General features: G+C 63.2%; 42 protein-coding genes and 1 pseudogene (1 of these 43 running past the window's edge). 22 read left to right on the forward strand and 21 right to left on the reverse strand.

Annotated features, from left to right (window positions below; translation table 11 throughout):
* Positions 1 to 56: 56 nt before the first annotated feature.
* Complete coding sequence (locus BLV20_RS01645; RefSeq protein WP_092296047.1) at positions 57 to 1,112, reverse strand: tetratricopeptide repeat protein; 1,056 nt, start codon at positions 1,110 to 1,112, stop codon at positions 57 to 59.
* Positions 1,113 to 1,350: 238 nt separating this feature from the next.
* Between BLV20_RS01645 and BLV20_RS01650 the strand changes: the two genes are divergently transcribed.
* The 3 genes from BLV20_RS01650 to BLV20_RS01660 are packed head-to-tail and all read left to right on the forward strand — an operon-like array spanning position 1,351 to position 4,635.
* On the forward strand, positions 1,351 to 3,498 hold the full coding sequence (locus BLV20_RS01650; RefSeq protein ID WP_092296050.1) for an FUSC family protein: 2,148 nt from the start codon (positions 1,351 to 1,353) through the stop codon (positions 3,496 to 3,498).
* Entirely contained in the window at positions 3,488 to 3,691 is a 204-nt protein-coding gene (locus BLV20_RS01655; protein ID WP_075120115.1) for a DUF1656 domain-containing protein, read from the forward strand. Before BLV20_RS01650 ends, BLV20_RS01655 begins: the two co-directional genes overlap by 11 nt.
* Positions 3,688 to 4,635 (forward strand): HlyD family secretion protein, encoded by a 948-nt coding sequence (locus tag BLV20_RS01660; protein WP_092296053.1) that lies wholly within the window; start codon positions 3,688 to 3,690, stop codon positions 4,633 to 4,635. The genes BLV20_RS01655 and BLV20_RS01660 overlap by 4 nt, the downstream gene beginning before the upstream one ends.
* Positions 4,636 to 4,822: 187 nt before the next feature.
* On the opposite strand, the gene BLV20_RS01665 is transcribed toward BLV20_RS01660, so the two are convergent.
* From BLV20_RS01665 to BLV20_RS01690, 6 genes and pseudogenes are all read right to left on the reverse strand, one after another.
* Complete coding sequence (locus BLV20_RS01665) at positions 4,823 to 6,244, reverse strand: efflux transporter outer membrane subunit (protein ID WP_092296056.1); 1,422 nt, start codon at positions 6,242 to 6,244, stop codon at positions 4,823 to 4,825.
* Complete coding sequence (locus tag BLV20_RS01670) at positions 6,241 to 9,420, reverse strand: efflux RND transporter permease subunit (RefSeq protein ID WP_092296059.1); 3,180 nt, start codon at positions 9,418 to 9,420, stop codon at positions 6,241 to 6,243. Before BLV20_RS01670 ends, BLV20_RS01665 begins: the two co-directional genes overlap by 4 nt.
* A gap of 15 nt (positions 9,421 to 9,435) precedes the next feature.
* Complete coding sequence (gene mexE / locus BLV20_RS01675) at positions 9,436 to 10,692, reverse strand: multidrug efflux RND transporter periplasmic adaptor subunit MexE (protein ID WP_092296063.1); 1,257 nt, start codon at positions 10,690 to 10,692, stop codon at positions 9,436 to 9,438.
* 273 nt (positions 10,693 to 10,965) lie between these two features.
* Positions 10,966 to 11,621: pseudogene (locus BLV20_RS01680) on the reverse strand (DUF2931 family protein).
* Between the two features lie 75 nt (positions 11,622 to 11,696).
* Positions 11,697 to 12,353: a DUF2931 family protein gene (locus tag BLV20_RS01685; protein ID WP_092296066.1), complete on the reverse strand. Its 657-nt coding sequence runs from the start codon at positions 12,351 to 12,353 to the stop codon at positions 11,697 to 11,699.
* Positions 12,353 to 13,939: a phospholipase effector Tle1 domain-containing protein gene (locus BLV20_RS01690; RefSeq protein ID WP_092296069.1), complete on the reverse strand. Its 1,587-nt coding sequence runs from the start codon at positions 13,937 to 13,939 to the stop codon at positions 12,353 to 12,355. The genes BLV20_RS01685 and BLV20_RS01690 overlap by 1 nt, the downstream gene beginning before the upstream one ends.
* 259 nt (positions 13,940 to 14,198) lie before the next feature.
* On the opposite strand from BLV20_RS01690, the gene BLV20_RS01695 reads away from it, so the two are divergent.
* Genes BLV20_RS01695 through BLV20_RS01730 form a run of 8 tightly spaced genes read left to right on the forward strand, consistent with a single transcriptional unit; the run spans position 14,199 to position 23,238 of the window.
* On the forward strand, positions 14,199 to 15,512 hold the full coding sequence (locus tag BLV20_RS01695; RefSeq protein WP_092296073.1) for a flavin-containing monooxygenase: 1,314 nt from the start codon (positions 14,199 to 14,201) through the stop codon (positions 15,510 to 15,512).
* Complete coding sequence (locus BLV20_RS01700; protein WP_003201555.1) at positions 15,512 to 15,922, forward strand: RidA family protein; 411 nt, start codon at positions 15,512 to 15,514, stop codon at positions 15,920 to 15,922. The genes BLV20_RS01695 and BLV20_RS01700 overlap by 1 nt, the downstream gene beginning before the upstream one ends.
* Positions 15,923 to 15,932: 10 nt before the next feature.
* A complete protein-coding gene (locus BLV20_RS01705) occupies positions 15,933 to 16,607 on the forward strand; it encodes a DUF1028 domain-containing protein (RefSeq protein WP_092296076.1) in 675 nt (224 codons plus the stop codon).
* On the forward strand, positions 16,600 to 17,760 hold the full coding sequence (gene argE / locus BLV20_RS01710) for an acetylornithine deacetylase (protein WP_092296079.1): 1,161 nt from the start codon (positions 16,600 to 16,602) through the stop codon (positions 17,758 to 17,760). Before BLV20_RS01705 ends, argE begins: the two co-directional genes overlap by 8 nt.
* Positions 17,761 to 17,776: 16 nt before the next feature.
* Positions 17,777 to 19,270, forward strand: a complete 1,494-nt coding sequence (locus BLV20_RS01715) for an aldehyde dehydrogenase (RefSeq protein ID WP_092296082.1) — start codon at positions 17,777 to 17,779, stop codon at positions 19,268 to 19,270.
* A gap of 58 nt (positions 19,271 to 19,328) precedes the next feature.
* Positions 19,329 to 20,765 carry an APC family permease gene (locus BLV20_RS01720; RefSeq protein WP_092296085.1) on the forward strand — a complete coding sequence of 479 codons (1,437 nt, stop codon included), beginning with the start codon at positions 19,329 to 19,331 and terminating at the stop codon, positions 20,763 to 20,765.
* Positions 20,762 to 22,144, forward strand: coding sequence for an aspartate aminotransferase family protein (locus BLV20_RS01725; RefSeq protein ID WP_092296088.1), 1,383 nt, complete (start codon positions 20,762 to 20,764; stop codon positions 22,142 to 22,144). The genes BLV20_RS01720 and BLV20_RS01725 overlap by 4 nt, the downstream gene beginning before the upstream one ends.
* A gap of 53 nt (positions 22,145 to 22,197) precedes the next feature.
* On the forward strand, positions 22,198 to 23,238 hold the full coding sequence (locus BLV20_RS01730) for an ABC transporter substrate-binding protein (RefSeq protein ID WP_092296091.1): 1,041 nt from the start codon (positions 22,198 to 22,200) through the stop codon (positions 23,236 to 23,238).
* A gap of 60 nt (positions 23,239 to 23,298) precedes the next feature.
* Here BLV20_RS01730 and BLV20_RS01735 read toward each other — a convergent pair whose 3' ends face one another.
* Complete coding sequence (locus BLV20_RS01735) at positions 23,299 to 24,210, reverse strand: LysR substrate-binding domain-containing protein (protein WP_092296095.1); 912 nt, start codon at positions 24,208 to 24,210, stop codon at positions 23,299 to 23,301.
* Positions 24,211 to 24,356: 146 nt separating this feature from the next.
* Positions 24,357 to 24,929, reverse strand: coding sequence for a LuxR C-terminal-related transcriptional regulator (locus tag BLV20_RS01740; protein WP_092296098.1), 573 nt, complete (start codon positions 24,927 to 24,929; stop codon positions 24,357 to 24,359).
* A 154-nt stretch (positions 24,930 to 25,083) separates the two neighbouring features.
* Here BLV20_RS01740 and BLV20_RS01745 point away from each other — a divergent pair, with 154 nt between their 5' ends.
* Genes BLV20_RS01745 through BLV20_RS01755 form a run of 3 tightly spaced genes read left to right on the forward strand, consistent with a single transcriptional unit; the run spans position 25,084 to position 29,185 of the window.
* On the forward strand, positions 25,084 to 26,262 hold the full coding sequence (locus tag BLV20_RS01745) for an acetyl-CoA acetyltransferase (RefSeq protein WP_092296101.1): 1,179 nt from the start codon (positions 25,084 to 25,086) through the stop codon (positions 26,260 to 26,262).
* Between the two features lie 2 nt (positions 26,263 to 26,264).
* Positions 26,265 to 27,803, forward strand: coding sequence for a class I adenylate-forming enzyme family protein (locus BLV20_RS01750; RefSeq protein WP_092296104.1), 1,539 nt, complete (start codon positions 26,265 to 26,267; stop codon positions 27,801 to 27,803).
* A 41-nt stretch (positions 27,804 to 27,844) separates the two neighbouring features.
* Positions 27,845 to 29,185: an MFS transporter gene (locus tag BLV20_RS01755; RefSeq protein ID WP_092296107.1), complete on the forward strand. Its 1,341-nt coding sequence runs from the start codon at positions 27,845 to 27,847 to the stop codon at positions 29,183 to 29,185.
* A 122-nt stretch (positions 29,186 to 29,307) separates the two neighbouring features.
* Here BLV20_RS01755 and BLV20_RS01760 read toward each other — a convergent pair whose 3' ends face one another.
* From BLV20_RS01760 to BLV20_RS01795, 8 genes are all read right to left on the reverse strand, one after another.
* Entirely contained in the window at positions 29,308 to 31,578 is a 2,271-nt protein-coding gene (locus tag BLV20_RS01760) for a TonB-dependent receptor (RefSeq protein WP_092296110.1), read from the reverse strand.
* 154 nt (positions 31,579 to 31,732) lie between these two features.
* Positions 31,733 to 32,725, reverse strand: a complete 993-nt coding sequence (locus BLV20_RS01765; RefSeq protein ID WP_175540120.1) for a siderophore ABC transporter substrate-binding protein — start codon at positions 32,723 to 32,725, stop codon at positions 31,733 to 31,735.
* Positions 32,722 to 33,504: an iron ABC transporter ATP-binding protein gene (locus BLV20_RS01770; protein WP_074877678.1), complete on the reverse strand. Its 783-nt coding sequence runs from the start codon at positions 33,502 to 33,504 to the stop codon at positions 32,722 to 32,724. Before BLV20_RS01770 ends, BLV20_RS01765 begins: the two co-directional genes overlap by 4 nt.
* Positions 33,501 to 34,451 (reverse strand): iron chelate uptake ABC transporter family permease subunit, encoded by a 951-nt coding sequence (locus BLV20_RS01775; protein ID WP_092296113.1) that lies wholly within the window; start codon positions 34,449 to 34,451, stop codon positions 33,501 to 33,503. The genes BLV20_RS01770 and BLV20_RS01775 overlap by 4 nt, the downstream gene beginning before the upstream one ends.
* Positions 34,448 to 35,392 carry an ABC transporter permease gene (locus BLV20_RS01780; protein ID WP_092296116.1) on the reverse strand — a complete coding sequence of 315 codons (945 nt, stop codon included), beginning with the start codon at positions 35,390 to 35,392 and terminating at the stop codon, positions 34,448 to 34,450. Before BLV20_RS01780 ends, BLV20_RS01775 begins: the two co-directional genes overlap by 4 nt.
* Positions 35,389 to 37,158 (reverse strand): ABC transporter ATP-binding protein, encoded by a 1,770-nt coding sequence (locus BLV20_RS01785; protein ID WP_092296119.1) that lies wholly within the window; start codon positions 37,156 to 37,158, stop codon positions 35,389 to 35,391. The genes BLV20_RS01780 and BLV20_RS01785 overlap by 4 nt, the downstream gene beginning before the upstream one ends.
* A complete protein-coding gene (locus tag BLV20_RS01790) occupies positions 37,152 to 38,954 on the reverse strand; it encodes an ABC transporter ATP-binding protein (RefSeq protein WP_092296122.1) in 1,803 nt (600 codons plus the stop codon). Before BLV20_RS01790 ends, BLV20_RS01785 begins: the two co-directional genes overlap by 7 nt.
* 127 nt (positions 38,955 to 39,081) lie before the next feature.
* On the reverse strand, positions 39,082 to 39,600 hold the full coding sequence (locus tag BLV20_RS01795; protein WP_092296125.1) for a sigma-70 family RNA polymerase sigma factor: 519 nt from the start codon (positions 39,598 to 39,600) through the stop codon (positions 39,082 to 39,084).
* 94 nt (positions 39,601 to 39,694) lie between these two features.
* Here BLV20_RS01795 and BLV20_RS01800 point away from each other — a divergent pair, with 94 nt between their 5' ends.
* The gene (locus BLV20_RS01800; RefSeq protein WP_256577633.1) at positions 39,695 to 42,001 is read left to right on the forward strand and encodes a condensation domain-containing protein; all 2,307 of its coding nucleotides are present in this window, start codon (positions 39,695 to 39,697) and stop codon (positions 41,999 to 42,001) included.
* Positions 42,002 to 42,078: 77 nt separating this feature from the next.
* On the opposite strand, the gene basC is transcribed toward BLV20_RS01800, so the two are convergent.
* Together basC and BLV20_RS01810 are read right to left on the reverse strand one after the other, a co-directional pair.
* Positions 42,079 to 43,398 carry a putative histamine N-monooxygenase gene (gene basC / locus BLV20_RS01805; protein WP_092296131.1) on the reverse strand — a complete coding sequence of 440 codons (1,320 nt, stop codon included), beginning with the start codon at positions 43,396 to 43,398 and terminating at the stop codon, positions 42,079 to 42,081.
* Positions 43,399 to 43,480: 82 nt separating this feature from the next.
* A complete protein-coding gene (locus tag BLV20_RS01810; protein WP_092296134.1) occupies positions 43,481 to 47,818 on the reverse strand; it encodes an amino acid adenylation domain-containing protein in 4,338 nt (1,445 codons plus the stop codon).
* Positions 47,819 to 47,936: 118 nt separating this feature from the next.
* Here BLV20_RS01810 and BLV20_RS01815 point away from each other — a divergent pair, with 118 nt between their 5' ends.
* The 5 genes from BLV20_RS01815 (at position 47,937) to BLV20_RS01835 (ending at position 53,024) form a co-directional block, all read left to right on the forward strand.
* Positions 47,937 to 49,109 (forward strand): isochorismate synthase, encoded by a 1,173-nt coding sequence (locus BLV20_RS01815; protein ID WP_092296137.1) that lies wholly within the window; start codon positions 47,937 to 47,939, stop codon positions 49,107 to 49,109.
* 27 nt (positions 49,110 to 49,136) lie between these two features.
* Positions 49,137 to 50,972 (forward strand): (2,3-dihydroxybenzoyl)adenylate synthase, encoded by a 1,836-nt coding sequence (locus tag BLV20_RS01820; RefSeq protein ID WP_092296140.1) that lies wholly within the window; start codon positions 49,137 to 49,139, stop codon positions 50,970 to 50,972.
* A gap of 64 nt (positions 50,973 to 51,036) precedes the next feature.
* Positions 51,037 to 52,263, forward strand: coding sequence for a histidine decarboxylase (locus BLV20_RS01825; RefSeq protein ID WP_092296143.1), 1,227 nt, complete (start codon positions 51,037 to 51,039; stop codon positions 52,261 to 52,263).
* A 45-nt stretch (positions 52,264 to 52,308) separates the two neighbouring features.
* A complete protein-coding gene (locus tag BLV20_RS01830) occupies positions 52,309 to 52,626 on the forward strand; it encodes an isochorismate lyase (RefSeq protein ID WP_092296146.1) in 318 nt (105 codons plus the stop codon).
* 74 nt (positions 52,627 to 52,700) lie between these two features.
* Positions 52,701 to 53,024, forward strand: coding sequence for a hypothetical protein (locus tag BLV20_RS01835; protein WP_092296150.1), 324 nt, complete (start codon positions 52,701 to 52,703; stop codon positions 53,022 to 53,024).
* 108 nt (positions 53,025 to 53,132) lie between these two features.
* On the opposite strand, the gene BLV20_RS01840 is transcribed toward BLV20_RS01835, so the two are convergent.
* Entirely contained in the window at positions 53,133 to 54,047 is a 915-nt protein-coding gene (locus tag BLV20_RS01840) for a LysR family transcriptional regulator (protein WP_092296153.1), read from the reverse strand.
* Between the two features lie 269 nt (positions 54,048 to 54,316).
* Here BLV20_RS01840 and BLV20_RS01845 point away from each other — a divergent pair, with 269 nt between their 5' ends.
* On the forward strand, positions 54,317 to 55,339 hold the full coding sequence (locus BLV20_RS01845) for a zinc-dependent alcohol dehydrogenase family protein (protein WP_092296156.1): 1,023 nt from the start codon (positions 54,317 to 54,319) through the stop codon (positions 55,337 to 55,339).
* A 206-nt stretch (positions 55,340 to 55,545) separates the two neighbouring features.
* Positions 55,546 to 57,189, forward strand: a complete 1,644-nt coding sequence (gene pgm, locus BLV20_RS01850) for a phosphoglucomutase (alpha-D-glucose-1,6-bisphosphate-dependent) (RefSeq protein WP_092296159.1) — start codon at positions 55,546 to 55,548, stop codon at positions 57,187 to 57,189.
* A gap of 213 nt (positions 57,190 to 57,402) precedes the next feature.
* Here pgm and BLV20_RS01855 read toward each other — a convergent pair whose 3' ends face one another.
* Positions 57,403 to 57,671: the 3' end of a pirin family protein gene (locus BLV20_RS01855; protein WP_092296162.1), read on the reverse strand. 427 nt of this gene lie beyond the right edge of the window; 269 of the gene's 696 nt are visible here — the last part of the coding sequence; its start codon lies off the right edge, out of view; its stop codon occupies positions 57,403 to 57,405.

A 57,671-nucleotide genomic window follows, 5' to 3' on the forward strand; every position in this document is an offset into this window, starting at 1 on the left:
CGCGAGGCTGCGATAAGGCCCGCAGGGCCTTCATGGATCTTGAATGGCGGGGATGCTTACAGGCCTTGCTGCAAGGCCGGGTCGTCGGGGTTTTGTTGTTCCAGCTGGGCCAGCAGGACCTGCACGTTCTGCAGCTGGCCGCTTTCCTTCCAGTATTTGATCAGCAGCACCCGGGCCTTGCGGTTGGCGGGTTGGCGCTGGACGATTTCCTCGAGTTGTTTCTGCGCCGCCTCCAGCTCTTCCTCGCTGTGCAGGGTGGTAGCCAGGTCGTAGCGGTAGTCGGCATTGTTCGGCTCCAGCTCCACGGCGCGGGACAGGCCGAGCAGGGCGAATTCGCTCTGGTCGTGGTGCAGCAGCCACATGCCCAGGGCGTGTTGCAGGTAGGCGGAATCCTGTTGCGCCTGCAGCTGCTTGGCCAGCAACTGGCGGGCGGCATCGCTCCGGCCCTGGCGGTCCAGCACCTCCAGTTGCAGGATCACCGCTTGCAGGTTGTCCGGTTGCAGGCTCAAGGCGTGCTCCAGCGTCTGCTGGGCTTGGTCCAGGTTGGCGTTGTGCAGGTACAGGCGCGCCAGCTGGTATTGCGCCTCGACGTTCTCCGGCTGGGCCTTGAGCACCTGGGTGTATTCGTCGATCACTTGCTGCAACGGCCCGAAATACAGGCCCTGTTCATCCGGCGACAAGCCGAGCAGGGCGGTGACGGCGGCGAAGCGCACGCTTTGCACTTCATCCTCCAGCAGCGGGCCGATCAGCAAACTGCGCTGGCGTGCCGGGACCAGGCCCAGCACGGCCTGGAGGGCGGCCTGGCGGACCTCGGGCGCGGCGTGGTGCAGGTCGGCATCGACCAGTTTCAGCGCTTGCGGGCTGGGGTAGTTGTGCAATTCGGCGAGCAGGCGGATGCGTCGGCTGTCCGACAGGTCGGGGCGCCCCAATTGCTGATACAGCACCCGCGCCGCCCCGGGCTGGCCGTTGCGCGCCTGCTCCAGCGCCTTGCCATAGCCGTGCTTGATCGCATCCGGCACCGCTGGCGGCGTGGTGCGCAGCAACAGCCACGCCAGGCCGAGGGCCAAGACGACGAGCAGGCTGATCAGCAGGGTACGGCGGGGCTTGGTCATGCGGGCATCCATGGCAGGGGCGATTTTACGAAGGCGCAAGCTTCTGTCAGGTTCCCTTTGGAGTCAACGACGGGCACACCCCGGGCGTGGTCGGTCGCTCGGCTTGACGAGGCAATCGAGACGATCGATAAACGGTTCGGGCATGATTGTCTTCCCGCAGGGAATGCCGGGACGATAAGCTTTCCCGGCCGCAGACCGACTTCGCCAGCCGCAGGTGCACCTTGTCCAGAACCCGCTCATGCAGCCACTGATCAACTATTTCAAGATCGTGTTCCACCCCGGGGCTGCGGTGCTGCGCTTCGCCTTGCGCACCATCGCCGCGGGCCTGCTGACCCTGTACCTGGCCTTCATCTTCGACCTCGACCAGCCCAAGTGGTCGCTGATGGCGGTGATCATCGTCAGCCAGCCACTGGCCGGCATGGCCCTGGCCCGCAGCTTCGGCCAGGTGATCGGCACCACCCTGGGGGCCGCGGTGGCGGTGCTGATCATGGCGATCTTTCCCCAGGCGCCCCTGCCGTTCCTGGTCACCCTCGGCCTGTGGCTGGCGCTGTGCACCGCCGGCGGCACCCTGTTGCGCTACACCAGTTCCCAGGCATTCGTGCTCAGCGGCTACACCGCGGTGGTGGTGGCGATGCTGGCGATCCCCGAACAGGGCAATACCCTGACGCTGGCGATCACCCGCGTCACCGAAACCTTGCTGGCGGTGGCCTGCGTCTGCGTGGTCAGCCTGCTGACGGCCCGCCCAGAGGCCGTGGCCCATGGCTACTTCGCCAAGATCGACCAGGTGCTCAAGCTGCTGGCGACCCACGCCGCGGCGGCGATCCGGACCGACGAAAGCGAGGCCGACTTCCACCGGCGGCAGATGCAGTTGCTGGGTGAGATCAGCGCTTTGGAAGGCCTGCGCCGGCACCTGTATTTCGATGCGCCACGCCTGCGCAGCGCCGACGGCCTGGTGCAATTGCTGGGTAACCAACTGGTGCTGCTGACCTCGCGCCTGACCGTGTTGCGCCATCAGCGCGAGTTGCTGCGGGCGCGCTGGGTCGGCGAGCTGCCGCCAGCGATCGAGCAACTGCGCGCCGACGAGTTGGCCTTTCTCGACGAACTGGCGCAGCACGGGCGCGCCTTGCCCGCCGCCTCGCGCCAGCAGTTCGCGCAATTGCAGCAGCGCTTCGACGAACAAGCGCGGCGGGCCGAACGCGAAGCCGATGCCTTGCCCGCCACCTTGCGCTCCCTGGCCTGGGCCCTGCGCTGGGAGCAGGCGCGGATGCTCAAGCAGCTCGAAGACATTCTCGAATTCAGCGACGCCATCCAGGACGGTCGCCAGGCCAGTTGCCTGTACCGCCAGGGTCGCTCAAACCCGCTGCACCTGGACTGGCCGCTGGCGGCGATGAATGCGCTGCGGGCCTTTACCGCGCTGCTGGTCGCCGGGCTGATCTGGATCGAAACCGCCTGGGACGGCGCGCGCTCGAGCATGGTCCTGGTGGGCATTCTCTGTTCGCTGATGGCGACGTTCCCACGGCCCTTGCTGGCCGCGCAAAGCTATATGCGCGGCCAGGCCCTGGCCCTGTTGATTTCGGCGGTCTATGTCTTCGCCCTGGTGCCGCTGATCGGCGACTTCGAGTGGCTGGCGCTGCTGCTGGTGCCGCTGCTGTATACGGTCGCGGTGGGCCTGGCCAGCCCGGCGACCGCCGGGATCGGCATGGGCCTGGGACTGTCGAGCCTGCTGATGATCGGCCCGCAGAACATCGGTGCCTGGCAGAACAGCGCCATCCAGTGGTTCGAGTTCGCCGGGGCCTATGTCAGCGGCGGGGTGCTGTCGTTGCTGGTGTACGCCTTCATTTTCCCGTTCAACCCGGTGTTGCGCATCCGCCGCTTGTTCCGCGATACCCGCGAACAGGTGTACGCCTTGCAGAAAGCCTCGGCCAATGACGAGGAGCAGTTTGTCTTCGAGAGCCGCATGGTCGACCGCCTGACCCAGATGCTCGGGCTGTTGCCTGCCGCGGGCGACCGCGCCAGCGCCGAGCGGTTCGAAACCAGCCTGGCTTGCATGACCCTGGGCGTGGCCATGCACCAGCTCAAGCAGCAGAGCCTGGACAACCCCTGGCTGAGCAGCGCCGCCAACGCCGATCTGCAACAGTTGCTGCGGCGGGTCGGGCGCTATGTGGCCGGGCGTCCGGGACTGGATGTGGACGAACTGCTGGCGCGGCTGCGGGAACTGGGCGATTACCTGGACCAGCTTCACACCGACGACCGGCCCCAGGCCCATGAACAGTTGTGGTCGGTGTTCCGCATGCGCGTCTCGCTGCTGATCGTCGGCGCCTTCCTCGAGCGCTATCGCCCCATGCTGCAACCCACGGAAACAGGAGAGCCGGCCCTTGCCCATTGATTTCGAAGTCGGCGGTGTCTACCTGCCGCCCATTGCCCAGGCGCTGTTGCTGGCCTTGCCGATTTTCCTGCTGCTCGACTGGGGCCTGCGCCGCCTCGGTGTACTGCGCTTCGTCTGGCACGAAGCCTTGTTCGAAGGGGCGCTGTATGCCTGCGTCTGCGCCACTGTGATCCTGCTGATGGGAAGCCTATGAATCTGAAAAATACCCTGGCCCGCACCATCACCCTGCTGGCGGTAGTGCTGGCGCTCGTGCTCGGCTGGTTCGCCTGGGAGCATTACACCCGCGCGCCCTGGACCCGTGATGCGCGGGTGCGGGCCGATGTGGTGACGCTGTCGGCGGACGTCGCCGGGCGCATTGTCAGCCTGCGGGTGCAGGACAACCAGCACGTGGACAAGGGCCAGCTGCTGCTGGAGATCGACCCGGCGCAATATGCCCTGGCCGTGGAACATGCCAAGCGCTCGGTGGAAGTGGCGGTCGCCACCCTCGGTCAGTCCGAAGCGGCGATTGCCGCCAGCGCCGCGCAGCTCAAGCAGCGGCAAAGCGAAGAGCGTCGGCGCCGCAGCTTGAAGCAGGGCTTCGCGATTTCCGGCGAGGAGTGGGAGAAGTCCAACACCGATGTGGCGGTGGCCCAGGCCGACCTGTTGCGCGACCAGGCCAACCTCGGCCTGGCCCAGGCCAACGTGCACCTGGCCCAGGCGGCGCTGAAACAGGCCGAGCTGGACCTGCAACGCACTCGGGTCGAAGCCCCGGTCAGCGGTTATGTGACCAACCTGCAGACCCGCCAGGGCGATTACGCCAGCGCCGGCGGCGCCTTGCTGGCCCTGGTGGACAGCGCTTCCTTTTATGTCAGTGGTTACTTCGAGGAGACCAAGTTGCCGCGGATCGAGGAGGGCAGCGCGGTGCGCATTCAATTGATGAGTGGCGAAACCTTCGGCGGCAAGGTGCAGAGCATCGCCTTCGCCATTACCGACCGCGAGAACTCCCAGGGCAGCCGACTGCTGGCCAACATCAACCCCAGCTACACCTGGGTCAAGCTGGCGCAGCGGGTGCCGGTGCGGATCGCCATCGACGCCGATTACCCGGGCAAGGACAGCTTGCGTGCGGGCACCACGGCGACGGTGACGGTGCTGGAGTAACGTGCGGCGGTGCCGGGAAGGACGCTTTCGCGGGCAAGCCTCGCTCCTACAGGTCAATGCGGTCCCGTAGGAGCGGTGAGTTGCCCGCAATGCTTTTTTGGGGGCAAAAAAAAGCCCCGCGACCGAATGAGAACACGGGGCAAAAAATTGGTTGGTTGCGGCCAACCAAAGGAGCTCGGTTGAAGCCTTACTTGCTGGCGATCGTCTCTGGCTGCCAGCCACCGCCCAGGGCCTTGTAGATGGCGACGATGCCGCGGTACAGGTCGACCTCGGCCTGGGCCTGGGAGTCTTCGGCGGCCAGGCGTTCGCGCTGGGCGTCGAGCAGCACCAGGAAGTCGACGGTGCCTTCGCGGTAGCGGATTTCCGCGAGGTCGGCCGCGGCGCGGCTCGACTCGCTCTGGCGAATCAGTGAGATCAGGCGTTGCTGGCGCTTGCCGTAGTCGCTGAAGGCGTTCTCCGACTCTTCCAGGGCCAGCAGCACTTGCTGCTCATAGGTCGCCAGGGCGCCGTCGGCGTCGGCATTGGCGCCCCGCAGGCGGGCGCGCACGCTACCCAGGTCGAAGGCGGCCCAGGTAATGCTCGGGCCCAGGGCCCAGGCATTGGCGGCCGAAGAGCCGATCTGCGAACCGCGGCCGGCGGTGAAGCCAAGGAAACCGCTGAGGCTGACCCGCGGGAACAGGTCGGCCTTGGCCACGCCGATCCGCGCGGTGGCGGCGGCCAGCTGGCGTTCGGCGCTGAGGATGTCCGGGCGCCGTTGCAGCAGTTCGCCCGGGTCGCCGATCGGCAGGGCCTTGGCAATCGCTGGCAGTTGCGCCGGCGCAAGATTGACGCTGAGCTTGTCCGGACGTTCGCCCAGCAGGGTGGCGATACGGTTGCGCTGGCGCACCTGTTCGGCCTGCAGTTGCGGCACGCTGGCCTCCACCGCGGCCAGGCGGGCATCGGCGCGGACCACGTCGAGTTGGTCGCCGACGCCGGCGTCACGCAGGCTTTCGGTGATCTTGCGCGACTCCTGCTGGTTCTTCAGGTTGGCCAGGGCGATCTTTTCCCGCAGTTGGGCGCCGCGCAGTTGGCCGTAGGCGTCCACCAGCTCGGCAATCATGGTGACTTGCAGCTGGTAGAGGTCGGCCTCGGCGGCCTGCTGGTCGGCTTCGCTGGCTTCCAGGTTGCGCTGGATGCGGCCAAACAGGTCCAGCTCCCAGGCCATGTCCAGGCCCAGGTCGTAGCGTTCGCTGTTGACCCGGCTAGTGGTCTGGCCAGGGATCTGGCCCTTGGCCAGGTCACTGCTGGCGCGGCTGGTGATGGTCGGCATCGCATCGTTGCTGGCATCGTCGCGGATCGCCCGCGCGGCCCGCAGGCGGGCGAAGGCCACGCGCAACTCACGGTTGCCCTGCAGGGACTGGGTCACCAGCTGGTTGAGCACCGGGTCGTCGAACTGCTGCCACCAGATACCTTCGAAGCGCGCACGGTCGAACTGCTTCTGGCCCGTGGCGCCATCGGCGGCGGCCGTGATATTGGCCGCCTCGGTGGTCGGGGCCTGGTAGTCCGGGCCGACGGCACAGGCACTCAGGGCCAGTGCCAGCAAACTCGGCAGGAAGACTTTCAAGCTCATTGTTGCGCCTCCAGTTTCAGGGCACGGGTCGCTTTGCGGGCTTCGCTGCGCTCCACATAGTTGCGGATCAGGACGTAGAACACCGGGGTCAGCAGCAGGCCGAAGAAGGTCACGCCGAGCATCCCGGAGAACACCGCGACACCCATGGCATGGCGCATTTCCGCACCGGCGCCGCTGGAGAACACCAGGGGCACCACACCCATGATGAAGGCGAACGAGGTCATCAGGATCGGCCGCAGGCGCAGGCGGCAGGCTTCCAGGACCGCGGCCAGCGGGTCGAGGCCTTCTTCCTGCTTGTCCTTGGCGAACTCGACGATCAGGATCGCGTTCTTGCACGCCAGGCCCACCAGTACGATCAGGCCGATCTGGGTAAAGATGTTGTTGTCGCCACCGGACAGGATCACCCCGGTAATGGCCGACAGCAGGGTCATCGGTACGATCAGGATCACCGCCAGCGGCAGGCTCCAGCTCTCGTATTGCGCGGCCAGTACCAGGAAGGCCAGCAGCACGCAGAGCGGGAAGACGAACAGCGCGGTGTTACCGGCCAGGATCTGCTGGTAGGTCAGCTCGGTCCATTCGTAGGTCATACCGTTGGGCAGTTCTTCCTTGAGCAGTTTCTCGATCGCCGCTTCCGCCTGGCCCGAGCTGTAGCCCGGTGCGGCCGCACCGTTGATTTCCGCGGTGACGAAGCCGTTGTAGTGCATCACGCGGTCGGGACCGGCGGTGTCGCTGACCTTGATGAAGGTCGCCAGCGGGATCATCTCGCCCTTGTTGTTGCGTACTTTCAACTGGCCGATCTGCTCGGCTTCGAGGCGGAACTGCTGCTCGGCCTGGACGTTGACCTGGTAGGTGCGACCAAAACGGTTGAAGTCGTTGGCATACAGCGAGCCCAGGTAAACCTGCAGGGTGTCGAAGATATCGCTGATGGCCACGCCGTGGGTCTTGGCCTTTTCCCGGTCGATGGCGGCATCGACCTGAGGCACGTTGACCTGGTAGCTGGTGAACAGCCCGGCCAGTTCCGGCACGCTGCGACTCTTGGTGATGACGTTCTGCACTTCCTTATACAGCTCTTCGTAGCCCATGCCGCCGCGGTCCTCGACCTGCAGGCGGAAGCCGCCAATGGTCCCCAGGCCCTGTACCGGCGGCGGTGGGAAGATCGCCATGTAGGCTTCCTGGATATCGGCGTACTTGCCGTTCAGGGCGCCGGCGATGGCCCCGGCGGACATGCTCGGGTCCTTGCGCTCGTCGAAGGGCTTGAGGGTCACGAACACGATGCCGTTGTTCGGGCTGTTGGTGAAACCGTTGATCGACAGGCCCGGGAAGGCCACCGCGCTTTCCACGCCGGGTTGCTTCAGGGCGATGTCGGACATGCGCTTGATCACGTCCTCGGTGCGGTCCAGGCTCGCGGCGTCCGGCAACTGGGCGAAGGCCACCAGGTATTGCTTGTCCTGGGCCGGGACGAAGCCCATCGGCGTGTGGGCGAAGCCGAACCAGGTCAGCACCATCAGGCCCGCGTAGAGGAACAGGGCGATGCCGCTGCCCCGGATTACCCGGCGCACGGTGCCGACATAACCATGGCTGGCACGGTCGAAGAAGCGGTTGAAAGGCTTGAACAGCCAGCCACCCAGCAGCTTGTCGAGGAACTTGGAGAAGCCGTCCTTCGGTGCGTGGTGGTCCTTGAGCAAGACCGCGGCCAGGGCCGGCGACAGGGTCAGGGAGTTGAAGGCCGAGATCACCGTGGAAATCGCGATGGTCAGGGCGAACTGCTTGTAGAACTGCCCGGTCAGGCCGCTGATGAAGGCCGCCGGCACGAACACCGCGCAGAGCACCAGGGCGGTGGCGATGATCGGCCCGGTCACTTCGCGCATGGCACGCTTGGTGGCTTCCACGGGGCTCAGGCCGAGGCCGATATTACGCTCGACGTTCTCCACCACCACGATGGCGTCGTCCACCACGATACCGATGGCCAGCACCAGCCCGAACAGCGACAGGGCGTTGAGCGAGAAGCCGAATAGATGCATCACGGCGAAGGTACCGATCAGCGAGACCGGCACCGCCACCAGCGGGATGATCGAGGCGCGCCAGGTCTGCAGGAACAGGATCACTACCAGGACCACCAGGATCAGCGCTTCGAACAGGGTATGCACCACTGCCTCGATGGAGCCGCGCACGAAAATGGTCGGGTCGTAGACGATGCTGAAATCCATGCCTTGCGGGAAGCTCTGCTTGAGCTCGGCCATCTTGGCCCGCACTTCGTTGGAGATCTCGATGGCGTTGGAGCCAGGGCGCTGGAAGATCGGGATCGCCACCGCCGGCTGGTTGTTCAGCAGCGAACGCAGGGCGTACTGGTTGGAACCCAGCTCGACCCGGGCGATGTCTTTCAGGCGAGTGATTTCACCGTTGTCGCCTGCGCGGATGATGATGTTCTCGAACTCTTCCTCGGTCACCAGGCGACCCTGGGTGTTGACCGACAGCTGGAAGCTGGTGGCGCTCGGCGCGGGAGGGGCGCCCAGGGTACCGGCGGCGACCTGGCGGTTCTGCTCGCGAATGGCGGTGACCACGTCGGTGGCGGTCAGGTTGCGCGAAGCGGTCTTGTTCGGGTCCAGCCAGACCCGCAGCGAGTAGTCGCCCATGCCGAACAGCTGCACGTCGCCGACGCCGCCCAGGCGTGCTAGCTCATCCTTGATATTGAGGATGGCGTAGTTGGACAGGTAGAGCATGTCGTAGCGTTTGTCCGGCGAGGTCAAGTGCACGACCATGGTCAGGTCGGGCGAGGCCTTGTCCACGGTGATACCGATGCGCGTCACTTCTTCGGGCAGCTTGGGCTCGGTCCGGGTCACGCGGTTCTGCACCTGCACCTGGGCGTTGTCCAGGTCGGTACCCAGGGCGAAGGTGATGGTCAGGGTGATCTTGCCGTCGGCGGTGGACTGCGAGGACATGTAGAGCATGTTCTCGACGCCGGTGATGGCCTGCTCCAGGGGCGCGGCCACGGTTTCGCCGATGACTTTCGGGTTGGCGCCGGGGAAGTTGGCGCGCACCACCACGGTCGGCGGTACCACTTCCGGGTATTCGCTGATCGGTAGCTGGAACAGCGAGATGGAGCCGGCGATCAGGATCAGCAGCGACAGCACCGCTGCGAAGATCGGCCGTGAAATGAAGAATTGGGAGAAATTCATCTTGAGTCTTTTCCCTTAACCGCGTGGAGTCGCAGCGCTGGCCAGTTTCGCAGCCGCTTCAGGCGCGCCCTTGGCGGGGGCGACTTGAGGCAGGTTGCTGGCTTCCAGGGCTTGTCGTTGTTGCGCCAGGGCGGCGAGGGTTTCCTTGCTGGCCATCGGCACTTCTTCAGGGCTGACCGGTGCGCCCGGACGGGCGCGCTGCAGGCCCTTGACGATGATGGTGTCGTCCTTGTTCAAGCCGTTGCGCACGATGCGCAGGCCTTCGATCTTCGGCCCCAGTTCGACGGCGCGGTACGCCGGTTTGTTGTCGGCATCCATCACCAGCACGAACTTCTTGCCCAGGTCGGTACCCACCGCTTCATCGGTGATCAGCACCGCGGAATAGGTGCCGCTGCCCACCAGCTTCAGGCGTGCATAGAGGCCCGGGGTGTAGCTGCCGTCGGCGTTGTCGAACACCGCGCGACCGCGGATGGTGCCGGTCTGCGGGTTGACCTGGTTGTCGACGAAGTTCATCTGGCCCAGGTGCGGGTGGCCATCCTCATTGGACAGGCCGAGGTAGACCGGGGTGGTCTGGCCACGCTGGCCCTGGCGGGCGAGTTGGGTGTACTTGAGGTACACACGCTCGTCGGCGTCGAAGTAGGCATAGACCTTGTCGGTGGAAACCACGCTGGTCAGTGGCGTGACATCGGCGGTCACCAGGTTGCCGGCGGTGATTTCTGCGCGGCTGACGCGACCGCTGATGGGCGCGACGACCCGGGTGAAGCTCAGGTTCAGGCGGGCCAGGTCCAGTTGTGCCTGGATCGCGGCTACGCCGGCGCGGGCTTCCTGGGCGGCGGTGGTGCGCGAGTCGGCCAGTTCGGCGGAAATGGCGTTGCTGGTGCGCAGGCGCTCGCCGCGCTGGGCTTCGTTTTCACTGCGGGTGGCGGTGGCGCGAGCCTGTTGCAGCTGGGCTTCGAGGCGGCGGACTTCGGACTGGAACGGCCGTGGGTCGATCTGGAACAGCAGGTCGCCTTTCTTCACCAGGGCGCCTTCGGTGAAGGCCACCTGATCGATCTGGCCGGAAACCCGTGGGCGGATCTGTACGGTTTCAGGCGCCTCGAGGCGCCCGGTGAATTCGTCCCATTCGTTGACCGGCTGCTGGAGCACCTTGGCCACACTGACTTTGGCCGCGGGCATGTTGGCGGCCGTTTCCGGCGCCTTGCCACAGGCGCTCATCACCAGCACGGCCAGGAGCGCGAGAGGGAAGCGTAAGTGTTTGAGTGACTGTTCCATGGATCATCCGCCAATGTATTTGAGATGGGCGGATGATGCTCGGCAGGGTTGTATCGCACGAATCGAATGAGACGAAGGTAACTATCATCCGGAATGATATAAGTGCGATGAAAGCCCTCTAGCATGCACCTTTCGTTAGGTGGCTATCAATTCCTTAAATGGAATTTCATTGTTTCCGCGATTGCAAGGGTCGGGCGGCGAGGGTGGTGGCGGTATAAGGGGTTAGCGCAAGGATTGTCGTCCTGGCGGGCTTCCCCGAGGTGAGTCCATTCATTACCAACTGCCATAGGGAATGCCAAATTTCTCTATGTAGCGTTTGGACTCTTCACTGATCTGGTAGGCGTAACGGCCATTGGTTTTGCCTTGGCTTGCTCCTAAAGGCTCGACTTCGGCTTGGACGCGAGCAACTTTGATCGGGTGATGACATTCATCTCTTACCCAGACCTGAACAATTCCGCCAGGAGCGAGCCCCAGATTGACCGAGGCCATGTAGCTGGCGGTTTGTCTCGGCGTTTCCGGGCAACGCCGGGCGGTGGTCTTGCGCATGATCTGCCGGGCCTCTTCCGGGATGTCGATCCATACCCGATAGGTTTGCGGTTCAACCACCGATTGCCAGCGCACGAAAATGCGTTTGGGCAGGTCGGCACCGACCACGGATTTGCCAGCGACCCCGACTCCAGTCCATCCCCTCGCAGACCCCGGTTGTCCTCAGGTTGTCCGCCTGCTGCAGTTCCGCCGCCGGTGTGGCGAAACAGTTTTCCGTTGATATCTTCTACCGCGCTGTCTTCAACCCAGACTTTCATGTAATTGGGCTCGGTGAAACCAAGATCCCACCAGGGACTTTTGGGGTCTTTTTTTCCGGATAGGGGATCGGTGGTCAGGCAGCCACTTAGTAGCAGTGTGCTCAGCAGGGCGATGAATACTCTCATTACCAACGGGTTCAGTCAGGTAGGTAGGGGGATATGTTCAGGTAGTAAAGTGTGTCGATACCAAGAGAGCTCTGCTTACCAACTGCCATAGGGAATTCCGTATTTCTCTATATAGCGTTTGGACTTCTCGCTGACCTTATAGGCGTAACGCCCATTGTTTTTGCCTTGACTCGGTCCTAATGGCTCAACTTCTGCTTGGGCGCGGGCGACTTTGATCGTGTTACGGCATTCATCTCTTACCCACACCTGAACAACTCCTCCCGGAGCCAAGCCTATATAGACAGATGCCATATAGCGGGCGGTTTGGTCTGGTGTTTCCGGGCAGCGGCGATGAGTCGAGGCAAGCATGATTTTTCGAGCCTCTTCGGGGATATCCACCCATGCCCGATAAGTCTGTGGCTCTACGATGGATTGCCAACGCACGTAAATACGCTTGGGAAGGTCTGCGCCAACCACCGATTTACCGTTACCTCCAACTCCGCCCCAGCCTCTGGCCCACTCCTTCTTGTAGCCAGGGTCGCCATCTGCGGCGGAGCCACCTCCAGTACGATTGAAGAGCTGGCCATTGATGTCTTCAACAGCACTGTCCTCGACCCAGACTTTCATGTAATACGGCTGGGTGAAGCCCATCTCCCACCAGGGATTTTTGGGGTCGTGTTTTCCGGATAGCGGGTCACTGGCTAGGCAGCCAGTTAGCAATAGTACGCCCAGCAGGGCGGTGAATACTCTCATTACCAAAGCGTCCAGTCAGGTACGTGAGGGTGTTGCACACGCACGGCATCCACCGTGGGGGCGTTTATGTAGACGACTTTAAGGCTGCCGCTATGCTGTTTGCCAAGGGGGTGGTTCCAGTGGGCCGAGAGATGGATGTAACGCAGCTTGAGCATGGTTTCCTCAGTTGGAGTCGTACTGTAGTCACCGGCGACAAATCTGTCACAAAGCGCTTGAAGCTCGGTCGGGATCTCATGTTCGGGTATGTCTGGGATGTCCTGAAAACGTACACCTTGCTGTTTAGCTAGCTCATACATGACTCGTAGACATACCCGCGACAGTTTGTTGCTTATTGGCCTCTTGAGCTGCACACCGACATACACCCGTTTTTGTCGTACGCCGAGGCGATCCTGTGGGTCCTGCGGTAGAACCATCGGCGCCGGTGTGACGATCTCCAGCCATTGTGCGGGCCAACCTTTGGCCAGCCAGCGCTTTCTCGTCTGTACCGCTTCCCGATAAATCGAGGTTTGGGTTACATCGGCATTGATCGGCACCTCCAGCGCTTGCATCGGACTGACCAGTACACACTCCTGCACCTCATCCAGATAACCGCCGCCGATATCCGAATGCGCGCCGGGCAGGGTGATCTCCACGTGGTCGGGCTTGACTCGGCTCAGGGCAAAGTTGGCGCGGTACTCGTCGCGGGCAACCAGTTGCACCACCGAGCGAAAGTAGCGGCGGTCGAGGTACAGCTTGATACCCGGGGCAATGGCGCTGCGCACGTTGCCCAGATTACTCACGCCGGCAACCGACGGCACCGTATCGAACAGACCAATAAAACCCATATCGACATCATTACCGTACTGTCGGTTGAAGCGGGGGCTGAAGGCATTGGAGTGATCGTGCAGAATCCGTTCAAGCGGCCCGAGCCAGCGCACGACCTCATTGGCAAAGTGCCGGGCTGCTGCCGCCCCTCGGCTAAAGCCGAAAGTATCGAAGATCAACGAAGTGATCTCACCCTCGGGGTTCTCCTTATGAACGTCATCGATACGTTCCTTGATTGCGCGGAAGGCCTTCTGCACACACCCTGATATTCCCGTATCGCCACGTCCTGTACCCGAGGTAATAAGGCTGTCCTTCTCGCCAGTCCGCGTTCCTATACCTTCGATATAAATTGAGAGAAAGGCGTACTTTTTCAGCTCCTCTCCCTCAGCTTTCTGGTTGGAAAAGTACAAATCACTCAACCGCTTAACATTGCTCACATCATTCCCATAACTACTCTCCGGATCCCTCATATACGGCTTGCAGCTGCCATCGATATCCCTGGCTTCAATGGCATGCTGCGCCCCGCAAAGCTGACCCATGGCCGAGTTGCTGGCGTTGTTGCCGGTGCCGTCGAAGAACACGCCGATGCGCAGCGCCACCTGGACCTTTTCGGGCGGTGGCGCAGGTTCCTTGGCGTACTTTTCGTACTGGGCCCAGAGCTGTTCGCCGTAGCTGGGCTGTTCGGTCTCGGCGGCGCGTTCAGCGGGGCTCTGGTTGGGGCTCTGGTTGGGATTGGCGGGCCGTAAAACACTGGGCATCGGCCCGGGTCCGTTGCTGGCCATGGCGGGTCCTGGTTCAGGCAAAAGGGTTGCTGAAAACCGTACCGGGAATGGCGGGGCAAGGATTTAGGAGGATTCTGCAAGAGGCTGGGCAGTGGCTGATTGGGTTGTAGGGCTGATGCAGAGCCCCCCGGATAGCCAGACAGTTTTTTACTCTCTAGCAAGCACAAAAATCATAATTTCGGCATTTCCCGCCTTCTCCCAGAATGCGTCCTACACCTCCCACGGCTGCCTACGTGGGATCACTCAGTAGGGCGCAGACATGACAACCAATAAAACCAAAATCGATACGCTTGTAGTGGGCGCCGGCCAGGCCGGCGTGGCCATGAGCGAACACCTGAGCCGTCTGGGCGTGCCGCACCTGGTGCTGGAGCGCAACCGCATCGCCGAAGCCTGGCGCACCGGACGCTGGGATTCGCTGGTGGCCAACGGCCCGGCCTGGCATGACCGTTTTCCAGGCCTGGAATTCGACATGGACCCCGATGCCTTCGCCGGCAAGGACCAGGTGGCCGACTACTTCGAAGCCTACGCCCGCAAGTTCAACGCGCCGATCCGCACCGGCGTCGAGGTCAGGAAGGTGGTGCGCAACGCCGACCGCCCGGGCTTTACCGTGGACACCAGCGACGGGGTGATCGAAGCCCGGCAAGTGGTGGTGGCCACCGGCCCTTTCCAGCGCCCGGTGATCCCGCCAATCGCCCCGCAGGACCCGCGCGTACTGCAGATGCACTCGGCGGCCTACCGCAACCCGCAACAATTGCCCGAAGGTGCGGTGCTGGTGGTGGGCGCCGGTTCGTCGGGGGTGCAGATCGCCGATGAGCTGCAACGTGCCGGCAAGCAGGTCTATCTCTCGGTCGGCGCCCATGACCGTCCGCCCCGGGCCTATCGCAACCGCGACTTCTGCTGGTGGCTGGGAGTGCTTGGCGAATGGGACGCCGAGACCATGCAGCCGGGCAAGGAGCACGTGACCATCGCTGTCAGCGGCGCCCGTGGCGGGCATACCGTGGACTTTCGACGCCTGGCCCACCAGGGCATGACCCTGGTCGGCCTGACCAAGGCCTTCGACAACGGCGTGGTCAGCTTCGAGGCCAACCTGGCCGATAACATTGCCCGTGGCGACGAGAACTACCTGGCGCTGCTCGATGCCGCCGATGCCTACATCGCCCGCAACGGCCTCGACCTGCCGGAAGAACCCGAAGCGCGGGTGATGCTCCCGGACCCGCCGTGCCTGACCCGGCCGATCCTCGAACTCGACCTGGTCAAGGCCAACGTCGCCACCATTATCTGGGCCACCGGTTATTCGGTGGACTACAGCTGGCTGCAGGTCGATGCCTTCAAGGACAACGGCAAGCCTCGGCATCAACGCGGCGTGTCCAGCGAGCCCGGGGTCTATTTCGTCGGCCTGCCGTGGCTGTCGCGGCGCGGCTCGGCGTTTATCTGGGGCGTGTGGCACGACGCCCGGCATATCGCCGAGCACATCGTCAAGCAACGCATCTATTTCGAATATCGCGACGCCGCGCAGCGCCAAGCTGACCGCGAAGCCGCCACTCAGTCCGCCAGCCTCATGGGAGCCCGTTGATGCCTACTCATACCCGCATCCGCATGTTCAACACCAAAGACACCTACCCGAACCAGACCCTGGACAACGACCTGTGCCAGGCGGTGCGCGCCGGCAACACCGTGTATGTGCGCGGCCAGGTCGGCACCGATTTCAATGGCCAGCTGGTCGGCCTCGGCGACCCGCGGGCCCAGGCCGAGCAGGCCATGCGCAACGTCAAGCAGTTGCTGGAGGAGGCTGGCAGCGACCTCAGCCATATCGTCAAGACCACCACCTACCTGATCGACCCGCGTTACCGCGAGCCGGTGTACCAGGAGGTCGGCAAATGGCTCAAGGGCGTGTTCCCGATCTCCACCGGACTGGTGGTCAGTGCCCTGGGCCAGCCGCAGTGGCTGATGGAAATCGACGTGATCGCGGTCATCCCCGAATAAGGAGTGCGCCATGACTTTCTCCATCGTCGGCCGCTGCGCCGAAACCGGCCAGCTGGGCATTGCCATCAGCTCCTCGAGCATCGCCGTCGGCGCCCGCTGCCCCTGGCTGCGCAGCGGCGTGGGCGCGGTGTCGAGCCAGAACATCACCTTGCCGGCGCTTGGCCCCCAGGTGCTCGACGGCCTGGGCGAGGGCCTGGCGCCGCAGCAAGCGCTGGACCAGGCGCTGACTCGCAATGGCTACAGCCAATACCGCCAGGTGGCGGTGGTCGATGCCCTGGGGCGCACGGCGGTATTCAGCGGCAATCATGCGCTGGGCATCCACAATGCCGTGGCCGGTGAGCAGTGTGTGGCGGCCGGCAACCTGCTGGCCAACAGCGCAGTGATCGAGCGCATGGTCGAGGCTTTCGAAAGCAGCGAAGGCTGCCTGGCGGCGCGCCTGCTCAGTGCCTTGCAGGCCGGGCAGGACGCCGGCGGCGAGGCGGGGGCGGTGCATTCGGCGGCGCTCTCGGTGGTCGGCGAGCTGGTTTGGCCGATCGTCGATTTGCGGGTGGACTGGGCCGAGGAAAATCCCATCGGCGAGCTGAGCGCACTGTGGGCCGCTTATGAGCCACAACTGCAGGACTACTTGACCCGCGCCCTCAATCCGACCCTGGCGCCGAGCTACGGAGTGCCGGGCGATGAGTGAGCTGCGCAGCCGTGCACTGCTGGCCAGGCTGATCGGCTTTGCCACGGTCAGCCGCGATTCGAACCTGGCCTTGATCGAGTTCGTCCGCGACTACCTGCACGGCCTGGGGGTCGGCTGCGAGCTGATCTACAACGCCGAGCGGACCAAGGCCAACCTGCTGGCCAGCATCGGCCCGGCGGTGGCGGGCGGCGTCGTGCTGTCCGGGCACACCGACGTGGTACCGGTGGACGGCCAGCCCTGGACGTTCGAGCCGTTCAGCCTGAGCGAGCGCGACGGCAAGCTCTACGGGCGCGGCACCGCCGACATGAAGGGGTTCCTGGCCTCGGTGCTGGCTGCGGTGCCGCTGTTTCTCGAAAGCCCGCTGCGCCGGCCGGTGCACCTGGCGTTCTCCTATGACGAGGAGGTCGGCTGCCTGGGCGTGCGCAGCCTGCTGCAGGTGCTGCCCCAGCGCATCCCGCAGCCGGCGCTGTGCCTGATCGGCGAGCCCACCGAGCTCAAGCCGGTGCTCGGCCACAAGGGCAAGCTGGCCATGCGTTGCCATGTGCACGGCGCGCCGTGCCATTCGGCTTATGCGCCTTACGGCGTCAATGCCATCGAGCAGGCGGCGCGGCTGATCGGCCGGCTCGGTGAAATCGGCCAGCGCCTGAGCGCGCCCGAGCATCAGGATGCGCGCTTCGACCCGGCGTTCTCCACCGTGCAGGTCGGGGTGATCCAGGGCGGCACGGCGCTGAATATCGTTCCGGCCGATTGCCGTTTTGATTTCGAAGTGCGCGCCTTGCCGGCCTTCGAGCCCCAGGTGGTGGTGGACGAGCTGCAAACCTATGCCGAGCGGGACCTGCTGCCCGCCATGCAGGCGATCAAGGCCGACACGGCGATTCGCTTCGAAGCGATCTCGGCCTATCCGGGCCTGGCCACCGCGCCGCAAAGCGCCGCCGCGCAACTGGTGGCGCAACTGTGCGGCAGCGACGCCTTCAGCACCGTGGCCTTTGGCACCGAAGGCGGGCTGTTCGACCAGGCCGGCATCCCGGCGGTGGTCTGCGGCCCCGGCAGCATGGACCAGGGCCACAAGCCGGACGAGTTCGTCAGTGTCGAGCAGATGGCCGCCTGCGACCGGCTGATGGACCGCCTGGCCGAATACCTTTGCAACCTTTAACGACAAGGAATCCGCGGTGAAAGATTTCAACGAGTGGACAGCGCTGGCGCAACGGCAACGCCTGATCGACAGCGCCTTTATCGACGGCCAGGCATGCCAGGCCGAAAGCGCCGCGCGTTTCGACGTGGTCAACCCGGCCACCCAGAAACTCTTGGCCCGGGTGGCCGCCTGTGGCGAGGTCGAAGTCGACCGCGCCGTGCGCAGCGCCCGCCAGGCGTTCGAACAGGGCCCATGGGCGAAGATGGCGCCGAGCGAACGCAAGGCCGTGCTGCTGCGCCTGTCGCAGCTGATGCTGGAGCACCGCGACGAACTGGCCCTGCTCGATTCCCTGAGCATGGGGAAGCCGGTGATGGATGCCTGGAACATCGACGTGCCGGGTGCCGCCCATGTATTTGCCTGGTACGGCGAAAGCCTCGACAAGCTCTACGACCAGGTGGCGCCGAGCGCCAGCAACGTGCTGGCGACCATCACCCGGGTGCCACTGGGGGTGATTGGCGCGGTGGTGCCGTGGAATTTCCCGCTGGACATGGCCGCCTGGAAGCTGGCCCCGGCCCTGGCCGCCGGCAATAGCGTGGTGCTCAAGCCGGCCGAGCAGTCGCCGTTCTCGGCCCTGCGCCTGGCCGAGCTGGCCATTGCGGCGGGCATGCCCAAGGGTGTGCTCAACGTGGTGCCGGGCCTGGGCGAGGAGGCCGGTCGCGCCCTCGGCCTGCACATGGACGTGGATGCCCTGGTGTTCACCGGCTCCACCGAGGTCGGCAAGTATTTCATGCAGTACGCCGCGCAATCGAACCTCAAGCAGGTGTGGCTGGAGTGCGGCGGCAAGAGCCCGAACCTGGTGTTCGCCGATTGCCGGGACCTGGACCTGGCGGCCGAGAAAGCCGCGTTCGGCATCTTCTTCAACCAGGGCGAAGTCTGCTCGGCCAACTCGCGTCTTTTGCTGCAGCGCGAGATCGCCGATGAGTTCATCGAGCGCCTGGTGGCCAAGGCGCGCCAGTGGCAGCCGGGCAATCCGCTGGACCCGGCGAGCCGCGCCGGAGCGATCGTCGATGCCCGGCAGGCCCGGCGGATCATGCAATACATCGAACAGGCCCAGGCCGAGGGCGCGCAACGGGTGTGCGGCGGCCGGCAACTGAGCTTCGACGGCTCGAGCAACTTTATCGAGCCGACCATCTTCACCGGCGTCACCGCCGACATGACCCTGGCCCGCGAAGAAGTGTTCGGCCCGGTGCTGGCGATCACGCTGTTCGATGACGAAGACCAGGCGGTCGCCCTGGCCAACGAGCACATCTATGGCCTGGCCGCTTCGCTGTGGACCGACGACCTCAACCGCGCGCACCGCGTGGCGCGGCGGCTGAATGCCGGGACGGTGTCGGTCAATACGGTCGACGCGCTGGATGTGACCGTGCCCTTTGGCGGCGGCAAGCAGTCGGGTTTCGGCCGCGACCTGTCGCTGCATTCGTTCGACAAGTACACCCAGCTCAAGACCACCTGGATTCAACTGCGCGGCTGAGGGCCCGGAGCGCGGCACCGATCTTTGAAAACAATAAAACAACAAGACGGAGCAACCGATGAACAGTAATGCAAGCGTGCAAACCGGCGCCCTGGCGCCATCTGCAAGTCGCAAGAAACTCGGCCTTACCGCGCTGTTGGCGGTGGCCATCGGCCTGGTGGTTTCCCAAGGCGTGATGGTGCTGATGCTGCAAGGCGTCGGCATCGCCGGCCTGGGCTTTATCGTGCCTTTGGGCCTGGCCTACCTGCTGGCCCTGAGCTACGCCTGTTCGTTCTCCGAGCTGGCGCTGATGATCCCCCGCGCCGGTAGCCTGAGCACCTACACCGAAGTCGCCATCGGCCAGTTCCCGGCAATCCTCGCGACCTTTTCCGGCTACGTGGTGGTGGCGATGTTCGCCCTGTCGGCCGAGCTGTTGCTGATGGAGTTCATCATCGACAAGGTCTATCCGCACTCGATGCCGCCCTTGACCGTGGCCGTGGGCGTACTGGCGTTGTTCACCGTGCTCAACCTGTTGAACATCGACATCTTCGCCCGCCTGCAGACGGTGCTGGCGGTGGTGATGACCGTGGTGCTGCTGGTGATGGGCCTGAGCGCGATGAACAGCGACATCGTCACGCCCAACCCGAGCCTGTTCGACAGCGCCCACTGGAACCCCCTGGGCCTGGGCGTGATTGCCCTGACGGCGATGGCGGTGTGGGGGTTCGTCGGCGCTGAATTCGTCTGCCCGCTGGTGGAAGAGACCCGTCGCCCGGAGCGCAATATCCCGGGTTCGATGATGCTTGGCCTGACCATCATCTTCATGATTATCAGCCTGTATGCCCTGGGGGCCTTGCTCACCGTGCCGCAGGCGGAACTGGCCAGCAACGGCCTGCCGCATTACCTGTTCGCCACCACGGTGTTCGGCGAGGCCGGCAAGGTGTTCCTGGTGACCGCGGCGATCACCGCTACCTGCAGCACCCTCAACAGTTCGCTGGCGGCGATCCCGCGCATGCTGTTCGGCATGGCCCGCAACGGCCAGGCCTTCGGCGTGTTCAAGCGCCAGGGCAAGCGCACCGGCGCCCCCTGGGTGGCGGTGCTGTTCATCGCCGCGGTCACCGGCCTGCCGTTGCTGCTGATGCACGACCATGCCGACGCGATCAACCAGCTGTTGCTCTCGGCGGCGCTGGCCTGGCTGCTGGCCTACATCGTCACCCATATCAATGTCATCGCCTTGCGCCGGCGCTACCCGCACCAGGCGCGGCCGTTCCGCACGCCGTTCTACCCGCTGCCGCAGGTGTTCGGCATCGTCGGCATGCTGTTTGCGATCTGGAATGTGTCGCCCAGCCCGGAGATGACCTTTTCGATTTTTGCCTACGCAGGTCTCGTGCTGCTGATCGTCTCGATCATTGCCGTGCTGTGGATCAAGGGCGTGATGGGCAAGCCACTGTTCAAGCCGGAGCCGCTGGCCAGCGTGCTCGGCACTCTCGATAAAAACCCGCAAGGAGACTCGCAATGACCGCTCAAGTGAAACCCGTCCGCAGCACCGGCGACTACCAGGCCGCGGATGCCGCGCACCACATCCATGCGTTCCTCGACCAGAAGGCGCTGAACGCCGAAGGTCCGCGGGTGATCGTGCGCGGCGAAGGCCTGGCGTTGTGGGACAACGACGGCAAGCGCTACCTGGACGGCATGTCGGGCCTGTGGTGCACCAACCTCGGCTACGGCCGCAAGGACCTGGCCGCGGCCGCCAGCCAGCAGCTCGAACAGCTGCCGTACTACAACATGTTCTTCCACACCACCCACCCGGCGGTGGTCGAGCTCTCGGAGCTGCTGTTCAGCCTGCTGCCTGCGCACTACAGCCACGCGATCTACACCAACTCCGGCTCCGAGGCCAACGAGGTGCTGATCCGCACCGTGCGCCGCTACTGGCAGATCCTCGGCAAGCCGCAGAAGAAAATCATGATCGGCCGCTGGAACGGCTACCACGGCTCGACCCTGGGCGCCACGGCGCTGGGCGGGATGAAGTTCATGCACGACATGGGCGGGGTGATCCCGGATGTCGCGCACATCGACGAGCCGTACTGGTTCGCCCACGAAGGCGACCTGACCCCGGCCGAGTTCGGCCTGCGCGCGGCGCGCCAGCTGGAAGAGAAGATCCTCGAGCTGGGCGCCGACAACGTCGCCGCCTTTGTCGCCGAACCCTTCCAGGGCGCTGGGGGCATGATCTTCCCGCCAGAAAGCTACTGGCCGGAAATCCAGCGCATCTGCCGCCAATACGACGTGCTGCTGTGCGCCGACGAAGTGATCGGCGGTTTCGGCCGGACCGGCGAGTGGTTCGCCCACCAGCATTTCGGTTTCGAGCCCGACACCCTGTCGATCGCCAAGGGCCTGACCAGCGGCTACATCCCCATGGGCGGGCTGGTCCTGTCCAAACGCATGGCCGAGGTGCTGGTGGAGCAGGGCGGGGTGTTCGCCCACGGCCTGACCTATTCCGGCCACCCGGTGGCGGCGGCAGTGGCCATCGCCAACCTCAAGGCGTTGCGCGACGAAGGCATCGTCAGCCGGGTCAAGCACGAGACTGGCCCGTACCTGCAGCGCTGCCTGCGCGAAGTCTTCGGCAACCACCCGCTGATTGGCGAAGTGCAGGGCACGGGATTGGTCGCGGCCTTGCAGTTCGCCGAAGACAAGGCCAGCCGCAAGCGCTTCGCCAACGAAAACGACATGGCCTGGCGTTGCCGCACCATCGGCTTCGAAGAGGGCCTGATCATTCGCTCGACCCTGGGCCGGATGATCATGGCCCCGGCCCTGGTGGCCAGCCACGCCGACATTGATGAACTGGTCGACAAGACCCGTGCCGCCGTAGATCGGACCGCCCGCGAATTCGGTCGCCTGTAAGCCCCAAGCGGCCGGTGCGCGCGGGCGCGCCGGCCTATTAGAGGAACCGCTTCATGTCCAGATCCTTGCGTTGCTGTGTTCCCTTCACCCTGGCTTTGCTGTGCAGCGCCGTATCGGCTGCGCCGCAGAACCTCACCGTCATTTCCTTTGGCGGTGCCACCAAGCAGGCCCAGGACAAGGCTTACTTCCAACCCTTCACCGCCAGCGGCGCAGGACGCGTGGTCGCCGGCGAATACAACGGTGAACTGTCGAAAATCAAGGCCATGGTCGATGTCGGCCATACCAGTTGGGACGTGGTCGAAGTCGAAAGCCCGGAGCTGTTGCGCGGCTGTGACGAAGGCCTGTTCGAACGCCTCGACCCGGCGCGTTTTGGCGACCCGGCACAGTTCGTGCCGGGCACCCTCAGCGAGTGCGGGGTGGCCACTTATGTGTGGTCGATGGTCATGGCCTACGACCAGGACAAGCTGGCCAAGGCGCCGACTTCCTGGGCGGACTTCTGGAACGTCGCCGACTTCCCCGGCAAGCGCGGTTTGCGCAAGGGCGCCAAGTACACCCTGGAAATCGCCTTGCTTGCCGACGGGGTCAAGCCGGACCAGCTGTACCAGGTGCTCGGGACTCCGGAGGGCGTGACCCGGGCGTTCGCCAAGCTCGACCAGATCAAGGGCAGCATCCAGTGGTGGGAGGCGGGCGCGCAGCCGCCGCAATGGCTGATCGCCGGCGACGTGGTGATGAGCGCGGCCTACAACGGCCGGATCGCCTCGGCGCAGAAGGAAGGCATGAAGCTCAGCATCGTCTGGCCGCAAAGCCTGTACGACCCGGAATACTGGGCGGTGGTCAAGGGCACGCCGAACAAGGCGCTGGCCGAGGATTTCATCGCGTTCGCCAGCCAGCCGCAGACCCAGAAGGTGTTCTCCGAGGAGATCCCCTACGGGCCGGTGCACCGTGACGCGCTGGCGCTGCTGCCGGCGGCGGTGCAGAAGCAACTGCCCACCGCTGCAGCCAACCTGGCAGGGGCACGGGCCGTGGACGCGGAGTTTTGGGTGGACCACGGCGAGGAACTGGAGCAGCGCTTCAACGCCTGGGCGGCGCGCTGAACCGGCGCTATCGCGAAACCGCAGGAGCGGGCAAACCCGCTCCTGCACACCTGACTCCCTTCAGGCCAGCCAGGCCTTGAACTGCTCCTTGCAGTAATCGACGAACAACTGCGCAGGCTTGGTCAGTTGCGCGCGTTTCAGCCAGCCGGCCACCAGCGCCGAGCCGGTGACATCCTCGGCAATTTCCACGCAAACCACTTCCTGGCCGTCATAGGTGCTGTTGCCATGGGGCCTGGTCACCAACAGGGCGAAGCCGAACCCCTGGCCGACCATGCCGCGCACCATCTCGATCGACGGCGAGCCGAAGACGATGTTCGGCGACAGTTGCAGCTCCTCGAAGATGCTCACGAAATAGGTACGGCTGGGTTGCACATCGAGCAGGATCATCGGCTCCAGGACCAGGTCGCGCAGCGACACCTGGGCCTGCCCGGCAAAACGGTGCCCGGCCGGCAGCAGGGCATACGGCCGTTGCGGCGCCATCAGCGCCTCGGTCTCGATGGTGCTGTCCAGGTCGTGCTGGTAGAAGATCGCCAGGTCGAAGCGCCCGCCGGTCAATCCCTGCACCAGCTCCTGCTGCTCGCCGTCCTGCAGGCGGATCTCCACCCCCGGGAAGCGCTGGCGAAAACCGGCGATCAGCCGCGGCAGGTAGAGCGGGGCGACGGTCTCGAAGCAGCCGATGTCGATATGCCCGCACACCACATCGTTGTCGGCCAGGGCGTTCTGCTCGAACTCATGGGCCATGCGCAGCAGTTCCTGGGCCTTGCGGTAGAACCGCGCGCCGCTGGGGGTCAGGGACACGCCCTGGGCGTGATGACGGATCAGCAACTGCACGCCGAAGCTGTCCTCCAGGCCCTTGACCGCCGTGGAAATCGACGGCTGGGCGATATACAGCTTGCGCGACGCCTCGGCGACGCTGCCACATTCGACGGTGGTGACGAAATACTTCAATTGACGCAAGGAATAGGACGCCACAGTGCACCTCTGGCTGATTGTTTTGCACCACGATACCCGCTCCGCAGGCCAGCGCTGCAGCGGATTTTGCTCGGCACTGGGGATATTTTTGTTGGCTTGGCGGTGAGCGCCGAAGTGGGCACTCGGGCAGGCTGCTTGCGAGGCGTTCAACTGATGAAAATGATCTTCGACACCAATTCCGCGCTGTTCTTGGCCTGGAGCTTTTTCATCAGCCGGGCGCGGTGGACTTCCACGGTGCGGTGGGAAATGCCCAGCTTGCGTGCCACTTCCTTGCAGGTCAGGCCATTGACGATATGCAGCGAGATCTCCCGTTCGCGCGGGGTCAACTGGATCGTCGGCGCCGGCTGGCGATCCAAACGCTCGAAATGCCAGACCATCAGCTTGAACGGGTCCTCGGCAGTCAGGGAAAACCCGTGGGCACGGGCCCAGAACACCTCGCCGTTACGATGCTGCATGAAGCGTTCGTCCGAGTAGAAGGTCCCGGGCCCGTTGCGCAGCCAATGCTCGCTACGTTCGCCGATGCTCTGGTAGTCGGCGTGGGAGGGGTACAACAGCAGGGTCAGCTGGCCTTGCATGTGTTCGCGCTCGTAGCCGAACAGGCGTACGAAGGCTTGGTTGCAGTCGAGCATCCGGCGATGCCCGGTGATCATCTGCGGTGCGGGGGAAACCTGAAAGGCCAGGCGCTCGAGGTCCTGGAGTGGCTGGGCGTGTAGGGTCATCAGGCATCCTGCCTCGGGTTTATTGGCGCGCACTTTTTGGGGGGGCGGCGGGGGCGGTCACTACTTACTGCCGTACGTAGTTGCCCCAACTAGCGTGAAATTCGGGTGCTGAATCATTGTATGGAATACCCGCTTCAAGGAAGAAAAAAATCACATGACCCACGATTCCGTATCTATCGTCGCTGCCGCCCATAGCCCTTTTGGCCGCCTGGACGGCCTGAACCTCGAGGACCTGATCGTCCAGGTGGTCCGCGAGGCCCTGGCAGATGCCGAGATCGACGCCGCACAAATCGATGCGCTGTTTCTCGGCCACTTCAACTCCGGCCTGGTGGCCGATGGTTTCCCTGCCTCGCTGATGCTCCAGGCCGACCCGCAACTGCGCTTCAAGCCCGCCACCCGCTGCGAGAACGCCTGTGCCTCCGGCTCGGCGGCGATCCAGGCCGGGATTCACGCGATACACAGCGGCGCTGCAGAACTGGTGCTGGTGGTCGGCGCGGAAAAAATGACCGGCAACAGCACTGTCGAAGTCACCCGGGCCCTGGCGGGCGCCGGCTACCAGAACGCCCTCCAGGACGCCGGCATGAGTTTCGCCCAGCTTTTTGGCCGGGTGGCGCAGCAGTACGCCGACCGCTACCACAGCCCATTGGCCTCGATGGCCATGATCGCGGTGAAAAACCATGCCAATGCCATGGCCAACCCCTTGGCGCAGATGCACCGGGTGATGGATTTTGAACACTGCAACAACGTTTCCCAGGCCAACCCGCTGATCGCCCAGCCACTGCGCCTGACCGACTGTTCGCTGATCAGTGACGGTGCGGCGGCGATTATCCTCGCCTCGCCCCAGCGCGCCCGTTCGATGCGACGCCAGGTGGCGATTCGTGCCATGACCCAGGTGAACGACTTCCTGCCCTTGTCGCGCCGCGACATGCTGGCCTTCGAGGGGCCGCGCCGGGCCATCCACGGCGCCCTGCACCAGGCCGGAGTGACTCTCGGCGACCTGAGTTTCGCCGAGGTACACGACTGCTTCACCATCGCTGAATTGCTGATCTACGAAGCCATGGGCCTGGCACCAAGGGGCGAGGGGCACCGGGCCCTCGATGAGGGCATCGTGCGCCACGGCGGACGCCTGCCAGTGAACCTGTCCGGCGGCCTCAAGGCCAAGGGGCACCCGGTGGGAGCTACCGGGGTATCGATGCATGCCCTGGGCTTTGCCCAGCTGACCGGCAAACCCATCGGCCTGGGTGTGCCCGGCGCCGAGTTCGGTTTGCTGTTCAACATGGGCGGCATGGCGGTGGCCAATTACGCCAGCGTTCTGCAAGCGGTCAGAGCCTGAGGATGAACATCGCCCATTGGCTGCGCGATGCGGCCCAGCGCTGGCCCCGGCGGGGGGCTCTGTTCGAGGGGCGCCGCCAGGTCGCCGACTACCAGGCGTTTGCCGCGCAGGCCCGGGCACGCGCCCTGCAACTGCGACACGAGTACGGCATTGTCCCTGGCGACCGAGTGGCACTGCTGATGAAGAACAGCTGTGGTTACCTGGAACTGTTGTATGCCATCTGGTGGAGCGGGGCGGTCGCGGTTCCGATCAACAGCAAGCTGCATGCGCTGGAAGCCGCCTGGATTGCCGGCAATGCCGGGGCTCGGCTCATCTACACCGATGAGGGCCAAAGCTTCGCCACCGCGGGCCTGCCTGCCGGCTGCCGTGAGTTGGCCGCCCCCGGGCTGGCCAGGCAAGGGGTGGTGCCGGACGATGAGCTGGTAGAGCCGCACCTGCGGAAGGACACCGACCTGGCCTGGCTGTTCTACACCTCCGGTACCACCGGGCGCCCCAAGGGGGTGATGTTGTCCCATGGCAACCTGGTCGCCATGTCCTTGTGTTATCCCCTGGACGTGGACCCGGTGGCCGCTGATGACGCAGTGCTTTATGCCGCGCCAATGTCTCACGGCGCCGGTCTCTACAACTTCATCCATGTGCGCTGTGGCGCCCGGCACGTGGTGCCGATGTCCCGGGGTTTCGACGCACCGGAGTTGTTCGAGCTGGCGCAGGAGCTGGGCCAGGCCAGCCTGTTTGCCGCACCGACCATGGTCAAGCGCATGGTGCAGCAGGCCCGGGAGCAAGGCTATTGCGGCGAAGGGATCAAGACCATCGTCTACGGCGGAGGCCCGATGTACCTGGCGGATCTCGCCCAGGCCCTGGACACCTTCGGCCCGCGCCTGGTGCAGATCTACGGCCAGGGCGAATGCCCCATGACCATCAGCGCCCTGTCCAGGCAGACCATTGCCGACCGTGGGCATGCTGACTGGCCGGCCCTTGCCGCTTCGGTAGGGCGTGCCCACGCCTGCGTTGAGGTGCGCGTGGTGGATGCTGCGGGCCAACCCCTGGGCAGCGCAGAGATGGGGATAATCGCCGTGCGCGGGGCGGCGGTGATGCAAGGTTACTGGGACAACCCGCAAGCCACCCGGGAGGCCCTGGTGGACGGCTGGCTACTTACCGGCGACATCGGTTTCCTCAACGAGCAGGGCTACCTGACCCTGACCGATCGCTGCAAGGATGTGATTATCTCCGGCGGCAGCAACATCTACCCGCGGGAAGTCGAGGAAGTGCTGATCCAGCACCCCGAGGTATTCGAAGTGTGCGTGGTGGGCGAGGCCGACCCGCATTGGGGCGAATCGGTGGTGGCTTTCGTGGTCCTGCGTTCGCCCGGCAACCTCGATGCGCAGGTGCTCAACCAGTGGTTCCTGGCGCGCATGGCCTCGTTCAAGAAGCCGAAGAAGTACTTGTTTTGCACCGAGCTGCCCAAGAACAGCTATGGCAAGATTCTCAAGACCCGCTTGCGCCAGTGGTTGCAGGACCCCACCGGGCCCTTGATCGACTGACGCTGCATTTCACGGATAGCACTATGACAGGAGTCCCCACAATGGGCGTGCCAGCTTCCAACCCCCAGCGCCAGCGGCGCCGGGCTTTTATCGGCGCCACTTCCGGCCACTTGATCGAGTGGTACGACTATGGCGTCTACGGTTTCCTGGCCTTGTATATCGGCAAGGCCTTCTTCGTTTCCGACGATCCCACCAGCAGCCTTCTGGCGAGTTTTGCGGCCTTTGCCCTGAGTTTCTTCATCCGTCCCCTGGGCGGCCTGTTCTTCGGCCCCCTGGCAGACAAGATCGGCCGCCGCAGGACCCTGATCACGGTGCTGGTGATGATGGCAGGCTCCACCTGCCTGCTAGGCCTGTTACCGACCTACGCCAGCATCGGCATCGCCGCGCCGGTGATCCTGGTGCTGATCCGTTGTGTGCAGGGTTTCTCTGCCGGTGGCGAGATCGGCACCATTACCAGCTTCATTTCCGAATACGCCAGCCCAGGGCGCCGGGGATTCGCTACCTGCTGGCTGATGGTCACCGCCGTGCTCGGCCTGCTCCTGGGCGGTGCCGTGGCCAACGGCATGACCTGGCTCCTGGGCGCCGAACTGATGCAGGAGTGGGGCTGGCGGATCCCGTTCCTGATCGCCGGTCCCCTGGGCTTCATCTCGCTGTACATCCGCCTGAAGCTGGAGGACAGCCCGGAGTTCCTGGCCCTGGTGCAGGCCGGGCAGACGTCCAAGGCGCCGCTGCGCGAGGTTTGGCAGTGGAAACGCTCGATCGCCCTGGTGTTCTTCATCATCACCCTGCACAGCTCGATCTTTTACCTGGTACTGACCTTCGCTTCGACCTACATGTCCAACACGCTCAAGTTCGACAGCGGCACTACCTTGCTCTATGTGTTCGTCGCCAGCCTCTCGGCGGCGGTGGTCATGCCCTTCGGCGGCGCCTTCACCGATCGCTACGGGCGCAAGCCGTTCCTGATCGTGATTGGTGCCCTGGCGACCCTGGCCATGTATTGGTTCTTCAAAACAGCGCCCAACGCCACCCCGGCCACCTTGTTCTGGCCGCTGATGGCGGTGGCGATCCTGTTCGGGCTCTATGCGTCCTCGACCTACGCCCTGATGAGCGAGTTGCTGCCAACCCGCATCCGCTCTACCGGCATCGCCGTGGCCTACAACATTCCGGTGGCCGTGTTCGGCGGCAGCGCGCCGTTGATTTCCACCTGGCTTATCAAGCTCACTGGCGACATCACCGCGCCCTGGTACTTCTACGTGGCCACCGGGGGCGTGTCGTTGCTGGCCCTGGTCGTTCTGCGTAAGGAGGATTTCGTTGCCTGTACCCAAGACGTCCGGCAGCAGGGCAGCGGGGCTCCACAACTGCTGGCCAATTCACAACCTTGAGCCGGCCTGTGGGCATCGGGTGGATTAATTCACGGTCGCTTAGCGCGCAGACCTGAGCCGTCGCCACTAGATGCTCCGGCTGACGCGGAACAGCACGGCAAACCGTGCTGTTCCCCTGTCACCTAGAAGTCCACGGATGCAGAAAGCTGCACGGTGCGGGGGGCGCCAAGCCCAAGCGTGGTCGTTAGCGGAATGCCCCAGTAATCCTTGTTCGTCACGTTGTTCACCGTGCCGCGCAATGTCACCGGATGGCTGGCGACCCGCATCGCGTAACGGGCGCCGACGTCATAGATGGTGTAGCCCGGAATGGATTTGGAGTTGTCGGCATTGATGTACTGCTTCGACACGGAAGTCGCGTTGGCGGTAAGGGTCAAACCATCCAGGATCGGGGTGTCCCACTCGACTCCCAGCTTGCCTTGCAGCTTCGGCTGGCCGGTGGCGAGCTTGCCTTCGTTGACGCCGCCGGCAGTCTTGGTGACCTTGGGGTCGACACGGGCAACACCGCCCATGAGGCGTACATCGGTCACCGGGGTGCCGAAGAAGCTCCACTCGACCCCACGGTTACGTTGCTCGCCGCCAAAGGAAAAGACGTTGGTGGCGGGGTCGGTATAGCTGTTGGGACGCTCGATCTGGTACAGGCTGAGGGTGTGGGCGAAATCACCCAGGTCAAGTTTTACCCCGACCTCCTTCTGCTTGGACTTGTAAGGCGCGAACACTTCGCCGGCGTTCGCCGCGGTCAGCGGCGCCGTGGCACCTTTACTCAGGCCTTCGATGTAGTTGGCATAGAGCGACACTTCATCGGTCACCTTGAGCAGCACCGCCGCGGCGGGTGTCGTGGCGCCCTCGTCATAACGCGAGGTGTGCGCGCCGGTAGTGACGCTGAACGTATCGGTCAATACCTGCTGGCGACGAACACCGAGGGTGATCTGCAGCCGCTCATCGAGGAACGACAAGGTATCTGCAAAACCGTAGCTGGTCAGGCGCGACTCGGTGTGCAGCACGGCAGGCCAGCTCTCCGGCGCCTCCGGCCCCCAAACCGGGTTATAGATGTTGGTAATCCAGTTCGCGCCCGGCACCGAGCGACGGCCATAGTCTTTTTCCTCGTCGGAGTAGTGCGTGGCGTTGATCGACCACTGGTGACCGATGCCGAAGGTGTCCATTTTCCCTCTAAGCCCGGCCTCGCCCGAAGTCTTCTTCAGGTCGATCTTCAGCTGGCCCATGGTGGTGGTGAGGTCACCGGCGGTATTGATCACCTGGGAAGAGATGGCGCCGTTGTAGGTGTAGTCGGTCTTGCTGGTGCCCGCTGCCGCATAGGCCGTGATGTTGTCGTTGAGATCGTATTCGCCGCGTACGATCACGCCCTTGTCCTTGGTCTCGACGTAGCCCCAGTCCGGGTTGAGCAGGGTGTCGGATTTAGGCGGCTTGGGGACCGGTACGCCCGCGGCAAGGCCAACACCCCGGTTCTGGCCTTTGACGCGATCTTCACTCTGATAGAGGTCGACCGACAGGCGCGTCCGCTCACCATTCCAATCCAGGCCCAGGGAGTTGAGCTGGACTTTCATTTGCTGGTGCTCGGTCGCGGTATCGCCGTCGCGGTAGACGCTGTTGAAGCGCACGCCGAACTGTTGCTCCTCGCCGAAGCGACGGCCGACATCCAGGTGCCCGCCAAACTGTGCATCCGACATGTAGGTCGTGGTCAACCGCGTCAGCGGCTCGGCGCCTGCGCGCTTGGGTACCAGGTTGATGGTGCCGGCGACCGAACCTCCCGGCGGCATGCCATTGAGCAGGGCGGAGGGGCCCTTGAGCACTTCGATGCGCTCGTACATTTCGGGGGAGATCCGATAGTAGGGCGCCATGCCATACAGCCCGCCGAAGCTCACGTCGCTGATATTGGAAGCGAAACCGCGGATGGAGTAGTTCTCGCTGTGGGTCCCGGTCAATCCGTTGCTGAACACCGCGGGGTCGGTGGCGGCGATCACATCGGTGATGTTCTGGGCCTGGACGTCCTCGATGTACTTTTCGGTGTAGCTGATGGTGCTGAACGGGGTCTCCATGAAGTCCTTGTTGCCCAGCAAGCCGACGCGGCCGCCCGAGGCAACCTGGCCGCCGGCATAGACGGGAGGCAATGCGCCGGGGGCAACCGTTTTGCCTTCGATCATGGTTTCGGACAGCTCCAGCTTGCCGCTGGCCGAAGCCTGCTGCTGCACCTTTTCAGCCGGTTCAGGCGCGTCGGCCTGTTCGCTGGATTGAGCAGCGGCCACCGTCATGCTTGCACTGCCCAAGCTGAGCACCAGGGCCATGTGTACAGCGATAAAGGTGCGATTGAACTCAAATGGCGACGCAGCGTGTGTAGGCAGGGGGCTGACGTGCTGTGTTTTACAGCGTGGCGACATGTTGGATTCCTTTCAATGCACAGAAAAGTGAAGAGTGTTCATAAAGGTCTCCGGCTCAGAAAGAAAAAACCTCAATAAAAATCATTAGCATTTACGAAAAAAGGCCAGTGCTTTGATGGCACTGGCCCAGGGGTAACCGTGGAGCAAGGCAAACTCAGCCCTTGTAGGCTTGCATCACCTCATCAGCCATGCGGTTCAGGCAGGTGACACTGGCAGTGCACAGGTACCAGGTTTGTGCATCGACGAAGATCACCCGGCCGTTGTTCCAGGCTTTGGTCTTGCGCAGCAACGGGTTGTCCAGGCTGTCGAGCGTGAGCGCCGGGCGTCGTTCCATGACGGCAGTGCGGTCGATGACGTAGAGAATGTCCGGGTCGGCCTGCTGGATGAACTCGTTGGAGATCGGCTGGCCGTGCAACCCGGCGGCGGTGTCGCTGCTGGCTGGCTTCACGCCGAGGGTGTCGAAGATGAAGCCATAGCGCGACTGGACGCCATAGGAGGTGAACGCGCCGTTGTTGTGCAGCACGATCAAGGCCTTCTCCGGACGACCTTCAGTGACCTTGCGCGTCTGCTCGACCTTGCTTTGCATTTCGGCGACTTTCTGGCTGGCCAGCTCTTCCTTGCCGAAGATGCGCCCAAGCTGCGTCAGGTGATTCTTGGCGGTCTCGATGTAGTTGCCGTTCTTGTTGCTCAGGTCCACATCGTCATAGACGGTTGGCGCGATCTGGCTCAGCTCCCCATAGCTCTGCGCCTGCAAGGGCGAAATGAGGATCAGGTCGGGTTTCAGTGCGTGCAGCCGTTCGAGGTTGGGCTGGATGGTCGTGCCGACATCGGCGACAGCGGGGTCGTCGCGGTATTTTGTGAGGAAATCGGCCACGTAATCCTTGGCCATTCCCACCACTGGCGCGCCGAGCTGGTCGAGGCTGTCGAGTTCGCTCATGTCGAACGCCACCACACGCTGCGGCAGTCTGTTGATTTCGGTGATGCCCAACGGGTGCTTCAGCGTAATCGGTTGGTAGGCGGTCGCGGACGCTGCTTCAGGTGGCGTCGCGTTGGCTTCGGGCTGGGGTTTGTCACAGCCTTGCAGGGCAGCGGTCACGGCCATGGCCAGCAACGCGTGAGCGAGCTTGTTGCGGTAACCAGCGTTCATATCAGTTCCCTTGAGGTCGATGGGTTGAAGTAGTTGCAGACGAACCCCGGCCCGCCGCGCAGGATCTCGAAGTCGAGGTCGAACAGTTCGCGCAGGCAGTCTTCGTTGACCACCTCTGCAACGGGGCCACTGCGGTGCACGGTGCCGCGTTTCATCGCGACGATGTGATCCGAGTAGTTGGCGGCGAAGTTGATGTCGTGGACCACCAGGATCACGGTACGGCCTTGTTCATCGCACAGGCGACGCAAGGCACGCATGATCATCACGGCATGTTTCATGTCGAGATTGTTCAGTGGTTCGTCCAGGAGCAGGTAGTCGGTCTGCTGGGCGATCGTCATGGCCAGAAACGCCATTTGCCGCTGCCCGCCACTGAGTTCATCGATATAGGCGTGGCGCAGCTTCTGCAGCGACAGAAAGCAGATGGCGTCATCAACGGCCTTGTGGTCCGCGCTGGTCATGTTGCCCCGGCTGTAGGGGAAGCGACCGAATGCCACCAGCTCATCTACGGTGAGGCGCAGATTGAACTCGGGGGCCTGGCGCAGCGTGGCCACGCGTTTGGCGTAGTCGCGCACCGGGATCGTGCCGATGTCGCGCCCGTCGATACTCAGCTCGCCACCCGATGCAGCCTGCAGGCGGGCTATGAGCATCAGCAGGGTCGTCTTGCCGGCGCCGTTGGGGCCGATCAGCGAGGTTATCTGCCCGGACGGAAAGCGGACGCTGACATCGGTCAGCACCGGTTTGTTGCCGTAAGCCTTGTAAACGTGGCTGAGGGAGATCATGCGGTGCCCCGTGTGCGAGCCATCAGCGTGAGGAAATACACGCCGCAGACCAGGTTGATGAGGATGCTGACGGAGGTGTTGTAGTTGAACAGTTGCTCGACCAGGTACTGGGCAATGATGAAGAGGCCGATCGCAATCGCGCTGGCGATCGGCAGTGTCACCCGGTGGCGGGTGGTGCGGGCGAGGCCATAGCTGATGTTGGCGACAAAAACGCCCATGAACGCGGTCGGCCCGACCAGGCTGGTGGACAGGGCTACCAGGATGGCAATCAGCGCCAGAAGCAGGCGCACGCTGGCCAGGTAGTCGATCCCGAGGGAAAGCGCCTGGTCACGTCCCAGCGCCAGCACATCGAGGGTCGGCAGCAAGCGCTGGATGGCCAGGCACACGGCGATCGCCAGCAGGCCTGAATACAACACCTGGGCAGGTTGTGCCTTGTTGAACGAGGTGTAGTTGAAGCCCTGCAGGATCGAGAATTCGCCAGGGCTGATTTTCAGCTGGATGAATTGCGTGAAGGTGGACATCACCATGCTCAACACCAACCCGAGCAAGAGCAACAGGTAGACATTGTTGCGCCCGTCGCGCAGCAGCCAATGGTGAATCAGCCAGGAATAGCCGAGCATCAAGGCTATCGACATCGCGACATTGGCATCGCGCCCCAGCAGCACCAGGCTTTGCGAGCCCAGCAGCAGGATCAACAACGCCTGGAACAGCAGGTAGATGGCCTCATACCCCATGATGGCCGGCGTCAGGATGCGGTTACCAGCGATGGTCTGGAAAATCACCGAGGAATAGGCGATGCACAGGCCGGCGATGGCCATCGCTGCGAGCCGGGTGAGACGCTTGGGGATGATGTAGTCGAAGTCCAGGCCCGAGCCCAGCAGCAGGAATCCTGACGCCAGGAGCAGGACCAGCAGCCAGACGCCGTAACGGATGAAAGCGCTGCTCATCGGTATTGCCTGATCAAAAGGATGAGGAAAAGAACGCCGCCCACACTGCCCGCGGTCAGGCCGATGGGGACCTCGAAGGGGTAGATCAGCAGGCGCCCGAGGATGTCGCAGGCGAGCAGTAGCGAAGCGCCGCACAAGGCCACGATGGGTAGGGTGCGCGCTAGGTTCTCGCCATAGTGCAATGCCACCAGGTTAGGGATGACCAGGCCAACAAACGGAATTGCCCCCACGGTAATCACCGTGGCCGACACGGTGACGGCCACCAGCATCAGGCCCAAGGTTGCGTTGGCCGTGTAGTTCAAGCCCAGGCTGCTGGCCATGCCTTCACCCATGCCGAGCACGGTGAAACGCTGGGCAAAGAGGTAGGTAAGCAGGACGATCGGCAGGATCAGGTAGATGATCTCGTAGTTGCCCTGAACGATCTTGGAGAAGTCGCCCAATAGCCAACCTTGCATGCTTTGCAGAAAGTTGTGGCGGTAGGCGTAGAACTCGGCAACGGCGCTGAGCACGCTGCCATACATCAGCCCCACCACAGGCACCAGCACGGTGTTCTTGAAGCGGATGCGGCGGATGATCGTCACATACAGCAGGCTGGCGACGAAACAGAAGGCCAGCGCGAACAGCATCTTGCCAGTGGTGCCCACCGACGGCAGCGTGGTGAGGGCGATCAGGATGCCCAGTTTCGCGGCATCCAGCCCTCCGGAAGTGGCCGGCTCGACAAAGCGATTGCGCACGATCTGCTGCAGGATCACCCCACACACCGCCAAGCCGACGCCCGTGAGCACCAGCGCGGCCAAGCGCGGCAGGCGGCTGGCGGTGAGGGTCAACCAGGCGTCGCCGGAGAAACTGAACAAGGAAAGCCAGGATACTTGCTTGACCCCTACCACCAGCGACAGGCAACAGAGCACGGCGAACAGGCCCAACAAGGCTGCACGGTTCAAATACTGGCCTCAATCACGGGCTCGGCTGCAATCCGCCAGCCTTTCGCGGCGCGGCGTTGAGCGAGGAAGTGGGCGTACAGGCCAGGCGTTTCGCTCAACTGGGCGGGTGAGCCTTGCTGGCAGATGCTGCCGTTGTCCAGTACCACGACCTGGTCGGCCATCGCCACCGTCGACAGCTGATGGGCGATCACGATCACCGTGCGCTTACCGTGCAAGCGCGCCAGGGTCTCGGTGATCGCTGCCTGGTTTTCGGCGTCGAGTGCGGCAGTGGCTTCGTCGACCAGGAGGATCGGCGCATCCTTGATCAGCGCCCGGGCGATGGAGATGCGCTGGCGTTCGCCTCCCGACAGGCGTGCGCCACCCTCGCCAACGGGGGTATCCAAGCCTTTTGGCAGGCGCTCGATGATTTCCATGACTCCGGCGGCCCGTGCCGCCTCCATGACCTCGGCCTCTGTGGCGTCGGCTTTGCCGATACGGATGTTGTCGGCAATGCTGCCCTGGAACAGGTATGCATCCTGGAAGATCTGGCTGATCTGCGCCGACAGCTGCGCATTGGACAGTTGCCGCACGTCCACGCCGCCAATCAGCACGGTGCCCTGGGTGACGTCGAAGAACCGGGCAATCAGCCGTACGAGGGTGGTCTTGCCTGAGCCGGAAGCCCCCACCAGGGCGACCATGCTACCGGGCAAGATCCGCAGATTGATGTTTTGCAGTACATCCGGTTGCTGTTCGGCATAGCGAAAGCTCACTGCCTGCAAGTCCACGCTGCCATCGCCCGGCGCCCGTTTGCCTGGCGCCTGCGGCAACGGCTCGACCGCGAGCAGCTCGCGCACTACCGCCAGCTGGCTTCGCGCACTGCGTAATACCTCGCTGTAGCTGGCCACCTCCAACAGCGGGTCGATAAAGCGGCTGACTAGCAGCAGCGCCAGCACCACGGATACCAGCGAAGCCGGGGGCAGGGCGCTGCCCGACAGGTCGCCGAGCCACAGCGCGGCGGCGACCAGCAGTACGGCGAAAACCGCCTGGACAGCCCAACTGTTGACCACCACCGACATGGCGGAAACATGAATCAGGTGCCGGGTCGACTGTTGCTGGCGGGCAATGGCCTGTTCGAGAAAGTGGATGCCGCCGTCTTCACCGTTGAATGCGCGTAGCACCGATTGCGCCTGGGCGAACTCGACCATGCGCTGGCTGGCTTGCGCCGTGTGCGCGTGGTAGCGCTCGTCGGCGTTTTGGCCCAGGCGTGCTGTCAGGACGAATACGCCGAACAGGAACGGCAGGGCCAGCAGGGCGATCAAGCCCATCTGCAGGTTCAGCGTGAACAGTGCCGCGATGACCACAAGCGGGGTGATGACGCCGCTGATCAGGGGGGTAAAGACGTGAGCCGGCAATTGCGCCAGGGCCATCATGCCTTGCGAGGTCACATGGCTCAGGCGCGCGGTATTGTGCGCGTTGAACCAGCCGACGGGCAGTTGCGCGATGTGATCGCCAAGCCGGTGGCGGCCACGCTGGAGCACCGCGACGCCAACCCGAATGCCGGCTTTCTCCACTGTGCGTCGAAGCGCCCAGCACAGCACCACACCGACCAGCAACACCAGCAACCACTGTTTGCTGGTGTGAAGTTCGTTGTTCAGCAAGCTGCCGAGCACCGGCAGCACGCTGACGATGCTCAGCCCGCAGAGCAGGCCGTACAGCACGGTCAGGCAGAGGTAGCGCAACAGGATCGATGTGTCGTCGCCGAGCAGTTGAGTAAAGGTTTTCAGCATGGCGACTGCGCCTCTTCCGTGGGCTGTTGGTAGCCACCCAGCGCCCACAGGCGGGCATAGTGGCCATTGCGCGCGAGCAATTGCTGGTGGGTGCCTTGTTCGCGGATGCGTGCGTTGTCCAGCACGATGATCTGATCGGCGTGCATCACCGTATCCAGGCGGTGGGCGATGACCAGCACGGTCCTGCCCCGGGCGAAGCGCGACAGTGCGTGCTGGATCTGTACCTCGTTTTCGGCATCGGCCGCCGCGGTGGCTTCGTCCAGCACCAGCACGGGCGGGTCGAGCAGCACCGCACGGGCAATGCTCACGCGCTGCAGCTCGCCACCGGAAAGCTGCGCATCTTCGCCGATGACCGAGGCGTAGCCTCGCGGCAAGGCCAGGATGCGCTCATGGATATTGGCGGTGCGTGCGGCGTGCTCGATTTCCTGCTGGCTGGCAGACGGGCGGCCCAGGGCGATATTGTCGCGCAGGCTGGCATGGATCAGTCGGACGTCCTGGAGCACAAAACCGATGTGGCGATACAGGCGGCTGCTGTCGATCTGGCGCAGGTCTGCTGCGCCAATGCTGATGCGGCCGGCGCTCGGGTCGAAGAAGCGCAGCAGCAACCGCGCCAGCGTCGACTTGCCTGCCCCCGAGGCGCCGACGATGGCGGTGACCGTCCCAGGCTTGAGGCTGAAGTTGATGTCATCGAGTACCGGGGTGTCGCCGTCGTAGCTGTAGCTCAGGTGCTCGACGCGAATCTCGGCCTTTGCGTCCAGCTCCAGCGGGCCGCCCGCCAGGGTCTCGAGGACTGGCGTGTGCAACAGGCCGTGCACGCGTTGCGCGGCGCCGGTGGCGTTGTGCAAGTCATGCATGACGTAGCTGAGCAGCAGCAGCGGGGCGCACATGCCCGGTGCCACCAGGGCAAAGGGCAGTATGTCGGTGGGGTGGATCCAGCCCAGGCTGGTGAACAGGGTGCCGAACGCCAGGACCACCCCAAGCACCGCCACCGGTGTGAGCATGGCGTGGGCATTGGCGATGGCGCTGACCAATGGCCGGGTGAAATCGGTGAACGCCGCGGCAAACGTGTCCACCGCCTCGCGGTAGCTGCCGTGCGCCTTGCCCTCGATGCCAAAGGCCTTGACCACCGGAATACCATTGATGAATTCGACCACGGCATTGTTGATGCGCGTCATCCCCGCACCGAACGCTTGCATGTTTTCGCCGCTGGCCTTGGTGGCCCTGAAGAAGAACAGCAAGAACAAGGGGAAGGGCAGCAGCGAAACCAGCGCCATGCGCCAGTCCATGACGAGCATGTACAGCACCGAGATAATTACCGCGCCCAGGGTCCGGCCAAGGGTGGTGTAGAAGTGCGCAGTCAGGCTGTGCAAGGTGTTGATGTCATCTTGCATGGCCTGCTTGACCTCGCCCGAGGCTCTGCTGGTAAACCAGCCCAGCGGTACCTTGGCCAGGCGCCGGGTGATCGCCAGGCGCAGATGGCGGGTGATGCTGTTGTCTGCCAGGTGGGCAAGCATTTCGCCCAGCGAGACCAGGCTCATGCCGATGAACAGGCAGCCCAGGCTGATACCCGCCACCTGCCAGATCTGTTGCCGGATCTGCGCGTCGGTGCCGCTGGCCTCCGGTGTCAGCAGCAGTTGTGCGACATGGGCGATTCCCGCCAGGGGCACCATACCCAGCATCGTGCCGAGGGCGGCGAGGATGCCGGCGATCAGCAGGCGACCGCGAATCGGTTGCAATACCTCAGCCACGGTGCCGGCTGATGTGGGGGGGGCCGTGCTTGCATCTTCAACGCTCATTGAATCTCCTGAATTACCACGACAGGCAACCTGGGGGTGTGCCTGATGTCCTTAGCGTCCGGGCGTTCTACGCTGTGCGTACTGTGTATTCCGAACGTCCCGGCAAAATCCTCAATCCCGTGTGGTGTCACGCACCGTGCACGGAAGCGAATGGGGTGCAGGCGCGCACGCCTGAAGAGATGTACTTCTCGACGGACGACACCGACACCTTCAGTTCAGTCGCGATAGCGCGATGGCCCATGCCATTCAATTTGTACAGCAGCAGTGCCTGGCGGGCCTTGGCGGGCTGGGCGTGCAGGGCGGCATCGATCTGCGCCAGTGCTTCGAGCATCAAGGCACGCGCTTCTTCGGAGGGGGCCAGGGGTTCGCACTGCTGCTTGAGGCCTTCGAGATGCCCGGCTTCAAGCTGGCGTCGGCGATAGAGATCGATCACCAGGCCCTTGGCAATCTGAGTCAGGTAGCAGCGGGACACGTCTGCAGCGGGAACACTGCCGCGTTTCAAAAGCCTGAGGTAGACGTCTTGAGCGAGATCGGCAGCGTCGAATGAGTTGCCCAGCATGCGCCGCAGCAGGTTATGCAACCAATGGTGATGCTCAAGATACAGTTGCCCAAGTTGCTGCTTGAGCGCGAACGTTCCGTTGTCCACTACTTCTCCGATATCGGCATCAGTGCAATTTTTGACTAATGCGAATAGTTATGATTAGTATTGGTAGCATACAGGCGTTTCTGCACCCCGTGCAATGCACCTGCTCGCACCTCACTCCGATGCTCAGAACACCTGGGCGTTACCACCAGACCGAGGATGGGTCTGTCGGCACTCGCGGCCGTGCCTACCACCTACTGTTTTGTTTGTTAAGGCGGGAAATTCCATGATGGAACGCAATCCAGATACAGCGACTCAGCTATCTGTCAGCGATTTTGAAGAGCATGCGTGGCTCTTGCAGCAGCAATACCCTGAACAAGCCCTCAAGCACTTTAGCGCATGGCGGTTCACCGACGAGGTGAATCCGGCCAGGCTCGAGGCGGCGCTCGAGGCAGTCATCACCCACATACCGGAACTCAACGTCCGCTATCGATTCAACGACGAGGGCGAGCTGCTCAAAGTGCGTGAAGACGACTGGCGGGCTTGCGTTGCGATGTTGCAGGCCGATGACGATAGTCAGGCACAAGAACTGTTGTTGGCGCACCAGGCCCAGCCGTGGGACGCTGAAAACCAGCCGCCTTTGGCTGCACTGATCGTGCAGATAAAATCCGATGTAATCCTGGCCTTTGTACTGCATCAAGTACTCGACCAGACCTGCCGCGAAGATGACCTGTACCGAATGACCCTGGATGCTTACGCCGGGCGCTCCGTGGGCGCTGCGCATTTGCCTTGGCTGCAGCGCCACGGCACCTCCGGCACCGGCACCCCGGACACGGTGGCTGTGGCCCGGTCCGCTGATACCGGCCATGACCGCGCAGAGGTGGTCACGGTCATCCTCGATGAGTTTCGCAGTGCCCTGGGCGAGCCGACCATGGCGCAGGATGACGACTTCTTCGATTTTGGCGGCCACTCGCTGCTGGCCACCCGCATCATTGGCAAGCTGTTGAGCACTCACGGCATTGAAGTCCAGTTCAACGACTTTTTCAGCGCACCCACGGCTGCGGCCCTGGCTTCGCGGGCTCAGGTCCTTGGGACGGCGGGCGCATGCGCCTTGTCCGAGCAGGCTCAAGAGGTGCAGAAAGCACCGTTCGCCCTGGCCCAGGCTTCGCTCGGCCGCGCTTATGTCGCCTTTGAATTCGGTACAATTTTCAACCTGCCGTTTGCCATGGACTTCCTCGACGAGGTCGATGAGCGCTTGTTCGAGCAGGCTTTTACCGACCTGATCGAGCGCCATGCCAGCCTGCGGACCACCTTCCATTTCGAGGCGGGCGAGGCTTATCAGCAAAGGATCGCGCCTGGCCAGTTGGGCCGCTTCAAGTGGTTCTGGTCCAGCGATGAGAGTGAAGGGGCCTCACTGGCCAGCGAAGCGAGCTACCAATTCGACCTGTCTCGTGAATTGCCTATGCGCGTGCGGTTCTTGCGCGATCCGCAGAGTCAGCGGCAGACCTTGTCGCTGCTGGTGCACCACATGGCGATCGATGAATGGTCGCTCAACGTGATGATGGAAGAACTGGGCAAGGCCTACCTGGCCCGTGCTGTCGGCAAGGCGCCTGTATGGGAGGCTCCGGCACCTTCGTTCCACGAATATTCGGTGCATGAGCAGGCCAGGGGAATCAATCAGCAGCATCTGGCCTACTGGACCGACATGCTGCGCCCTGCCACGCCTGGGCTGACCCTGCCGGTTGTCGATGGCGACTCCCGCGTAGCGGTGGGCGAGGTTTCCACCAGGGCCGAGTGGTTCGAGATCAAGCCGGACCAAACCCTGATCGACCACCTGTACAGTTTCGCCCGGCAAAACAATTCGTCGCTGTTCGGTGTGGTGTACAGCGCGATTGCGTTGGCCTTGCATAAAGTGGGGGGATTGCAGGACCTGGTCATCGGCACGTCCGCCTCCGGGCGTACCGACCCTGCGTACTATGAAACGGTCGGCTACTTCACCACGATGGTGGCGCACCGTGTGCAGTTCGATTCCCGGCAGACCGTTGGCGCCCTGATCGAAAACACCAGCCGCCTGATCAATGAATCGATGGCCTATGCCGATGTGCCTATGGAGCATATCCAGCAAGCCTTGGGCATGACGCCCGCGGACGGCCTGTTGTTCGATGTCTACGTCCAGATCCACGCCAACAACGCACTCAACGGCGCGTTGCCGATACCTGACGCGGGGTCGATCCGTTATCGGCACATTGACCCGGACAAGAACCAGTCGATGTTCGGTATCCAGTTCGAGATCATGGAAAACATGCTCGATGGCCAGCGCTCGTTGCGGCTGGTGGTGACTTACCGCTCGGACCGTTACAGCGCCGAGCAGATGGCACGCGTCAGCGCTGCCATCGAGCAAGTGTTCGCACTGTTCGTGAGCCCGGAAGGTGCTGCGGTGAAGGTCGAGCATGTGCGGGCCTGAAGCGTGATCGGGTTAGCCGTTGCACGATAGTTTCCGGGGCGCCAGGCGCCCCGGATTTTTTTGGGTGGGAGAAGGACTTATTCCTCGTGCATTCCGTAACGCTGGAATGCCGAGCGCTTGGGCAGGCGATAGTGCGATCGGCCCAGCAATTGGTTGATTATCGTCGCATTGCGAATGGCGGCGATGCCCAGGTCGGGTGAGCCGACCCCATGCTGGAAGATCTCCGCGTTCTGCACGAAGATGCGCCCTTGACCGTTGTCGCAGCGGCGTGCGGTGAAGTCTTCCTCGACGATGCAGTCGCCGTGCTCGTCGGTCGCCAGCACGCTGCCCTTGAGGCGCTCGAACCATTGTGGCCAGGCATGCCCATACCCGGTCGCTGCAACAAGCGCATCCGCCTCGAAGCTGCTGGCCTGGCCCAGTTCGCGATGGCGATACATCACTTTCAGCTTGCCGGCGTTAGCCTCGATCCGCTCGACCTCGCAATTGGACAGCAGCGTCAGCCCGGGGTTTGCGCCGCCGATCGAGCGCTCGTAGATCAGGTCGTAGAGGTCGCCGATGGTCGAGAAGCTGATGCCCTTGTACAGCAACCCTTGCCCAGCGACGATATCGCGGCGGCGCTCGCGGGGGATGCTGTGGAAGTACTCCATGTAGGACGGGGTAAAGCACTCCTGGCCGAGCTTGGAATACTCCATCGGATGGAACCCGGGAGCACGGGTGATCCAGCGGATGGAAGCGCCGGCTGCGACCCGTTCCGGGGTCAGCTCGTTGAACAGCGCCAGCACACACTCGGCAGCGCTTTGCCCGGAACCGATGACCGTCACTTGTTGGCACTGCGCCAGCTGCGCCTGGCGCTTGCCGAACTCCGCCGAATGCATGATTGGGGCCGAGCTCTTCACTTGTGCCCAATGTGGCAGGATCGGCGAGGTACCGATGCCCACCGACAGATGTCGGCTGTAGTAATGCCGTTTGAAGCCGGACACAGACTGGCTTTCGATCAGGAAACGGTCGGCATCGGCGTCATACTGCACATCGCAGACTTCCTCGCCGAAGTGGCAGGCAGCCAGCTGCTGAGACGCCCATCGGCAATAGTGGTCGTATTCCCGGCGCGGCACCTGGAAGTTGTCGTAGTAATAAAACTGGTAGAGGCGATCGTGCTGGTGCAGGTAATTCAGGTAGCTCAGTGGGTGAGTGGGGTCGGCCATGGTCACCAGGTCGGCCAGGAACGGTACCTGCAAGGTAGTGCCCGGCAATAGCAGCCCTTCGTGCCAGCGAAACTCGGTCTTGCGTTCAAGAAAGATGCCGCTCACCTCGGAATGGGTGCCGAGCAGTGCGGCGAGGCCCAGGTTGAACGGGCCAACGCCGACACCGGCGATATCTACAATGGGTGCATCCTTCATCCCGTACTTCTCCCTACATCCTGCTGTCAGAAAGCGGGCGTCACGTCGGCGCCCGCTCGGTTCATGGCAAAAAACAATCGGCTCAGGCGCCTGCTGCCGTGAGCAGTTGCGCCACCTCTTCGGGGTTGCGGCAACGCAACAGCTGTCCAGGCGATAGCGTCACGGCGAACTGCTCCTGCATCCGCGCCGATATGGCCTTCAAATGCTGTGGGCGCAGACCCAGGCTGATGAAGTCCGCTGGGGCGGCGTTAGCGGTCTGCCCCAGCACCGCCAGGTAAATGTCCAGCACCTTGTCCCGCGCCGTTGGCAGGGCAGGGGCGTCGGCCGCTGGCTGGGTGCAGAGCAGGGCCCGTGCCCGCTGTCGGTCGACCTTGCCATTTTGCGAAAGCGGCAGCTCGGCGACGCTGATGAAGCGCGTGGGTACATGCGACTGCGCAAGGTGCAAGCGCGCGTAGTTGCGCAGCTCGGTTGCACTCGGTGCTGCGCCGGCCGGGTCGCTGACGTAGAGCGCACCAAGGCTTACCTCGCCTTGGCGCGGGTCACCGAAATCAACCACCAGCACCTGTCGGAGCGAGCGATGCGTACTCAACGCCATCTCGATATCCGGCAGCGAAACCCGGACCCCACGCACTTTCACGTAGCCATTGACCCGGCTGTCGAAGAGCAAGGTGCCATCGGTGCGATAACGCCCGCAGTCGCCGGTTCGGAAAGCGCGGACCGGCAGGCCTTGTAGGTCGTTGACGGTGATGAAGTCGGTTTGGACTCGCTCGCTGCCTTGCAAGTAGCCCAGGGCCAGGTTGACGCCGGCGGTGTGAATGCGCCCAACCACGCCCGCTGGGCAATGGCGACCCTGGTTATCCAGGACGTAATAGCTGTTGCCAGGCAGCGGTCGGCCATATGGGATCTGCCCACGATCTTCCTCGCCGATTTCGTGCCAGATGCTCCAGATAGTGGTTTCGGTCGGGCCACCCAACGAGATCAACCGCGCGCCAGGCAACAGCTCGCGCAGTTCGGCAATCACCGTCGGCTTGATGTAGTCCCCCCCTTGGGCAATCAAGCGCAAGCTCTGCAATGCGTTGCCCGCGCGGCAGGCGAGGAGCATTTCCAGCATGGCCGGCACGGAGCACCACAAGCTGACCCGATGCTGGGCGATCAACTGGTTCCAGCGCACCGCGTCCTTGTCCTCGCCCGGGCCAGGCAGCACCAGTGTGGCGCCAGCGGTGAGGCAACCGAACACATCGAAAACCGACATGTCATGGTGCAACGGCGTCACCGACATGAATACGTCGCTGGCGGTCACGGCCCAGTTGGCCAGGGTGCTGCCGATCACGTTGCTGGTGGCGCGATTGTTCAGCACGACGCACTTCGGTTGGCCTGTCGTGCCGGAGGTATACAGGTAGTACCCCGGGGCATCGTTCATTGACAGGTCGGCCAGCGTATCGGGTAGTGCCGCAGGCGTTGCAAGCAGCTCGCCGCTGGTGGCTGTCGGGTGCCCGACGGCTTGGGCATCGTTCAGCACCACCAGATCGGGCTGGCAATTGTCGAGCAGGTAGCGCCTTCTTTCTTCCGGCGCCGCAGCATCGATCGGCACCCATATCAGCCCCGCCAGTGCGCAGGCCAGCGTCAGCTGGGTGTGTTCGAAGCTACGCGGCAGGCAGATGGCGACCACCTGTCCCTGGCGCAGCCCGCGGGCTTGCAGGGCGGCCATGATGCGGGCCACGCCGTCACCGAGTTCGTTATAGCTCAGTTGCCGGTCTGCGCAGACCAGGGCGATTTTGCGGTTGCCCGGCGTAAACAGATTGCGCGCTATCTGACCGAGGAACCCATCACCGTAAGCCTCGTCAGGCGGGCTGTTCAAACGGTAATGGTGGGTGTCGATGATTGACGCTGCTTCCACCGCGAAATCGCTACTGCTAGCGATCCGTTCGATGGCGCGCCCCAGCGTATGCAGGATGTCGGTGACCAGCGGTTGCGCGAGCACCTCGCGGGCATAGTCGATGTCGAGCAGCAATGCCCCATCGGCATTGGCCGAGAAGCGGATGTCCATGGCTACCTGAGGCGTCTGGGTCAGCCCGTCGTGCAGGCGCATGGCGCTGTCGGCAGGGGCCGAAGGCCAGGACAGGCCGTTGGTGATGACCACGGGTAACACCGGGCCCGGGCCGCACCTGTCGAACAGCAGGCGCGCCAGATCCACTCCGGAAAACGCCAGGTGCTGCAGGCCTTCCATCACGTCCACCTGCAAGCGGGTCGCACGCTCGACGAAACGCTCGTCGTCCGCTGTCCAGTTGATCGCAATAAAGCTTGAGCGGTTGGCGAATGCCGCGTCCGACAGTGGTGCAACGGGAATTGCCACGCACAAGTCGCCTTCGTTGACCCAGTGCGAAAGCACTTCGAGCACGACCGCCATCAGCGCGGAGTTCTTGAGCAGCCCTTGGCGGGCGCCGACCTTGCACAGTTTTGCAAAGCTTTCCTTGGGGACAAGCAGGCTTTCTCGTGCGTAGCGCGAAGCGCCAACCCGGTCCAGGGGCACCAGCCAGGGCAGACGCGGGGCGCCTGCGACGGGTGCCAGTTTGGTTGTCCAGTAGGCGGCGTCCACTTTTCGCTGCTCGCCCACATTCGCCTGTGCGGCTGTGGTCTCGCCCGACGGCTCTTGCGGCGTTAAGCCTTCGAACAATTCCAGCATCAACGTGGCGATCGAGCGCCCATCCAGAATCAACGCATCCATGCGGGCGAATACCACCAATTGCCTCTGGGCCAGCTTGAATACGGTGATGTTCCACGGCGCACGGTCCAGATCGAAGATGGCATGCGCAAAGTCGTCCCGCCGGGCATCGATATCGGCCAGCGCGTCTTCGATCGAAAGGTGGCGAAGGTCGATTTCATCCAGATTCAACTGCTCGTCTTCGCTGACGTACTGCACCCGCTTGTTCGGGTCGATACGCGTGCGCAGGCCGGGATGGCGCCGGACCATTTCAGCCAGGCGGCTGCGCAGCAGGTCTAGCGCCATTGCGCCGCGGTATTCGCGAAACTCTTGCATGGCCACGCCGCCGAGCGGCATCTGTGTGCTGCGCCCCAGGAGATAGGCTTGTTGCAACGCATTCAGCGGCTGCGTCGATACCTTGCGGGGCAACGGCTGGTCGAAGGTGGCGGGGCTCTTGGCGACGTCGGTCACCAACGACAGGAATGCCTCGAACAGCCGCGTTACCCAAGTCTGCGGCAGGGCGTCCAGGCGGATATCCCAATTGATCAGGATGCCGCCGTCGGCGCAGGCAAATTGTGCGTCGAGCGCGACCTGCGGGCCTTGCGAGATCAGCCAGTTCATTGGCCCAAAGTTACGCCGCACGCGTTCGGAAAGCAGCTCGCCACCGGGCATATCCAGGGCGGCGGTAAATACCACGGGAGCCAACTGTGGTGAGCCATGATGGCGAGAAAGGTCGCGCATGACGTTCACGCCGGAGTAGGCGCAATGCTCGAGCAGGCTCACCATTTTTTGCGCCAGTTGAGTGCTCAGCGCTGCCGGGCTGGTGTCGGTCTGGTTCTCCACGTCGAGGATCAGCACATTGGCGAAATCGCCAATGATCTGGTCGACGTCGTCCAGCAGAGGGTGGCGCCAGAACGTCGGTACGTTGAGACGAAACCGAGGGTCGCCGGTGTGCGCGCCGAGCACGGCCGCAAACAACCCGAGCATCAGGTTCGACAGGGTGATCCTGCGCTGCCGTGCCAGTTGCGTCAGCGCCTGGCGTTGCTGCGGGTCAAGCCAACTGCTCAGGCGTTCGCTGCGGGCATGTGCTGGTTGCTGCTCGAGCAATGGCAGGCTCGGCGCCGGTGCGATGTCGCCCAGGCGCTCGCGCCACCAGTGGCGATCGCGGTCATGGGCGGCCTTGAGCCGGGCATCGGAGCCCGCGCGGTCCCACCAGTCGAAGAAGGTCGGCCGGGCTCCCGCTGGCTGCTCGTGGTTTTCATACCTGTCAGCCAGGTCTTCCATTAATGTGCGGAAACTAGAGGGATCGACGCCGATCATGTCGGTATCTACGTGCAGGCGGAACTGCTGGTCGGCGAGCAGGCTGATACTGAAACGCGCAGGATTGCCGTGCCGCAGGTCCAGCTGTTGATGGCTCCACAGTTCACGTTTGCGCAGCAGGTGCTGCGTTGCCTCCTGCGCGGTCATCGAGCGCAGGTCGTCGACCTCGAGCTGCGGTGCCTGGTCGACCGAGGCGACGCTTTGTCGACCGTCCTCGCTGATTCGCAAGCGCAGCATGGGGTGCATCGAAGCGACTTGGGCCAAGGCGCTGCGCAGCCTTTGCAGGTCAATGGCATGGCCGTCGAACTCTGCGTACAGATGAGCTGAAACTTTCCCTAGTGCCGCATGAGCAGTGCGCCCGATCCAACAGGCGGCTTGCATCGAAGTTAACTCTCTCATGGATCACTCATATCACGTCATTGACAAGCCATAAGAAATGGCGTCCTCTATTATTAGAAACGAGAATGATTAAGTTTCAAGAGAAATTTTGACCAGCTAGCATGGAGGCTGATGCAAGATGAGAACAAGCGTCCTCAGGGCGAGTGACATCGACAAGGCACAACAGGAAACGAGTTTCTCATTCACCTCAGGTGATCGAGAATTGGTGGTCAGTGGTGCGATGCAGCGGGTTGAAACCCCTGCCGTTGGTGGGGATGACCCAGAAAGTGTGTTTCAGAAGGCGGTTGCGCGTGCTTTCGAACGTGCCCGCCAAGCAGGCCAGGCGAACCCGATCATGGTCGGCGCCGTTCCGTTCGACCCCGCCGAGGCTTCCTGCCTCTATATCCCCGAACACGCCGAATGGCGTACACGCAATGCAGAAGCGGAAGCAGAGGGCGCGAGCGCCGCATTGCCCGAGCTGCTCGAACAACACGACATACCCGGCGAACACGCCTTCAAGCGCTCGGTGGAGCATGCCATCGTCAACTTCCGCCACAGCGATGTGCGCAAGGCGGTGCTTTCCACTCAACGTGAGCTGGTGTTCGCACAGGACGTCGATGCTGAGATTGTCGAGCGCAACCTGCGTGCGCAGAACCCAAGCGGTTACCACTTCCGCGTGCCGATGGGCGATGGCGGGGTACTGCTAGGCGTCAGCCCGGAGCTGCTTGTGCGCAAGGAAGGGCCGAGCTTCATTTCCAATCCGCTGGCCGGTTCGGCCAAGCGCATGGCCGATGCCGAGGCTGACCGCCGTAATGCCGCGTGGTTGGCGGCCTCGGAAAAAGATCACTACGAGCACCAATTCGTTACCAGCGATATCGCCTCCCGGGTGGGCGAATGGTGCACCCGCCTGGATGTGCCCGAGCGTCCCTCCCTGATCAGTACGCCGGCGCTGTGGCATCTGTCTACACGCATAGAGGGCAACCTGATCGACCCGGGCGTGACAGCCTTGCAGCTCGCCTGCCGGCTGCACCCTACACCGGCCGTATGCGGTTTCCCTACCGAGCGCGCGCGGCGTTTGATCCGCTTCGTCGAAGCGGCCGAGCGCGGGCTTTTCACCGGCATGGTGGGATGGTGCGATGCACAGGGTAACGGGGAATGGGTCGTGACCATTCGCTGCGGCACGATCAGGCGCAATCGTGTCCGGCTGTTTGCCGGCGCAGGCATCGTCGAAGCCTCGCAGCCTGAAATGGAATGGGCGGAAGTCCAGACCAAGCTACGCACCATGCTGCGTGCTTGCGGATTGCCCCACTGAACCAAAACTTCTGATGTGTGAAACCTTATGACTCTTGAATTCAATCACTGGCCTCAGGACAGAGCTCAGCGCTATCGCGATCATGGCTACTGGATCGACCAGCCACTTACGCAGATTCTGCAGCAGCGTTGCCAAGCCCAGCCGAATGCGCTGGCGGTAATCTGTGGAGAGCGGAGTTTCACTTACGCCGAACTCGATCGACTGTCCTCCAACCTGGCTTCGCGCCTGGCGGCGCGAGGGCTTGGCCAAGGCGATACGGCGCTGGTGCAACTGCCAAACGTCGCCGAATTCTATGTGGCGCTGTTTGCCCTGCTCAAAGCCGGCGTTGCGCCGCTCATGGCGTTGTACAGCCACCGCAAGCTGGAGCTGACCTCATACGCCAGCCAGATCCTGCCGAAACTGTTGATTGCCTCCCGCGATCATGAAGTGTTTCGCGACGACAGCTACGTTGCGCTCTTCGAGCAAGCCGGCGCCCAGCCGCAGGTCACTTTGTTCCTGGGCGAGCCCGAGGCTGAGCGAAGCCTTGCACAGTTGCTCGACAGCCCCAGCGACCGCCCGGTGCATTACGCACCCACGGCAGCGGATGAAGTGGCGTTGTTCCAGTTGTCGGGCGGCAGCACCGGTACCCCGAAGCTCATCCCGCGCACGCACAACGATTACTACTACAACGCCCGCGCCTGCGCCGACGTCTGTGCACTGACGACCCGTAGCCGTTTCCTCTGCGCGGTGCCCGCGGCGCACAACTTCCTGCTCAGCTCCCCAGGTGCCCTGGGCATCATGCATGCCGGAGGCTGCGTGGTCATGGCCGCGAACCCGGAGCCTTTGACTTGTTTCGAGCTGATCCATCGGCACGAAGTCAATACCGTGGCCCTGGTCCCTAGCGCTGTCGCGCTCTGGTTGCAGGCTGCACCGCAGCACCGTGAGCAGTTGCAATCGCTGGAGTACCTGCAGGTCGGCGGCGCAGTGTTCGCCGACTCTCTGGCACGCCAGGTACCCGAGGTGCTCGGTTGCAAGTTGCAGCAGGTGTTCGGCATGGCCGAGGGGCTGATCAACTACACCCGCCTGGACGATAGTGATGAACAGATCTTCACCACCCAGGGACGCCCGATCAGCGCGGCAGACGAAATCAAGATCGTGGACGAGGAGGGCGTGCCCGTCGCACTTGGCGAAACCGGCATGCTCGCCACCCGCGGCCCTTACACCTTCTGCGGTTACTACAAAAGCCCGGAGCAGAACGTCAAGGCGTTTGACCAGGACGGCTTCTATTACTCCGGTGATCTGGTGCAGATGACTGCCACCGGCGACCTGCGAGTAGTCGGGCGGATCAAGGACCAGATCAACCGCGGTGGCGAGAAGGTGGCCTCGGAAGAGATCGAGAACCTGTTGGTGCTGCATCCGGAGGTCACCCATGCCGGGCTGGTGGCCATGCCCGATGAAAAACTGGGTGAGAAGAGCTGCGCATTTGTCGTTACGCGCAACCCCAACCTCAAGGCGCCGGCGCTCAGGCGTCACTTGCTGGATCTGGGCATCGCCGAATACAAGTTGCCGGACCGCATCCGCATGATCGAGGTCATGCCGCTTACTGCCGTGGGCAAGATCGACAAGAAGCAGCTGCGTCACCTGTTGGCGGTGGATACCACTCGCCAGTGGTTGCAGTCGCGGTTGGTGCAACTGCTCGAGGATGGCGATGAGCTTGATCCAGAGGAAAACCTGATCTTCTACGGCCTGGATTCCCTGCAAGTCATGAAGCTGGCCACCGAGCTCAAGGAGCGTGGCATTGCGGTGAGCTTTGAAGAGCTGGCCAGCGCCCCCACCCTGGCGGGTTGGTGGTCGCTCGTGGAAGCGCGCCAGAAGGCTGCCTGACAGCCAGCAGCAGGCCGCACCGGCTAGGGTGCGGCCTTTGAGGTCAGTTTAAAAGGAGTTGAATATGACTTTGTCTTTCGCCGATAAAACCCGGCTGGATGAGTTTTGGCAGCATTGCCTGGAACATCAGTTTTTCAACATTGGCTACCCGGAAAACGCCGACTTCGATTACTCGGCGCTGCATCGCTTTCTGCGCTTTTCCATCAACAACTGTGGAGACTGGGCGGCCCCCAGCAATTATGTGCTGAACACCTTCGACTTCGAGAAAGAGGTGATGGCGTATTTCTCCGAGCTGTTCGACATTCGCCTGGAGGACAGCTGGGGCTACGTCACCAACGGCGGCACCGAAGGCAACATGTTCGGTTGTTACCTGGGCCGTGAGCTGTTTCCCGACGGCACCTTCTATTACTCCAAGGACACCCATTATTCGGTGGCGAAAATCGTCAAGCTGCTGCGGATCAAATGCCGCGCGGTCGAATCCCTGCCCAATGGCGAGATCGACTACGACGACCTCCTGGCGAAGATTGCTGCCGACAACGAGCGCCACCCGATCATCTTCGTCAACATCGGCACGACCATGCGCGGAGCGGTCGACAACATTGCAGTCATCCAGCACCGCCTGCAACAGGCAGGCATTGCCCGCAAGGATTACTACCTGCACGCCGATGCGGCACTGAGTGGGATGATCCTGCCTTTTGTCGATCAGCCGCAGCCGTTTACCTTTGCCGATGGCATCGATTCGATCTGCGTCTCCGGCCACAAGATGATCGGTTCGCCGATCCCCTGCGGGATTGTCGTGGCCAAGCGCGACAACGTCGAGCGCATCTCCGTCGACGTCGATTACATCAGCGCCAGTGACAAGACCATCAGCGGTTCACGCAATGGCCATACGCCGATGATGATGTGGGCGGCGCTACGCAGTTACTCGCCGGCGCAATGGCGCCGCCGCGTCCAGCACAGCCTGGTGATCGCCCAGCATGCCGTCGACCGGATGCAGGCCGCGGGCATTGCGGCCTGGCGCAATGAAAACTCGATCACCGTGGTGTTCCCGTGCCCCTCTGCGCGTATCGCGAAGAAATACAGCCTGGCGACATCCGGTGATAACGCACACCTGATCACCACGCCCCATCATCGGGATACCCGTATGGTTGACGCACTGATCGACGAGATCATTGCCGAAACACAGCCGGAAGTCTGGCGTGCAAAACGCGACGACAGCGATGACCATACCGCCGGCATTCGGCTGCAGACGCACGTCCGCATGCCTGATTCGCGCTTCGATGTCATATGAACATTCCCCGACGATTTCCACCTCTGCAGATTTGAGACACTCACAATGTTGCCACTGAAAAGCCCTGATGCCTGCACCAGCCTTGACGATATCCGGGCGGGTATTGACCACCATGACCGGCAAATCTTCGAGGCGCTCGAAAAACGCCTGGGCTACGTCAAGGCTGCCACGCAATTCAAGGCCAATGAGCAGGCCATTCCGGCCCCGGAACGGGTCGCCGCGATGCTTGAACAGCGCCTCGCGTGGGCCGCTGACGCCGGGTTTGACCCGGCCTTCATCAAAACGCTGTACGAACACATCATCCATTGGAACATCCAGCAGCAAATACTCCACTGGCGTTCGCTTCATCCCGCGCAATCCTGATTGCACGGCAGCTTCGGGCCGCCAGGCGGCCCGACTCGAGAAACATTGGTTTGCGGTACGCCAGGGAGGCGTCAATGTACAGAGCGTTCGACTGCAGCAGCAGTAATGAACATATCCACGAGTTGCTTCAGCGCTACGGCTTACGCAGCAGTTTGCTGAGGCTCAAGATCATCGGCATCCTGCAAGATGCGGTTGCGCAAGGCAGATCCATAAGCGTGCGGGATGTGCATGAAAAGCTCCATGCCCTGGAGCTGACGGTCATCAGTATCCGTGAAGCGCTCAAGCGGTTGTCTGCCGTCGGGGTGATTGTGGCCAACCCGGACAGGACTTACAGCCTGGCGGCCGAGGCGCTGCTCATGCTGGGAACCGGGCAGCAGCCGCAAGGCCGTGTGGCCTGACTCGCAGAGGCTGACGCCATCGTGTAGCTCGGGACGAGCTCCGCGCATCGACCGCGGTTGAACACGGCGCGGGCTTCATGGGGCGTGCGGGGCGCCGTCCTGCAAGCTTCAAAGACTGTCAGGGTCGCCGAAGAACATCTGAATCCGCGAGCGCAGCCAGCGTTCGCCCGGGTCGTTGTCCTGGGAGCCGCGCCAGGCCATGTGCAATTCGAAGGTGCGCACCGGCAGGGGCGGGTCTTCGGCGCGCACGCCGCCAGCGGCGGTCAGGGCTTCAGCGGTGTAGTCGGGCACGGTGGCGACGATGTCGGTGCCGGTGAGCAAGGTGCTGAGGCCGTTGAACTGCGGCACGGCGAGCACCACGTGACGCTTGCGCCCGAGTTTTTCCAACTCTTCATCGATAAAACCGCTGAGGTCGCCGGCGAACGACACCAGGGCGTGGGGGCGGGCGCAGAAGTCGTCGAGGCTCAGGGCGCCGGGCATGGTGTCCGCCCGCAGCAGCTTGGGCAGGCTGCGGCGCAGCACCTTGCGCTTGGCATTGGCCGGCAGGTCCTGGGTGTAGCTGACGCCGATGGAAATTTCGCCGGAGGCCAGCAGCGCCGGCATCAGCAGGTAGTTGGCGCGGCGCACCACCAGGACGATTCCCGGCGCTTCGGCGCGCAGGCGCTTGAGCAGCATCGGCAGCAGGGCGAACTCGACGTCGTCCGACAGGCCGATACGGAACACTGCGGTGCTGGTCGCCGGGTCGAATTCCGCGGCGCGGCTGACTGCCGTGGAAATCGAGTCCAGGGCAGGCGAGAGCAGGGCGAAGATCTCCACTGCCCGCGCCGATGGCTCCATGCTGCGCCCGGTGCGCACGAACAACGGGTCGTCGAACAGGCTGCGCAGGCGCGACAGTGCCGCACTGATGGCCGGCTGGCCGAGGAAGAGTTTCTCCGCCGCCCGAGTCACACTGCGCTCATGCATTAATGTTTCGAACACGATCAACAGGTTCAGGTCGACACGACGCAGGTCATTACGATTCATCTTGAGTCCTGGCAGAGTCAGCAAACTTGACGAGAGCGGCCATATGAGAACAATGGCCGGCATGAATCTTACGGGGAAAGGCTGTTACTCTGCACCGGCTAATTGTTTTTTCCTGTAAGGAACCCTTCGCTCTGGCACGCTGTTTCCCGTTGTTGCAGGTGCTGCGGAATCAATGACAGGCATGTCGACTATTAATAGTCACTGATGGTCTTGGCCAGAAAGCCCAGATAGAGTTCAGGGCATTAGAGGTTACTTTGACGAGGTTTGCGATGTCCCGCACGATCCGTTTTCACAAGTTTGGTCCGGCCGAGGTGCTCAAGTGCGAAGAGCATGCGGCCGCTCTGCCTGCGCCAGGCGAAGTGCAGGTGCGTGTCGAAGCGATCGGCATCAGTTGGTACGACGTACTTTGGCGCCAGAACCTGGCGTCCTCCCATGCCCGCCTGCCTTCCGGCCTTGGCCATGAGATGGCCGGCGTGGTGACTGCGGTCGGCGAAGGGGTCGATGACCTGGCCGTTGGCGACAAGGTTGCCAGCTTCCCGGCTGAAAGCCCGAACGATTATCCGGTCTATGGCGAGCTGATCGTCCTGCCACGCTCGGCGCTGACCCGCTATCCCGATGTGCTCAGCCCGATCGAGGCCGCGGTGCATTACACGCCGCTGCTGGTGGCCTATTTCGCCTATGTCGACCTGGCGCGGGTCAAGCCCGGGCAGTTCGCCCTGGTCACCGATGCCAGCCATTGCGCCGGTCCGTCCTTCGTCCAGCTGGGCAAGGCGCTTGGCGTGCGGGTGATTGCCGCGACCAAGACCGCAGAAGAGCGTGAATACCTGCTGTCCCTGGGTGCCGAGAAAGTCATCGTCACCGAAGAGCAGGACCTGCTCATGCAAATCAACAAATACACCGACAACCGTGGCGTCGACGTGGTATTCGACGGCCTTGGCGGTCCGCAGATGTCGATGCTCGGCGACGTCCTGGCGCCGCGCGGCAGCCTGGTGCTGTACGGCCTGCAAGGCGGCAACCAGACGCCATTCCCGGCCTGCGCGGCGTTCCAGAAGAACATCCAGTTCTTCGTGCACTGCATCGGCAACTTCACTGGCAAGCCGGAACTGGGCATCATCCAGGACCAGGTGGCCCTGCAGCGCGCGTTGCGCGATATCAACCAACTGACGGCGGACCGCGTACTGCTGCCGCTGAAGACCCGGGTCTTCGGGTTCAACGAGTTTGTCGAAGCCCACCGCTACATGGACGAGTGTCCTTGCCGCGAACGGGTTGCACTGCAGGTCACGCCGGCCTGATCCTGACGCCAGGGTTCGCGATCGCGCACCCTGGCGTTTCTGTCTTCGCGGTCATTCCCCTCCTTATATTCCTGCCTCGATCCCGAGTGGCCTGCGCATGGCTGGCGACAGTCTCGAACCGCCACGGATAGATCCCGTCGCGCAGCGGTCAAACTGCCAGTAAACTGCGCAGCACTCACCGAACCATCCCTTTCCCGAGGTTATGCATGACACTCAGTCCTTTTGCGGGCAAACCGGCGCCGACAGAATTGCTGGTCGATCTTCCGCGACTGGTAACGGCCTATTACACCGGGCAGCCCGATGCCTCCATTGCCACCCAGCGTGTCGCCTTCGGCACCTCGGGGCACCGTGGCAGCTCGTTCGACTTGAGTTTCAATGAGTGGCACGTCCTGGCCATCAGCCAGGCGATCTGCCTGTATCGTCAATCCCAGGGTATCGACGGCCCGCTGTTTGTCGGCATCGATACCCACGCCTTGTCCACGCCGGCCGGCGCCAGCGCCCTGGAAGTACTGGCCGCCAACGGCGTGACCGTGATGATTGCCGCGGGCGACGAGTACACCCCGACGCCGGCGGTGTCCCATGCGATCCTTTGCTACAACCGCGGCCGTACCAGCGGCCTGGCCGACGGCATTGTGATCACCCCATCGCACAACCCGCCGCAAAGCGGTGGCTACAAGTACAACCCCACCAACGGCGGCCCGGCCGATACCCACATCACCAAGTGGATCGAAGCCAAGGCCAACGAGCTGCTGGCCAATAAACTGGCCGGCGTGAAGCGCATCAGCTACGAGCAGGCGCTGAAAGCCGACACCACCCATCGTCACGACTACGTCAACAGCTATGTCGCCGACCTGATCAACGTCATCGACCTGGACGCCATCCGCAACGCCAAGCTGCGCCTGGGCGTCGATCCGCTGGGCGGAGCAGGGGTGCGCTACTGGTCGGCGATTGCCGAGCACTATCGCCTGGACCTGGACGTGGTGAACAAAGAAGTCGACGCCACCTTCCGCTTCATGTGCGTCGACTGGGACGGCCAGATTCGCATGGACCCGTCGTCCAGCCATGCGATGCAGGGCCTGATCGGCCTGAAGAATCGTTTCGACGTGGCCTTCGGTTGCGATCCGGACCACGACCGGCACGGCATCGTGACCCCGACGGGCGGCCTGCTGGCGCCGAACAATTACCTGGCGGTGGCCATCGACTACCTGTTCCAGAACCGTCCGCAATGGCGCGCCGACGCGGCCGTGGGCAAGACCGTGGTCAGCAGCGGCCTGATCGACCGCGTGGCGGCGCGCCTGGGCCGTCGCCTGTACGAAGTGCCGGTGGGCTTCAAGTGGTTCGCCGACGGCCTGTTCGACGGCTCCCTCGGTTTTGGCGGTGAAGAAAGCGCTGGCGCGTCGTTCCTGCGCCGCGACGGTGGCGTCTGGAGCACCGACAAGGACGGCTTGATTCCATCCTTGCTGGCCGCGGAAATGACCGCCCGCACTGGCCGCGACCCGAGCCAGGCCTACCGCGCCTTGTGCGACGAGCTGGGCGAGCCGTTCTCGGTGCGCGTCGATGCCAAGGCCAACCCGCAGCAGAAGGCGCTGCTCGGCAAGCTGTCGCCGGAGCAAGTGACTTCGACCCAGCTGGCCGGCGAAAGCATCCAGAAAATCCTCAGCCATGCGCCGGGCAACGATCAGGCGATCGGCGGCCTCAAGGTCATGACCGAGAACGGCTGGTTCGCGGCGCGACCATCGGGCACCGAAGACATCTACAAGATCTATGCCGAGAGCTTTATCGGCGACGATCACCTGAAGCAACTGGTGCAGGAAGCGCAGACCCTGGTGGACGGCGCGATCAGCGGCTGATCCAGCGGCGTTTCGCGGCAGACAAAAAAGGGGCGACCAGACGGTCGCCCCTTTTTTATCGTTACTGTGTCTTGTAGGAGCGAGGCTTGCCCGCGATGGCTCCCGTTTGAGCGACAACCATCTTCAACTGGAGCGGAGTCAGCTTCAGGGCTGCTTTGCAGCCCATCGCGAGCAAGCTTCGCTCCTACGGACGCGGAGCATTTTTTCGGTGCCTCAGGCCAGGTCCACCAAGACAATTTCGCTGTCCTCGAGGGCGGTGACGCGCAGCAGGCGTTCGTCCTGCACCGCGACACCGTCTCGAGCTTCGGCGCGCAAGCCATTGACTTCAATCACCCCGGTGGCCGGCACCAGGTAGGCGCGGCGTCCTTCGTCCAGAGCGTACTCGGCGGACTCGCCAGCCTTCAGGTTGGCCGCCACCAGGCGCGCATCGGCACGAATCCGCAGGCTCTGGTCATCACCTTGCTTGCCGCTGGCCAGGGTCA

It is taken from the genome of Pseudomonas sp. NFIX28, assembly GCF_900107395.1.
Classification (GTDB): domain Bacteria; phylum Pseudomonadota; class Gammaproteobacteria; order Pseudomonadales; family Pseudomonadaceae; genus Aquipseudomonas.

Coding starts and splice junctions, on each gene's coding strand:
- BLV20_RS01645 (WP_092296047.1), bottom strand. CDS start 1,112: ATGACCAAGCCCCGCCGTACCCTGCTGATCAGCCTGCTCGTCGTCTTG.
- BLV20_RS01650 (WP_092296050.1), top strand. CDS start 1,351: ATGCAGCCACTGATCAACTATTTCAAGATCGTGTTCCACCCCGGGGCT.
- BLV20_RS01660 (WP_092296053.1), top strand. CDS start 3,688: ATGAATCTGAAAAATACCCTGGCCCGCACCATCACCCTGCTGGCGGTA.
- BLV20_RS01665 (WP_092296056.1), bottom strand. CDS start 6,244: ATGAGCTTGAAAGTCTTCCTGCCGAGTTTGCTGGCACTGGCCCTGAGT.
- BLV20_RS01670 (WP_092296059.1), bottom strand. CDS start 9,420: ATGAATTTCTCCCAATTCTTCATTTCACGGCCGATCTTCGCAGCGGTG.
- mexE (WP_092296063.1), bottom strand. CDS start 10,692: ATGGAACAGTCACTCAAACACTTACGCTTCCCTCTCGCGCTCCTGGCC.
- BLV20_RS01685 (WP_092296066.1), bottom strand. CDS start 12,353: ATGAGAGTATTCACCGCCCTGCTGGGCGTACTATTGCTAACTGGCTGC.
- BLV20_RS01690 (WP_092296069.1), bottom strand. CDS start 13,939: ATGGCCAGCAACGGACCCGGGCCGATGCCCAGTGTTTTACGGCCCGCC.
- BLV20_RS01695 (WP_092296073.1), top strand. CDS start 14,199: ATGACAACCAATAAAACCAAAATCGATACGCTTGTAGTGGGCGCCGGC.
- BLV20_RS01700 (WP_003201555.1), top strand. CDS start 15,512: ATGCCTACTCATACCCGCATCCGCATGTTCAACACCAAAGACACCTAC.
- BLV20_RS01705 (WP_092296076.1), top strand. CDS start 15,933: ATGACTTTCTCCATCGTCGGCCGCTGCGCCGAAACCGGCCAGCTGGGC.
- argE (WP_092296079.1), top strand. CDS start 16,600: ATGAGTGAGCTGCGCAGCCGTGCACTGCTGGCCAGGCTGATCGGCTTT.
- BLV20_RS01720 (WP_092296085.1), top strand. CDS start 19,329: ATGAACAGTAATGCAAGCGTGCAAACCGGCGCCCTGGCGCCATCTGCA.
- BLV20_RS01725 (WP_092296088.1), top strand. CDS start 20,762: ATGACCGCTCAAGTGAAACCCGTCCGCAGCACCGGCGACTACCAGGCC.
- BLV20_RS01730 (WP_092296091.1), top strand. CDS start 22,198: ATGTCCAGATCCTTGCGTTGCTGTGTTCCCTTCACCCTGGCTTTGCTG.
- BLV20_RS01740 (WP_092296098.1), bottom strand. CDS start 24,929: ATGACCCTACACGCCCAGCCACTCCAGGACCTCGAGCGCCTGGCCTTT.
- BLV20_RS01745 (WP_092296101.1), top strand. CDS start 25,084: ATGACCCACGATTCCGTATCTATCGTCGCTGCCGCCCATAGCCCTTTT.
- BLV20_RS01750 (WP_092296104.1), top strand. CDS start 26,265: ATGAACATCGCCCATTGGCTGCGCGATGCGGCCCAGCGCTGGCCCCGG.
- BLV20_RS01755 (WP_092296107.1), top strand. CDS start 27,845: ATGGGCGTGCCAGCTTCCAACCCCCAGCGCCAGCGGCGCCGGGCTTTT.
- BLV20_RS01760 (WP_092296110.1), bottom strand. CDS start 31,578: ATGTCGCCACGCTGTAAAACACAGCACGTCAGCCCCCTGCCTACACAC.
- BLV20_RS01765 (WP_175540120.1), bottom strand. CDS start 32,725: ATGAACGCTGGTTACCGCAACAAGCTCGCTCACGCGTTGCTGGCCATG.
- BLV20_RS01770 (WP_074877678.1), bottom strand. CDS start 33,504: ATGATCTCCCTCAGCCACGTTTACAAGGCTTACGGCAACAAACCGGTG.
- BLV20_RS01775 (WP_092296113.1), bottom strand. CDS start 34,451: ATGAGCAGCGCTTTCATCCGTTACGGCGTCTGGCTGCTGGTCCTGCTC.
- BLV20_RS01785 (WP_092296119.1), bottom strand. CDS start 37,158: ATGCTGAAAACCTTTACTCAACTGCTCGGCGACGACACATCGATCCTG.
- BLV20_RS01790 (WP_092296122.1), bottom strand. CDS start 38,954: ATGAGCGTTGAAGATGCAAGCACGGCCCCCCCCACATCAGCCGGCACC.
- BLV20_RS01800 (WP_256577633.1), top strand. CDS start 39,695: ATGCACCTGCTCGCACCTCACTCCGATGCTCAGAACACCTGGGCGTTA.
- basC (WP_092296131.1), bottom strand. CDS start 43,398: ATGAAGGATGCACCCATTGTAGATATCGCCGGTGTCGGCGTTGGCCCG.
- BLV20_RS01810 (WP_092296134.1), bottom strand. CDS start 47,818: ATGAGAGAGTTAACTTCGATGCAAGCCGCCTGTTGGATCGGGCGCACT.
- BLV20_RS01815 (WP_092296137.1), top strand. CDS start 47,937: ATGAGAACAAGCGTCCTCAGGGCGAGTGACATCGACAAGGCACAACAG.
- BLV20_RS01820 (WP_092296140.1), top strand. CDS start 49,137: ATGACTCTTGAATTCAATCACTGGCCTCAGGACAGAGCTCAGCGCTAT.
- BLV20_RS01825 (WP_092296143.1), top strand. CDS start 51,037: ATGACTTTGTCTTTCGCCGATAAAACCCGGCTGGATGAGTTTTGGCAG.
- BLV20_RS01830 (WP_092296146.1), top strand. CDS start 52,309: ATGTTGCCACTGAAAAGCCCTGATGCCTGCACCAGCCTTGACGATATC.
- BLV20_RS01835 (WP_092296150.1), top strand. CDS start 52,701: ATGTACAGAGCGTTCGACTGCAGCAGCAGTAATGAACATATCCACGAG.
- BLV20_RS01840 (WP_092296153.1), bottom strand. CDS start 54,047: ATGAATCGTAATGACCTGCGTCGTGTCGACCTGAACCTGTTGATCGTG.
- BLV20_RS01845 (WP_092296156.1), top strand. CDS start 54,317: ATGTCCCGCACGATCCGTTTTCACAAGTTTGGTCCGGCCGAGGTGCTC.
- pgm (WP_092296159.1), top strand. CDS start 55,546: ATGACACTCAGTCCTTTTGCGGGCAAACCGGCGCCGACAGAATTGCTG.